This window comes from Kribbella sp. NPDC048915, from assembly GCF_040649595.1.
Classification (GTDB): domain Bacteria; phylum Actinomycetota; class Actinomycetes; order Propionibacteriales; family Kribbellaceae; genus Kribbella.
In genome coordinates this window covers 1-51,982 of sequence record NZ_JBEZFT010000049.1, presented here as the reverse complement: position 1 = coordinate 51,982, position 51,982 = coordinate 1, and the positions used below count along the sequence as shown (strand labels likewise).

Below are 51,982 nucleotides of genomic sequence, written 5' to 3'. Positions count from 1 at the left end.
GGTTCACCCACGGTGTTGTGGGTTCCGTACCCTTCACAGGGGTCAGGAACCCACAACACGATGGGTGAACCCACCGTGCGGGAACGCGCGCGGTCGTCCGGTCCGGGCGCCGACCCGGTCATCCAGACCCACCCACGGATCGGTCACAGGTACCGGCGATCCCGCCGGCGTGCGTGGTCTCGCGGGCGGCCGCCGCACGCCGGTCACCACACCGACCAGGCCGGTCTGTGGTGGGCCGGTCGGTGGTGGGTCAGTCGGCGGTGGGGGCGTCGGGGATTTCGCCCCAGTGGGTGACCATGCCGGGGTAGGGGACCCAGTCGGCGGTTTCGCCGGCGAAGGCGTAGGCGCCGGCGCGGATGCGGTCGAGGAACTCGCGGGTCCAGCGGAGTTCGCCCTCGTCGCGGGACTGGACGATGCGGAACATCTCGACCACGTGGTTCGGGGTCGCCGGATCACCCAGGATCTGCCGCTCGGCGAACGGCTCCGACTTCAGGAACGCCTCGATCTGGGAGATCCGCGCCTCCAGCGCGGCGATCACCTCGTCGCGGCCGAGCGACCACAGGAAGCTGAGGCTGACCTGCATCTTGTCGGGGTGGAACTGGTCGACGGTCCACAGCATGCCGCGCAGCAGCGAGAAGTACTCCGTCTCGCCGTCCGCGGTCAGCTTGTACGACGTCCGCCCGGGCCGGTGCGTGCCGTCCTGCTCGAGCTCCTGCAGATACCCGTGCTTGGCGAGCGTCCGCAGTCCGGTGTAGATCGATCCGGGGTTGATGTTCGCCCACTGCTCCACGTTCCAGGTCAGCAGCTCACGGCGCAGCTGGTACCCGTACGCCGGCTGGAAGATCCGCACGACGCCGAGCAGCAACAACCGCGTGGTGGACATGTTCGCAGTCTAAATCCCCGCGCCGGAACCGGCGGTGCGGCGTACGATCCGGGCATGGACGTGCGGGTGACAAGTGATCCGCGAGCCTTTGCGGAGACGGTTTTCCCCTTCTTGCAAAGGGATCCGGTGCTACACACGATCATTCTGAGCAACGTACGGGACCGGGCGGAGGGGACCGCGGAACCGGAGGACGAACAGTCGTACTTCGTGTCCGTGCACGAGCCGGACGTGGTCGGTGTCGCGATGCGGACGCCGGGGCGCGGGGTGTACCTCGGTGCGCTGCGGGAGGACCTCGCGGAGCCGATCGCCGAGGCGTACGCCGACCTGCTTCCGGACCTGAGTGGTGTCGCGGGCGACCGGCCGGCGGCGGTCCGGTTCGGGCAGCGGTGGGCGGAGTTGCGGGGTGTGACGGCAAGCGAAACGCGGGGCACCCGGCTGCACAAGCTGATCGAGCTCACCGTGCTCGAGGCCGACAGGGGGCAGGCGCGCCCGATGTGCGAGGGCGACGTCGACGTCGTCGCCGCCTGGAGCGACGCGTTCGCGGACGAAGCGCTCGACGCGATCGCCGCCGACAGTCGCGACTGGGCCGAGCGGCGGCTCCGCGACGGCATGTTGTGGATCTGGGCGGCCGACGGCGTCCCGGTCAGCATGGTCGGCCACCGGCCGGAGCTGTTCGGCGTGTGCCGCGTCGGCCCGGTCTACACGCCGCCCGAGCACAGACGGCACGGGTACGCCGGGGCCCTGACCAGCCGCGTGACCGAACGGATCCTCGCCGCCGGCAACCAGGCCTGCCTCTACACGGACCTCGCCAACCCGACGTCGAACAAGATCTACCACGATGCCGGCTACCGCCCGGTCGCCGACTTCGTCGACATCGAGTTCAGTTGATCTCGATCGACTGACCGGACTCCAGCCCGTGGTACGGCCGGCCGTCGGCGTCGAGGAAGCGCTGCATCAAGCCCAGACCGATCTCGCTCAGCAGCGCGTCGTGGATGCCGACGGTCTGCTGCGCCTTGACCGACCGGGCGTACTCGACCGCGCGCGGCAGCGCGAACCACGGGCCGGAGATCGGCACCAGATTCGTGTGCACCTCACGGTCGGGCTGGGTGAACGAGTCCCCCGGGTGGTAGACCGCGTCGTCGACCAGGAAGCCGATGTTCTCGCACGGTACGCCGAGCTCGGGCAGGATCACCGCGTGGTCCTTGCCGTAGGCACGGACCACGAAACCGGCCGCGTCGAAGGACTGCCCCTCCGACACCACGGTCACCCGCTCGTCGTTCAACTGGCCCGCGACGCCCGCGGTGGTGAAGATCGGCACCTGCAATGCACCCAGCCGCGCGACGTCCACATGGTCCTGGTGCTCGTGCGTGATCAGGATCGCGTCGGCGCGCTCGAAGGCGGCGTCCTCGCTGAACGTTCCCGGGTCGATCAACAGGATCTTCCCGTCCTTCTCCAGCCGGACACAGGCGTGGCCGAACTTTGTGAGCTTCATCCTCAGTCTCCCAACGCGTCTCTCATCGGCACCAACTTGGCGTTCGTCTCGGCCAGTTCGGCGTCCGGGTCGGACCCGGCGACGATGCCGGCACCGGCGAACAGGCGCATCCGGCGCGGGTTCTCGGGGTCGGCCTGGCCACAGCGCAGCGCGATGCACCACTCGCCGTCGCCGGCGGCGTCCATCCATCCGACCGGTCCGCTGAACCGGCCGCGCCGCATGCCCTCGATCTCGCCGATCAGGTTCCGCGCGACCGGGGTCGGCGTACCGCAGACGGCGGCCGACGGGTGCAGTGCGGCGGCGAGGCCGAGCGCGGAGGCTCCGTTGTTCGCGACGCCTGCGACGTCGGTGGCCAGGTGCATCACGTTCGGCAGATGCAACACGAACGGGGTCTCCGGCACATTCATCGACGTACAGTGCGGCTCGAGCGCCTCGGCGACCGAGCGGACCGCGAACTCGTGCTCCTCCAGGTCTTTCGACGACCGGGCCAGCGACGCGGCCAGCGCCAGGTCGTGCGCGTCGTCGCCGGTCCGGCGGATCGTCCCGGCCAGCACGCGGGACGTGATCAGGCCCTTCTCCCGGCGGACCAGCAGCTCGGGCGTGGCGCCGATCAGGCCGTCGACGGAGAACGTCCAGCAGTTCGGGTACGACGTCGTGAGCCGGTGCAGCGGCCAGCGTAGATCGATCGGCTGCTCGGCGATCGCAATCAGGTCGCGCGCGAGCACCACCTTCTCCAGCTCGCCGGCCGTGATCCGGCGGACCGCGTCCGCGACGATGCCCGACCAGTCGGTGCCGGTCCGCGCGCCGTCCGCGAACGCCACGTCGTACACCGGGGACGGCTCGTAGGTGACCAGCTCCGGCGGGGCGGCCAACGACGCGGCGGGTGAGACCGTTGTCACCCAGGTGGTGTCACCGCGACGGCCGACGATCACCTCGGGTACCACCAGTTCGCCGGGGTCGTCGTCGGTGAACCCGAACGAGCCGAAGCAGATCAGCCCCGAGCCCGGTACGCCGACCTCGTCGCGGATCACCGCGGCCCCGGTCAGCTCCCGCCACCAGTCGACGGCCTCGTCGAAGCGGTTGCTTCCGGCAACGTCCAGCCGGGCGGCGGCGCCCCAGCCGACGTGGCCGTCGCCCCGCCGTACCCACGCGAGTCCGCCCTCGGCCGGCAGGTGGTCGAGCAGGTGTGCCGACACCCCGTCCACCGGCTGACTGCGAACCACCAACTGCGGTGCGGGGCCTCGGGTCGCGAGGGCCGCACGGCTCCCTGGAGATGCACTCACGAGATCACAGCGTATGCCTCCTGTCCGTCCGGCCCGGCCTCGCGTGATGAACCTCGCGTCCTGCACCGCCCTCCGCACACCGTCTCCGGCGCCCATGCGGGTACCTCGCTGCGTTGGAGGGCAGGGCACGATGAACCCCGCATCGAGCCCTGCCCTCCGCCTTGCGATGCACCCACCTGGACACCGGAGCCGCCGCACGGAGGACGGTGCAGGACACTAGACAGGTGACCCGCGCAGATCTGACCAAGGACCCGCAGGCCGTGGCGGCCATGTTCGACAACGTGGCGGAGGGGTACGACCGGACCAACGCGGTCGCGACCATGGGGCTGGAGAAGCTGTACTGGCGGCCCGCCACGCTGGCCGAGATCGCGCCGCGGCAGGGGCTGCGGATCCTCGACCTGGCGGCCGGGACCGGTGCGTCGAGCATCAAGCTGCGCGAGGCGGGCGCGGACGTGGTGTCCTGCGACTTCTCCGTCGGGATGCTCCGCGTCGGCAAGCGCCGGCATCCCGAGCTCGACCTGGTCGCGGGGGACGCGCTCCGGCTGCCGTTCGCCGACGACACGTTCGACGTGGTGACGATCTCGTGGGCTCTGCGCAACGTCAACGACGTCACGGTCGCCCTGCAGGAGATGCTCCGGGTCACTCGGCCGGGCGGACGGCTCGTCGTACTGGAGCAGTCGCACCCGACCTGGAAGCCGTTCCGGGTCGTGTACCTCGAGTACATGATGCGCGCCGTACCGGCGGTGGCGAAGGTGGTCTCGACCAACCCCGAGGCGTACGAGTACCTGGCCGAGTCGACCCGCGCGTGGCTGCCGCAGGAGCCGCTGGCCCGCGCGATCGAGGACGCCGGCTGGAGCCGCGTGCAGTGGCGCAACCTGACCGGCGGCCTGGTCGCCATCCACCGCGGGGTGAAGCCCGCCTGACCCGCACCTGACTCCCGCCTCGATCCGGACCGGGTGAGGCCCAGTTAATTACGCAACGGAAGTTATGCGAAATTCGCTTGTCCGCAAGGCGGTTGGGGCGAGTTTCGTGTCCACGTCAGGCAGTCCTAGACTGTCGAGTGAAGAGCGTTCGTGAATGCCTTCACGAGCGCACAACGCCCCCAACATCCAGGCCGGGAAGAGATGAGCCAGAGCGTGCCGAGCGGGCAGCAGGCGGAGACCGCCGATGTGATCGTCGTCGGTGCCGGACCCGCCGGTTCGGCGGCGGCGTACCACCTGGCGAACGCCGGACTGGACGTTCTGCTGCTGGAGAAGACCGCGTTACCGCGGGAGAAGGTCTGTGGTGACGGCCTCACCCCGCGCGGCACCAAGCAGCTCATCAACATGGGCATCGACATCTCCGAAGAGGCCGGCTGGATCCGCAACTACGGGCTGCGGATCCAGGGCGCCGGGCACGTGCTGCAGCTGGACTGGCCGGATCTGGCCAGCCACCCGAACTACGGCCTGACCCGCAACCGGATGGACTTCGACGAGATGCTCGCCCGGCAGGCCGAGAAGGCCGGGGCGCGGCTGCGGGAGCGGACCAACGTCAGCGGGCCGATCCTGGACGACCGCGGCCACATCGTCGGGGTGACCGCGAAGCCGGTCGACGACAACGGCCGCCGGGCCGGCGCCGACGTCGAGTTCCGGGCGCCGCTGGTGATGGCCGCGGACGGCAACTCGTCGCGGTTGAGCATCGCGATGGGGCTGCACAAGCGCGACGACCGTCCGATGGGCGTCGCCGTCCGGACGTACTTCACCAGCCCGCGGACGAACGACGACTACCTCGAGTCCTGGCTGGAGCTGTGGGCCGACGACCCGAAGCAGCCCGGCGGCCGGGTGCTGCTGCCCGGGTACGGCTGGATCTTCGGGATGGGCGACGGCACGGTCAACGTCGGGCTCGGCATCCTGAACACCTCCGAGGCGTTCGGCAAGGTCGACTACGCGGACCTGCTGAAGCAGTGGCTGAAGGTGACGCCGGCGGAGTGGCAGTTCCGCGACGAGTTCCAGACCGTCCCGATCCGCGGGGCCGCGCTGCCGATGGGCTTCAACCGGCAGCCGCACTACACCCGCGGGCTGATGCTGCTCGGCGACGCCGGCGGCATGGTCAACCCGTTCAACGGCGAAGGCATCCCGTACGCGATGGAGTCCGGGTCGTTCGCCGCCGAGGTCGCCGCGCAGGCGCTGCGCCGGCAGCCGAACCAGCGCGAGCGCGCGCTCTCGGCGTACCCGAAGGCGCTCAAGCAGGAGTACGGCGGCTACTACACGCTCGGCCGGATCTTCGTGAAGCTGATCGGAAATCCGGAGGTGATGCGGCTGTGCACCAAGTACGGTCTGCCGCGCACCACCCTGATGAAGTTCACCCTGAAGTTGCTGGCCAACCTCACCGACCCGCGCGACGGGGACGTGATGGACAAGATCATCAACGGGCTCACGAAGGTCGCTCCCGCGGCCTGACCGCCGGGGCGAGTGAGCCGAGCCACAGCGCTACTGATAACACAGTCCTGGTACCAGGGCTGACCGATAGACAGAACCAACCGGCTGAAGGAGGGAGCACGCAGCGATGCACCCCTACACACCGATTCTCGCTCTAGGTGTGCTCGCGGCGCTCTTCGTCGCGGGCAGTATCGCCGTCAGTGCGCTGGTCGGGCCGAAGCGGTACAACCGGGCCCGGCTGGATTCGTACGAGTGCGGGATCGAGCCGACCCCGCAGCCGGTCGGCGGTGGCCGCTTCCCGGTGAAGTACTACATCACCGCGATGCTGTTCATCGTGTTCGACATCGAGATCATCTTCCTCTACCCCTGGGCCGTCGCCTTCGACCAGATGGCGCTGTTCGGGCTGATCGAGATGGTCATCTTCATCGTCACCGTCTTCGTCGCGTACGCCTACGTGTGGCGCCGCGGCGGACTGGAGTGGGACTGACATGGGTCTTGAGGAACAGCTTCCGGCCGGCGTCCTGCTGAGCACCGTCGAAGGTGTGCTCGGCTACATGCGCAAGGCCTCGTTGTGGCCGGCAACCTTCGGGCTGGCCTGCTGCGCCATCGAGATGATGACCACGGGCGCGCCGCGGTACGACGCCGCCCGGTTCGGCATGGAGGTCTTCCGGGCCTCGCCGCGGCAGGCCGATCTGATGATCGTGGCCGGCCGGGTGAGCCAGAAGATGGCTCCGGTACTGCGCCAGATCTACGACCAGATGCCCGGCCCGAAGTGGGTACTCGCGATGGGCGTGTGCGCGTCGTCGGGCGGCATGTTCAACAACTACGCGATCGTCCAGGGCGTGGACCACGTCGTCCCGGTGGACATGTACCTGCCCGGCTGCCCGCCGCGGCCGGAGATGCTGCTGGACGCGTTCCTGAAGATCCACGACCAGATCCAGAACATGAAGCTCGGCGCGCACAAGAAGGCGCTGCAGGCCGAGCAGGAGGCCGCGGCCCTGACCGCCGCCCCGACGATCGAGATGAAGGGGCTCTTGCGGTGAGCGATTCCCAGCCCGAGAACCTTCCGGCGACGTCCGCGGCGAGCGACGCGCAGACGCCGGGCGCCGAGGTCATCGACCAGCGCGAGGGCATGTTCGGTGTCCGCGGCACCGGTGACACCTCCGGGTTCGGCGGCCTGAAGCGGCAGATCGCGCTGCCCGGCGCGACCCCGCGGCCGTACGGCTCCTGGTTCGACGCCGCGGTGGACAAGCTGGAGGGCCTGACCGCCGACGGCTCGATCGAGAAGGTCGTCGTCGACCGCGGTGAGCTGACCCTGCACATCAAGCGGGAGAACCTGGTCGAGGTGTGCAAGCACCTGCGCGACGACGAGGACCTGCGGTTCGAGTTCTGCTCCGGCGTCAGCGGCGTGCACTACCCGAACGAGACCGGCCGCGAGTTGCACGCGGTGTACCACTTCCTCTCGATCACCCACAACCGGCGGGTCCGGCTGGAGGTGTCGGCGCCCGACGCCGACCCGCACATCCCGTCGATCGTCTCGGTGTACCCGGCCAGTGACTGGCACGAGAAGGAGACCTGGGACTTCTTCGGGATCGTCTTCGACGGGCACCCGGCGCTGACCCGGATCCAGATGCCCGACGACTGGCCGGGCCACCCGCAGCGCAAGGACTACCCGCTCGGCGGTATCGACGTCGAGTACAAGGGCGCTGTCATCCCACCGCCCGACACGCGGAGGTCGTACAACTGATGACCACTACAGACCCGTACGCGACCACTCGGGACACCACCGAGGGCAAGGTCTTCACCGTGACCGGCCAGGACTGGGACTCGGTGGTCTCCGGCCTCGGCGAGGAGCCGGAAGAGCGCGTCGTCGTCAACATGGGCCCGCAGCACCCGTCCACGCACGGCGTGCTCCGGCTGATCCTCGAGCTCGACGGTGAAACGGTGACCGAGGCCCGCTGCGGCATCGGCTACCTGCACACCGGCATCGAGAAGAACATGGAGTTCCGCTCCTGGACGCAGGGCGTCACGTTCTGCACCCGGATGGACTACCTGTCGCCGTTCTACAACGAGGCGGCGTACTGCCTGTCGGTCGAGCGGCTGCTCGGGATCGAGGACCAGATCCCGGAGAAGGCCAACGTGATGCGCGTGCTGCTGATGGAGCTCAACCGGATCAGCAGTCACCTGGTCTGTATCGCCACCGGCGGTATGGAGATCGGCGCGCTGACCGTGATGACGATCGGCTTCCGCGAGCGGGAGAAGACGTTGGACCTGTTCGAGCTGATCACCGGTCTGCGGATGAACCACGCGTTCATCCGTCCGGGCGGTGTCGCACAGGACCTCCCGCCGGGTGCGCTGGACAAGATCCGCGAGTACATCACGTGGATGAACAAGCACCTCAAGGAGTACGCCGAGCTCTGCAACGCCAACCCGATCTTCAAGGCGCGGCTGCAGGACGTCGGGTACCTGGACCTGGCCGGCTGTATGGCGCTGGGTATCTCCGGCCCGGTGGTGCGTTCGACCGGCTACGCGCTGGACCTGCGCAAGACCCAGCCGTACTGCGGCTACGAGACGTACGACTTCGACGTACCGACCTGGGACTCCTCCGACGCGTACGGGCGGTTCCGCGTCCGGCTGCAGGAGATGCACGAGTCGCTGAAGATCGTCGAGCAGTGCGCCGACCGGCTGGAGAAGATGGAAGGCCAGCCGGTGATGGTGGCCGACAAGAAGATCGGCTGGCCGAGCCAGCTGGCCGTCGGCGCCGACGGGATGGGCAACTCGCTCGACCACATCAAGCACATCATGGGCGAGTCGATGGAAGCGCTGATCCACCACTTCAAGCTGGTCACCGAGGGCTTCCGGGTGCCGGCCGGTCAGGCCTACGTGGGAATCGAGTCGCCGCGCGGCGAGCTCGGTGCGCACGTGGTCTCCGACGGCGGCACCAAGCCGTACCGGGTGCACTTCCGTGACCCGTCCTTCGCAAACCTGCAGGCGATGCCGATCATGTGCGAGGGCGGCCAGGTCGCCGACGTGATCGTCGCCGTCGCCAGCCTTGACCCGGTGATGGGTGGAGTGGACCGCTAAATGGCCGAGAACCACACAACTGCTACCGACCAGACGGTGCCGTACAGCACCGGCGACTCGAAGATCACCGACGCCACGCTCGCCGAGATGCGCGAGATCGCGGCGCGGTACCCGGTCGCCCGGTCCGCACTGCTGCCGATGCTGCACCTGGTGCAGTCGGTCGAGGGCCGAATCACCCCGGAGGGCATCGAGGCCTGCGCCGACATGCTCGGGCTGACCGGCGCCGAGGTGTCGGCGGTGGCCACCTTCTACACGATGTACAAGCGCCGTCCGGTCGGCGACTACCACGTCGGCGTCTGCACCAACACGCTCTGCGCGGTGATGGGCGGCGACCTGATCTTCGACCGGCTCAAGCAGCACCTGGACGTCGGCAACGACGAGACCACCGAGGACGGCAAGATCACCCTCGAGCACCTCGAGTGCAACGCCGCCTGCGACTACGCGCCGGTGATGATGGTGAACTGGGAGTTCTTCGACGACATGACGCCGGAGTCGGCCACCCAGCTGGTCGACGACCTGCGCGCGGGCACCGAGGTGAAGTCGCCGCGCGGTGCGACGATCTGCACCTGGCGGGAGGCCGAGCGCGTGCTGGCCGGCTTCCCCGACGGCCGCGCCGACGAGGGCCCGACCGGTGGCAAGTCCACGCTGGCCGGCCTGCGCCTGGCCCGCGAGCGGAACTGGACCGCGCCGGCCGGTGCCGGCGGTTCGCCGACCCCGCTCGACGACGTCCCCGGGCCGCGCCCGGAGGACCAGCCCGGCCGGGAGTCGCAGGCCGTGCACAGCGACGACACCCGGAAGGAGGACTGACCATGGCGAACTCGGTGCTGACCCCCGTCCTGTCGGACAACTGGGACCAGATCAGGTCCTGGCAGCTGGGCTCGTACCAGCGCTCCGGCGGGTACGACGCGCTGCGCAAGGCGCTCACCATGCAGCCGGACGACGTGGTTGCCACGGTCAAGGACTCCGGTCTGCGCGGCCGCGGCGGCGCGGGCTTCCCGACCGGGATGAAGTGGTCGTTCATCCCGCAGGACAACCCGAAGCCGAAGTACTTGGTGGTGAACGCCGACGAGTCCGAGCCGGGCACCTGCAAGGACATCCCGCTGATGATGGCCTCGCCGCACACGCTGGTCGAGGGCGTCATCATCGCGTCCTACGCGATCCGCGCGTCCGCGGCGTTCATCTACGTCCGCGGTGAGGTGCTGCACGTGATCCGCCGGCTGCAGCAGGCGGTCCAGGAGGCCAAGGACGCCGGCTACATCGGCCAGAACATCCTCGGCAGCGGCTACGACCTCGACGTGATCGTGCACGCCGGCGCCGGCGCCTACATCTGCGGTGAGGAGACGGCGCTGCTGGACTCGCTGGAAGGACGTCGCGGTCAACCTCGGCTGCGTCCTCCCTTCCCGGCGGTGGCCGGTCTGTACGGGTGCCCCACTGTCATCAACAACGTCGAGTCGATCGCTTCGGTTCCCGTCATCGTCAAGAACGGCGCGGACTGGTTCTCCTCGATGGGCACCGAGAAGTCCAAGGGCACGACGCTGTACTCGCTGTCCGGGCACGTCACCCGCCCGGGCCAGTACGAGGCGCCGCTCGGCATCACGCTGCGCGAGCTGCTGGACCTGGCCGGCGGGGTCCGGGAGGGCCACCAGCTGAAGTTCTGGACGCCGGGTGGTTCCTCGACGCCGTTGCTGACGTCCGAGCACCTCGACGTACCGCTGGACTACGAGGGCGTCGGCTCGGTGGGCTCGATGCTCGGGACCAAGGCGCTGCAGATCTTCGACGACACGGTCTGCGTCGTGCGCGCCGTACTGCGCTGGACCGAGTTCTACAAGCACGAGTCCTGCGGCAAGTGCACGCCGTGCCGCGAGGGCACCTGGTGGCTGGTGCAGATCCTGGAGCGGCTGGAGAAGGGGCAGGGCTCCGAGGAGGACCTGGACGTCCTGCTCGACCTGTCCGAGAACATCCTCGGCCGCTCGTTCTGCGCCCTCGGTGACGGTGCGACCGCGCCGATCACCAGCTCGATCGCGCACTTCAAGGACGAGTACCTGGCGCACTTCGAGCAGGGCGGCTGCCCGTTCGACCCGATGGCAAGCACCGTCTTCGCGACTGCTGGAGCGAACGCATGACGATCCAAGCGAACCCGCCCGCCGGGTCGGAGGTGGAGCGGACCGACCTGGTCACCGTCACCATCGACGACATCGAGGTCAAGGTTCCGAAGAACAGCCTGGCGATCCGGGCCGCCGAGCAGATCGGCATCCAGATCCCGCGATTCTGCGACCACCCGCTGCTCGACCCGGTCGGCGCCTGCCGGCAGTGTCTGGTCGAGGTGGTGGACGCGGGCAACGGCCGCGGGATGCCGAAGCCGCAGGCGTCCTGCACGCTGACGGTGGCCGACGGCATGGTGATCCGCACCCAGGTGACCTCGCCGGTGGCCGACAAGGCGCAGCACGGGAACATGGAGTTCCTGCTGATCAACCACCCGCTCGACTGCCCGGTCTGCGACAAGGGCGGCGAGTGCCCGCTGCAGAACCAGGCAATGAGCAACGGGGCCGGCGAGTCCCGGTTCCACGCGTCGCACGGGGTGAAGCGGACCTACCCGAAGCCGATCAACATCTCGGCCGAGGTGCTGCTGGACCGTGAGCGCTGCATCCTCTGCGCGCGCTGCACGCGGTTCTCCGAGCAGATCGCCGGTGACCCGTTCATCGCGCTGATCGAGCGCGGTGCGCTGCAGCAGGTCGGCATCTACGAGAAGGAGCCCTTCGAGAGCTACTTCTCCGGCAACACGATCCAGATCTGCCCGGTCGGCGCGCTGACCAGTGCGGCGTACCGGTTCCGGGCGCGGCCGTTCGACCTGGTGTCGGTGCCGTCGGTGGCCGAGCACGACTCGTCCGGTGCGGCGATCCGGGTCGACTACCGGCGCGGCAAGGTGATGCGCCGGCTGGCCGGCGACGACCCGCAGGTGAACGAGGAGTGGATCTCCGACAAGGACCGGTTCGCGTTCCAGTACGCGTCGACCGGTGACCGGCTGACCCACCCACTGATCCGTGAGGACGGCGAGCTGCGGCCGGCGTCCTGGCCGGAGGCGCTGTCCTTCGCGGCGGAGAAGCTGAACGCGGCCCGCGGCAACGCGGCCGTGCTGACCGGCGGCCGGCTGACCGTCGAGGACGCCTACGCGTACTCGAAGTTCGCCCGGGTCGCGCTCGGCACCAACGACATCGACTTCCGGGCCCGCCCGCACTCCGTGGAGGAGGCGGACTTCCTGGCCGCCGCGGTGGCCGGTACCGGTCTCGGGACGACGTTCGCGGACCTGGAGAAGGCCGGCTCGGTGCTGTTCGCCGGGTTCGAGCCCGAGGAGGAAGCACCGACGGTGTTCCTCCGGGTCCGCAAGGGTGTCCGGACGCACGGCACCAAGGTCTTCACGATCGCGGCGTACGCGTCGCGCGGCGTGGAAAAGCTGGACGGCGTCGTCGTGCACACCTCGCCCGGCACCGAGGCCGCGGTGCTCAGCGACCTCGGCAACGCGGGTGAGGCCGGCGCGGCCGCGCGGGCGTCGCTCGGTCCGGACTCGGTCATCATCGTCGGCGAGCGGCTGGCGAGCGCGCCGGGCGGGTACTCGGCCGCGCTGCGGCTGGCGCTCGACACCGGTGCGCAGCTGGCCTGGATCCCGCGCCGTGCGGGCGACCGGGCCGCGCTCGAGGCCGGCTGCCTGCCGGGCCTGCTGCCCGGTGGCCGCCTGGTCTCCGACCCGCAGGCGCGGGTCGACCTGCAGGCCGCGTGGGGTGTCGACCACCTGCCGGCCGAGCCGGGCAAGGACCTCGGCGAGATCGTCGCGAACGCCGGTTCGCTGCAGGCGCTGGTGGTCGCGGGGGTCGAGATCGACGACCTGCCCGACCCGGCCGCGGCGCTGGCCGCGCTCGAGGCGGTGCCGTTCGTGGTCAGCCTCGAGGTCCGCAAGTCGCAGGTGACCGAGTACGCCGACGTGGTGCTCCCTGTCGTACCGCCGGTGGAGAAGTCCGGCACCTTCGTGAACTGGGAGGGTCGCGAGCGGCCGTTCCCGGTCGTGCTCAAGGTGCCGGCCGCTATGCCGGACGTTCGCGCGTTGGCCGCGCTGGCGCAGCAGATGGGCCGTTCGATCGGCTTCGCCACCCCCGAGGGCGCGAAGCGCGAGTACGACGAGCTCGGTCGCTGGGACGGCGAGCGGGCGCAGGAGCCGACGTACCCGGCCGGTCCGGCCCTCGGCGCGTTCGACTCCACCCGGCTCGCGACCTGGCGGATGCTGATCGACGACAGCCGCGCCTGCGACGGTGAGCCGCACCTGACCGCGACGGCGCGCAAGCCGGTCGCCCGGATCTCGCTGACCACCGCGCACCGCGTGGGCGTCAATGACGGTGACGAGCTGGTGGTGAGCACCGACGCCGGGACGATCCGGCTGCCGGTGGTGATCACCCGGATGACCGACAACGTGGTCTGGCTGCCGACCAACTCGGCCGACTCCCACGTGCGCCGTGCACTGCACGCCGACCATGGCTCGATCGTGACGATCGCCGGAGGAAACTCATGATGTCGCTCGCCGTACCTGATGCGGGGGTCGGGAACGACCCCTGGTGGGTGATCCTCATCAAGGTGCTGTTCATCTTCGTGTTCCTGGTGGTGCTGACGCTGTTCAACATCTGGTGGGAACGCCGGGTGGTGGCGCGGATGCAGCACCGGGTCGGTCCGAACGTGCACGGACCCTTCGGTCTGCTGCAGTCGCTGGCCGACGGTGTGAAGCTGATGCTCAAGGAAGACCTGATGCCGAAGGGCGTGGACAGGCTCGTCTTCGTCCTGGCGCCGGCGATCGTTGCCGTACCGGCCTTCCTCACCTTCGCGGTGATCCCGTTCGGCCCGACGGTGAAGATCCCGTTCACCGACACCTACACCCGGCTGCAGCTCACCGACCTCCCGGTCTCGGTGCTGTACGTGATGGCGGTCGCCTCGATCGGCATCTACGGCATCGTGCTCGGCGGCTGGTCGTCGAACTCGACGTACTCGCTGCTCGGCGGTCTGCGCTCGAGCGCGCAGATGATCTCCTACGAGGTCGGCATGGGCCTGGCGCTGGTCACGGTGTTCCTGTTCGCCGGTTCGATGTCCACCTCGGAGATCGTCGCGGCGCAGTCGCACCAGACCGTGACGTTGTTCGGCACCGACATCCCACTACCCGGCTGGTACGCGTTCTTGCTGTTCCCGTCGTTCGTGATCTACGTGATCTCGATGGTCGGCGAGACGAACCGGGCGCCGTTCGACCTCCCGGAGGCCGAGGGTGAGCTGGTCGCGGGCTTCCTGACCGAGTACTCCTCGATCAAGTACGCGATGTTCTTCCTGGCCGAGTACATCAACATGGCGACCGTGTCCGCGCTGGCCACCACGCTGTTCCTGGGCGGCTGGCGGGCGCCGTGGCCGATCTCGATCTGGGACGGCGCGAACTCCGGCTACTGGCCGGTGCTGTGGTTCATGGCCAAGCTGATGGGCTTCATCTTCTTCTACATCTGGCTGCGCGGAACGCTGCCGCGGCTGCGCTACGACCAGTTCATGAAGCTCGGCTGGAAGATCCTGATCCCGGTCGCGCTGGTCTGGATCCTGCTGGTCGCCACCGTGCGCGCGGTCGGCCGGGAGACCGACTTCAGCCGGACCACGCTGCTGGTCGCGGCCGCGATCGTGCTGGTGTTCGCGGTGGTCAGCATGTTCATCCCGCAGAAGCCGGCGCCGGAGCAGCCGACCGAAGAAGAGCGGGCCGAGAACTTCGATGCCTTCGCCGGGGGCTTCCCGGTGCCGCCGCCGATGGCCGTCAACACTCCGAGCCGAGGCGAGACTGTGAGCCACACCAAGGAGGGCCGCAATGGCTAGCGTCAAGGAGTCCCTCTGGGATCCGGTCGCCGGGTTCGGGGTCACCTTCCGGACGATGTTCCGCAAGGTGTTCACCGAGCAGTACCCGTTCGAGAAGAAGCCGACCGCGCCCCGGTTCCACGGCCGGCACCAGCTGAACCGCTGGCCGGACGGCCTGGAGAAGTGCGTCGGCTGCGAGCTGTGCGCCTGGGCCTGCCCCGCCGACGCGATCTACGTCGAGGGTGCGGACAACACCGCGGGCGGACGGTTCTCGCCGGGCGAGCGGTACGGCCGGGTGTACCAGATCAACTACCTGCGCTGCATCCTCTGCGGTCTGTGCATCGAGGCGTGCCCGACCCGGGCGCTCACGATGACCAACGAGTACGAGCTCGCCGACAGCAGCCGTGCGTCCCTCATCTACGAGAAGAAGGACCTGCTGGCGCCGCTGCTCCCGGGCATGCAGGAGCCGCCGCACGAGATGCAGCTCGGCAAGACCGAGAAGGACTACTACCTCGGACTGACCGGCGCCGCGGCGAACGCCGAGGGGAGTGAGACCAAGTGATCGGTCTCGTCACCGGCTCGCAGGTCGCGTTCTGGCTGCTGGCCCCGGTCATGATCCTGGCCGCGATCGGCATGGTGCTGGTCCGCAAGGCGGTGCACTCGGCGCTGCTGCTGGCGACCGTGATGGTCTGCCTCGCGGTGCAGTACGCCGCGCAGGACGCGCCGTTCCTGTTCGCCGTCCAGATCATCGTCTACACCGGCGCGATCCTGATGCTGTTCCTGTTCGTGCTGATGCTGGTCGGCGTCGACGCCTCGGACTCGCTGGTCGAGACCATCCGCGGTCAGCGGCTGCTGGCCGGTGTGGCCTTCCTCGGCTTCGGCATCCTGCTGCTGTTCGCGGTCGGCAACGCGATCTACGGCAACCCGACCGGCCTGGCCGCGGCGCAGCCGGACGGCAACCCGCACGGCATCGCCCAGCTGCTGTTCGGCAAGTACGTGTTCGCCTTCGAGGTGACCTCGGCGCTGCTGATCACCGCGGCGATGGGCGCGATGATGCTGGCGCACCGCGAGCGGCTGTCGAAGAAGCGCACCCAGCGCGACCACGCCGAGGAGCGGATCCGCAAGTACGCCGAGCAGGGCATCCACCCGGGCCCGCTGCCGACGCCCGGTGTGCTCGCGCGGCACAACGCCGTCGACACCCCGGCGCTGCTGCCGGACGGCTCGATCGCACCGACCTCGGTTTCGCGTGTGCTCCAGGCACGTGGCACGGTGTTCTCCGAAGAAGCCGAGCGCGCGGACATCGAAGAGGTGCGCGAGCTCGACCAGGGCGAGCTGTACCCGCCGGAGGCGGAGAGCACCGACACAACTGGCTTCGGACAGGAGGAACAGAAGTGACGACCGAGCCGTACATCGTGCTCGCGGCGATCCTGTTCAGTATCGGTGCGCTCGGCGTGCTGGTACGCCGTAACGCCATCGTCGTCTTCATGTGTGTCGAGCTGATGCTGAACGCGTGCAACCTCGCGTTCGTCAGCTTCGCGCGTCAGCACGGCAACCTCGACGGCCAGATCGCCGCCTTCTTCGTGATGGTGGTGGCCGCGGCCGAGGTCGTGATCGGGCTGGCGATCATCATGGCCATCTTCCGCACCCGTCGCTCGGCCTCGGTCGACGACGCCAACCTGCTCAAGTACTGAGGTAAGCACCCCATGAGTCATGAGCTGACATGGCTGCTGGTCGCGGTACCGGCGGTGTCCGCGGCGATCCTGCTGCTCGGTGGCAAGGCCACCAACGCGTGGGGTCACCTGCTGGGCACGCTGGCGCCGTTGATCTCGTTCGCCTTCGGCGTCGTCCTGTTCTTCCAGATGCAGGGCCAGTCCGGCGAAGGTCGGTCCGAAACGGTCAAGCTGTTCGAGTGGTTCTCGGTCGGCGACGTCACGGTCAACTTCTCGCTGCTGATCGATCCGCTGTCGATCCTGTTCGTGCTGCTGATCACCGGTGTGGGTTCGCTGATCCACATCTACTCGATCGGTTACATGGAGCACGACGAGCGCCGGCGGCGGTTCTTCGGCTACCTGAACCTGTTCGTCGCGGCGATGCTGCTGCTGGTACTGGCCGCCGACTACCTGCTGGTCTTCGTCGGCTGGGAGGGCGTCGGTCTGGCGTCGTACCTGCTGATCGGCTTCTGGCAGCACAAGCCGTCGGCCGCGGTCGCCGCGAAGAAGGCGTTCGTGGTCAACCGGGTCGGGGACATCGGCCTGTCGCTCGCGGTGATGAGCATGTGGGCGCTGTTCGGCTCCTCGGCCTTCGCTTCGGTGAACGCCGGCGCCGAGCAGCTGACCAGCACCTGGGCCACGCTGCTCGGCCTGATGCTGCTGCTGGCCGCCTGCGGCAAGTCCGCGCAGGTGCCGCTGCAGTCCTGGCTGCTGGACGCGATGGAGGGCCCGACCCCGGTGTCGGCGCTGATCCACGCGGCGACCATGGTCACCGCGGGCGTCTACCTGGTGGTCCGCTCGCACGCGATCTACGAGGTCAGCGACGCGGCGTCCACGGCGGTGGTGATCGTCGGTACGGTCACCGCGCTGGCCGGTGCGATCATCGGTTGCGCCAAGGACGACATCAAGAAGGCGCTGGCCGGTTCGACGATGAGCCAGATCGGCTACATGATGCTCGCCGCGGGCCTCGGCCCGGCCGGGTACGTGTTCGCGATCTTCCATCTGCTCACGCACGGTTTCTTCAAGGCCAACATGTTCCTCGGCGCCGGATCGGTCATGCACGGCATGAACGACGACGTGAACATGCGCCACTACGGCGCCCTGCGGTCGGCGATGAAGATCACCTTCGTGACGTTCGGCTTCGGCTACCTGGCGATCCTCGGCATCCCGCCGTTCGCCGGCTTCTTCAGCAAGGACAAGATCATCGAGGCCGCGTTCGCGGACAACATCGTGATCGGTCTGTGCGCGCTGCTCGGCGCCGGCATCACCGCGTTCTACATGACGCGGGTGATGATCATGACGTTCTTCGGCAAGAAGCGCTGGGCCGAGGACGTGCACCCGCACGAGTCGCCGAAGGTGATGACCTGGCCGCTGATCATCCTGGCCGCGCTCTCGCTGGCCGGCGGTGCGCTGTACTTCGCCGGGCACTGGATCGTCGACTGGCTCGAGCCGGTGGTCGGGACCGAGGAGCACCACGGTCCGCTGAGCGCCACCGTGATGACGATCATCACGCTGGCCGTGGTCGCCGCCGGTCTCGCGCTCGCCGTGGTGATGTACCGCCAGGAGGTGCCGCGGGAGGCTCCGGCCGGCTCGCTGCTCACCAAGTTCGCGCGTCGTGACCTGCTCGGCGACGCGCTGAACGAGGCGGTCTTCATGCGGCCCGGGCAGTACCTGACCCGGACGCTGGTCTGGCTCGACAACCGGGGCGTCGACGGCCTGGTGAACGGGCTGGCCGCACTCTTCGGCGGTCTGTCCGGCCGGCTCCGCCGGTACCAGACGGGCTTCGTCCGTTCGTACGCACTCAGCATGGTCTTCGGCGCCGCATTCGTGGTCGTCGCCCTCCTCGCGGTGAGGTTGTCGTGAACATCGGTTGGCTGACCCTGTTACTGCTCCTGCCGTTCGTCGGGGCCATCGCGACGATGCTGGTGCCGAAGTCGAAGGCGCTGACGGCCAAGCAGGTCGCGCTCGGGTTCTCGCTCGTGACGCTGGTACTGACCGCGATCGTTGCGATCGGCTACCAGCGCAACGGCGCCGAGGACTACGCCGAGACGCACACCTGGATCAAGGCCTTCGGTGCGCACTACGCACTCGGCCTGGACGGTGTCGGCATCGTGCTGGTGGTGCTGACCGCGCTGCTGACGCCGATCGTCATCATCGCCTCCTGGAACGACGCGCAGAACGGCCGCTGGTCGGAGAAGTCCTTCTTCGCCTGGATCCTCGGCCTGGAGGCACTGTCGATCGGCGTGTTCGCGGCCACCGACGTGTTCTTGTTCTACGTGCTGTTCGAGGCCACGCTGATCCCGATGTACTTCCTGATCGGCGGCTTCGGCGGCCCGCAGCGTTCGTACGCCGCCGTCAAGTTCCTGCTCTACTCGCTGCTCGGCGGTCTGCTGATGCTGGCGTCGGTGGTGGGCCTGTACGTCGTCTCGGCCAAGCAGGGCGAACCGTCGTACCTGCTGACCGACATGATGAAGCTGGACATGAGCCAGAACACCGAGCGCTGGCTGTTCCTCGGGTTCATGTTCGCGTTCGCGGTGAAGGCGCCGATGGTGCCGTTCCACACCTGGCTGCCGGACGCGGCCGGTGAGGCGACGCCGGGGACGTCGGTGCTGCTGGTCGGCATCCTGGACAAGATCGGCACCTTCGGGATGATCCGGTTCTGCCTGGGCCTGTTCCCGAACGCGTCCGAGTGGGCCACCCCGGTGGTGCTGGTGCTGGCGCTGATCTCGGTGCTGTACGGCGCTTTGCTGGCGATCGGCCAGACCGACATCAAGCGGCTGATCGCGTACACCTCGATCTCGCACTTCGGCTTCATCGTGATGGGCATCTTCGCGCTGACGTCGCAGGGCCTGACCGGGTCGACGCTGTACATGTTCAACCACGGTCTGTCCACGGCCGCGCTGTTCCTGGTCGCCGGGTACCTGATCTCCCGGCGCGGGTCCGCGCGGATCGCCGACTACGGCGGTGTGGAGAAGGTGGCGCCGGTGCTCGCCGGGACGTTCCTGTTCGCCGGCCTGTCCAGCCTCGCGCTGCCCGGTCTGTCGCCGTTCATCTCCGAGTTCATGGTGCTGGCCGGGACCTTCAGCCGGCACAAGGTGATCGCGGTGATCGGCGTCCTGGGTATCGTGCTGGCCGCGCTGTACATCCTGCTGATGTACCAGCGCACGATGACCGGCCCGGTGCGGGACGGGATCGAGAAGCTGAAGGACCTGAACGTGCGTGAGTTGCTCGCGATCGCGCCGCTCGTGGTCCTGATCATCGGCCTGGGCCTGTTCCCGAAGCCGGTGGTCGACATCATCAAGCCCGCGGTGGCCGAGACCATGCAGCGGGTCGGCGTGACCGACAAGGCACCGGAGATCCCCGTGACGGAGGGACAGAAGTGAGCGCGATGTTGCTGCCGCTGGCGGACTTCACGGCGCCCAAGATCGAGTACAACGAGCTGGCTCCGCTGCTCGTCGTGTTCGGTGCGGCGGCCGTCGGCGTCCTGGTCGAGGCGTTCCTGCCGCGGCCGTTGCGGCACCTGGTGCAGCTGGCCGTCACGGTGGTCGCCGTGGTCGTGGCCGGTGTGCTGTCCGGCCTGCTGATGTACGACAAGAAGGAACTGATCGCGGCGCAGGGCGCGATCTCGGTCGACGGCCCGGCGCTGTTCACCTGGCTGATCCTGCTGGCGCTGACGCTGATCAGCGTGCTGCTGTTCGCGGAGCGCTCGATCGACGGCGGCCTGTCCGCGTTCGCCGGCCAGGCGGCCGCGGTACCGGGCTCGGAGGCCGAGCGGGAGGGCACCGCGGCGCGGATCGAGCACACCGAGATCTTTCCGCTGACGCTGTTCGCGGTCGGCGGCATGATGTTGTTCGCGGCGTCGAACGACCTGCTGATCCTGTTCGTCGCGCTCGAGGTGTTCTCGCTGCCGCTGTACCTGCTCTGCGGCCTGGCGCGCCGTCGCCGGCTGATCTCGCAGGAAGCCGCGATGAAGTACTTCCTGCTCGGCGCCTTCTCGTCGGCGTTCCTGCTGTTCGGGATCGCGCTGCTGTACGGGTACGCCGGCACGATGTCGCTCGGCGGGATCGCGGACGCGCTCGGCACCCAGACCGGCGGCGACGCCATCCTGCTGGCCGGCACCGGCCTGCTGGGGGTCGGCATGCTGTTCAAGGTCGGCGCCGTACCGTTCCACTCCTGGACGCCGGACGTGTACCAGGGCGCGCCGACGCCGGTCACCGGCTTCATGGCGGCCTGCACCAAGATCGCGGCGTTCGTCGGTCTGATGCGGGTCTTCTACGTCGCGCTCGGCGGGACGCGCTGGGACTGGGCACCGATGATGTGGATCGTCGCGATCCTCACCATGGTGGTCGGTTCGATCGTCGCGATCACCCAGACCGACGTGAAGCGGATGCTGGCGTACTCCTCGATCGCGCACGCGGGCTTCCTGCTGACCGCGTTCGTCGGCCTCGCGCAGACCGGCAACGGCGTCACCACCGGGATCACCTCGACCCAGGCGGTGCTGTTCTACCTGGTCTCGTACGGCTTCCCGACGATCGGCGCGTTCGCGGTCGTGACGCTGGTCCGCGACGCCGGCGGCGAGGCGACGCACCTGTCCCGCTGGGCGGGCCTGGGCAAGAAGTCGCCGCTGCTGGCCGGCATCTTCGCGTTCTTCCTGCTGTCCTTCGCCGGGATCCCGCTGACCGCGGGCTTCACCGGCAAGTGGGCGGTCTTCAGCGCGGCGTGGACCGGGGGCGCCTGGCCGCTGGTCGTGGTCGCCGTCCTGTCCAGCCTGGTCGCCGCGTTCTTCTACGTCCGCGTGATCGTGCTGATGTTCTTCTCCGACCTGCCGGCCGATTCGCCGGACGTGGCGCTGCCGGGCTGGCAGACCACGTCGGCGGTGGCCCTGGGTCTCGCCGCCACGGTGGTGCTCGGTCTGGTTCCCGGACCGGTGCTCGACCTGGCGGCCCGAGCTGGTGAGTTCATCCGTTGAGTCCGACCCCGCTGCCGGCCGAGAGCCTGGGATTCGATTTCGCCGATGCGGCGCTCGAGTCCCGGGTTCGTTCCGGTCTGGAGCGCGTCGAGCAGGTGCTGCTCGACGCGACCCAGTCGGAGGCGCCGTTCGTCACCGAGGCGGCGCAGCACGTCACGTTCGCCGGTGGCAAGCGGTTCCGTCCGTTGCTGGTGCTGCTGGGCGCCGAGTTCGGTCCGGAGCCTGCGGCTGACGACGTGGTGAAGGCGGCCGTGGTCGTCGAGCTCACGCACGTCGCGACGCTGCACCACGACGATGTGATGGACGAGGCCGCGCTGCGGCGCGGGTCGTCCACGGCGAACGCGCGGTGGGACAACTCGGTCGCGATCCTGTCCGGCGACTGGCTGTTCGCCCGCGCGTCGGACCTGGTCGCGGACCTCGGTCCGGAAGCGGTCCGGATCCAGGCCCGGACCTTCGGCCGGCTGGTCGAAGGGCAGATCCGCGAGACCCTCGGTGTCGGCGAGGGCCAGGACCCGCTCAAGCACTATCTGTCGGTGGTCTCCGACAAGACCGGTTCGCTGATCGCGACCTCGGCGCTCTTCGGTGCCCGGTACGCCGGTGCGCCCGAGGACGTCCAGGAGGCGCTGCGGGCGTTCGGCGAGGAGATCGGTGTCGCGTTCCAGCTCGCCGACGACCTGCTCGACATCGCCTCGGAGTCCGGCCAGTCCGGCAAGACCCCGGGGACCGACCTCCGCGAGGGGGTTCCGACTCTCCCGGTGCTGATCTTCCGCGCCCAGGCGGACCCCGCGGACGCCACGGACGCCCGGCTGCTGGAGCTCTTGGACTCCGATCTGTCCGACGACGCCCGGCTCGCCGAAGCCCTCGAGCTGCTGCGCTCGCACTCGTCCTTCCGTCAGGCCGAGGACGACGTCCGTCGCCGCGCGACCGACGCCCGCAAACTCCTCGCAACCCTCCCCGAGGGCCCCGGCCGCGAAGCCCTCGACGCCCTCTGCGACCTGGTCGTCACCCGTTCCGTCTGACCATCGGCAGACCGTTGCCGCCCTTCGCGTGACCGGGGGGCGGTTTGGTGCGTTGTGGTTGGTGAGGTCACCGAAGTGGGCCTTCTGGCTGTGGGGCGCCAGGCTTTCCGGCGAGTGCGGAGGTCCAGATGGTCGAACCGGCGCAGGCAGCGGACGGGCGGGTCAGCAGGCGGAAGGTGCTCGGGTATCTGATCGCCGCGCCCACACTCGCGGTCGGGGTCTGGGCGGTGGATCAGGCCGGGCCGCGGGACGCCGACGCCGCCGTACCGTCGTTGCTGCAGCCGGAGAACATCTTCGACCTCGGCGACCTGCAGAACCTGGCCGCCGCACCGACGTCCGGCCTGATCACGGTCGAGCTGAACAGTGACGGTACGGCGTACTTCGCGGTGCCGCGCTGCGAGGTCGGGCAGGGCATCACCACCGCGTTCGCGATGATGGTTGCCGAAGAGCTGGATCTCCCGATCGGCAAGGTCGAAATCACGCTCGCCGACGCCCGCCCGGAGCTGTTGATGAACCAGCTCACCGGCGGCTCGAACTCGATGCGCAGCATGTACCTCCCGGTCCGCACGGCCGCCGCGATCGCACGCCAACGCCTGGTCGACACGGCGGCTGCCCGGTGGGGCGTCGACGCGGAGCGGCTGACCACCCGCAAGGGCGTCGTCCGCGGACCCGACGGACGTACGGCGTCGTACGGCGCGCTGGCCACCGCGGCGGCGGCGCTGAAGACGGTGACGTTCGCGGCAGAGCTGAAGGAACCGTCGGAGTTCAAGGTTCTCGGGAAGCCGCGCAGCCGCGTGGACGGGCGTGACATCGTCACCGGCCGCAAGCAGTTCGCGATGGACCTCGAGGTGCCGGGCGCGAAGCCGACGATGGTGGCCCGGCCGCCGACGATCAACGGGACGCTGCGGTCGATCAACAATCTGGCTCAGTTGCGGGCGCTGCCGGGGGTGACCGATGTCGTTGGCATCACCCATGGTGTGGCGATCCGCGCCGAGACGTTCGGGCAGTGCATCGACGCGATCCAGAAGGTCGACGCGACCTGGGGTCCGGGCCCGGTGGACGACGAGTCCGACGAGACGGTGCTGGCGAAACTCCGGGCGGCGCAGCTGCCGATGGCCGTTCCGCCGCTGCTCGCGGAGACGATCGACGCCGAGTTCGTGTTCGCCTTTGCGAGCAACAGCCCGCTCGAGCCGGACTGCGCGATCGCGGACGTGCGGCCGGACAGCGCCGAGATCTGGTCCTGTCTGAAGGTTCCGATCGTGGCGCAGCAGGACATCGCGAAACAGCTCGGTCTCCCGGTCGACGCGGTGACGGTGCACGTGGTGCAGGGCGGCGGCTCGTTCGGGCGGCACCTGTTCCACGACGTGGCCGCCGAGGCCGCCGAGATCTCGCAGCAGATGGGCAAACCGGTCAAGCTGTCCTGGTCGCGGACCGACAACTTCCGCCAGGGCCGGACGCACCCGATGTGTACCTCGCGGGTCCGGGTGAACTACCTGGCGGGCAACGTCCTCAGCTACGAGCAGCGCCATACCAGCGTGCAGACCGACTTCGGGCACGGCCTCGGCGAGATGATCACCGCATTCGCGGCGGACCTGCCGGTGGCCGGCAACCTGTCGTTCGCCGAGACGATCTTCACGCTCACCCAGACCTCGCCGTACGACTTCGGCGTCACGACCCAGCTGCTGAACGAGATCCCGCTGAAGTTCAACACCGGCAGCATGCGCAACATCTACTCGCCGAACGTGGTCTGCGCCGAGGAGTTGGTCGTCGATCAGCTCGCCGCGAAAATGGGGCAGGACCCGGTCCGCTTCCGCCGCAATTTCCTCAAGGACAAGCGGCTGCTCGCGGCGCTGAACAAGGCCGCCGAGGTCGGCGACTGGGGCAAGAAGATGCCGAAGGGCACGGCGCAGGGCGTCGGCGTGCACTCGGAGTACCGGGCCGCGGTCGCGACGCTGGTCGAGATCGACTGCCGCCCGGAGACCGTGAACCGAAAGGTCGAGGGTGAGGCAGTCACCGGGCCGCGGGTGACCAAGGCCGTGATCGTCGTCGATCCCGGCTTCTGCATCAACCCGCGTGGTCTCGAGGCGCAGATGATCGGCGGCCTGCAGGACGCGATCGCGCTCGCGCTGACGTCGAGCCTGCACATCAAGGACGGTATCCCGCTCGAAGGCAGCTGGGACAACTACTTCTACACCCGGCAGTGGAACTCGCCGCTGGACGTCCAGGTCGTCATCATGCCGAACACCAGCGAGAGCCCGAGCGGTGCCGGTGAGCTCTCGGTGGCTCCGGCGTTCGCCGCGGTCGCCTGTGCGTACGCCCGCGCGACCGGCACGATGCCGACGTACTTCCCGATCAATCACGGCACGCTCGGGTTCGAGCCGCTGCCGCTGCAGCCGTCCACTCCGCAGTCGCCGACCGACGGCCTCGACCACACGTTCTGAGGAGTCCGATGCCTACGCACACCTTCACCCTGAACGGCCGGCTGATCAGCGTCGACGCCGAGGACTCCGTTCGGCTGCTGTGGGTCCTGCGCGACCTGCTCGGCGTCACCGGCCCGAAGTACGGCTGCGCGATCGAGGTGTGCAAGGCGTGCACCTCGCACCTGAACGGCAAGGCCTTCAACCCGTGCTCGGTCCAGGTCAAGGACATCCGGCCGGACGACGAGGTGACCACCATCGAGGGGCTGCCGGCCACCGTCGGCAAGGACCTGCACCCGATGCAGGAGGCCTGGCTGGAGTACGACGTCGCGCAGTGCGGGTACTGCCAGCCCGGGCAGATCATGGCGGCCGTCGCGAAGGTCCGGCAGGTGCGCGAAGAGGGTCGCGAGATCACCGACGCGGATCTCGACGAGCTGCGCAACATCTGCCGGTGCGGGACGTACACCCGGATCCGCGACGCCGTGAAGGCCGGCGCGAAGGACATGGGTGCGTGACGTCCTGCCGCAGCTGCGGCAGTGGTCCGGACGGTTCGCGCTGGCGACGGTGATCAGTACCTTTCGGTCGGCGCCGCGGCCGCCTGGTGCGGTGATGGCGGTCTCGGCCGACGGCGTGGCGGTCGGCAGTGTGTCGGGCGGATGCGTCGAGGCCGATGTGTACGCCGTGGCGCAGGACGTGATCCGCACCGGCGTACCTGTGGTCCGGCGGTACGGCGTGTCCGATGACGACGTGTTCGCGGTCGGGTTGACGTGCGGCGGGGTGATCGAGGTGCTGGTGGAGCCGATCGATCCTTCGTCGTGCACATTCGCTGCGGTCGCCGCGGCTGTGGAGTTGGGGCGACCGCTCGCGGTGGCGACTGTGGTCGGGCCGGAGGTCGCGCCTGGACGGCTGGTGATCGAGCCGGGTCGGGTGTCTGGGAGTTTGGGCGATCCGGGGCTGGACGCGGCGGTTGCCGACGATGCGCTGGGAATGCTCGACAGCGGTTCGAGTGCCGTGCGGGAGTACGGCGTCCACGGCGAGTGCCGGCGTACCGAGATCGCTGTCTTCGTGCGGGTGTTCACGCGGCCGCCGCGGATGGTCGTGTTCGGGGCGATCGACTTCGCCGCGGCCCTGGCGCGCGTCGGCAAGTTCCTCGGGTATCACGTGACGGTGTGCGATGCGCGTGCGGTGTTCGCGACGCGCGCACGGTTTCCCGACGCGGACGAGGTCGTGGTCGATTGGCCGCACCGCTACCTCGCGGGCGTCACCGATCAGGTGGATCGCCGGACGGCGTTGTGCGTGCTGACGCACGACCCGAAATTCGACGTACCGCTGCTGCAGGTGGCGTTGCGGACGTCGGCCGGGTACATCGGGGCGATGGGTTCGCGGCGGACGCACGAGGACCGGCTGGCACGGTTGCGGGCGGCCGGGGTGAGCGAGGAGGAGCTCGCGCGGCTCACGTCACCGACCGGGCTGGACCTCGGCGCGCGGACGCCTGAGGAGACGGCGATCTCGATCGCGGCCGAGATCATCGCGCAGCGCACCGCGGCGAGCGGCCGCCCGTTGTCCACGACGACGGGGCGGATCCACGGTGCGCTCGACGTACCCGGCCTGTCCCGATTGCTCAGTGCTTCAGCGTTGCCGTGAGCTGCCGTGCCGACGGGCGGTGGTCCTCGGTGTAGCCGCCGTTCAGTTGGCGGACCACGCGGCCGGTTTCGATGCCGTGCTCAGTGATGTCGACCTCCTGCTGTTGCAGACCCAGGCAGATCCGCCGGGTGATGAACAGCGCCACCGGTGGGCCGACGATCAGCAGGACCTGGAACAGCCGCAGCAACACGTTGAACGACAGGTGGAACTGGACCGCCAACGTGTCCGCGCCCGCAGCCGCCCACAGGACGCCGTAGAACGTGATGCCGGCGACGCCGAGTCCCGTCCGCGTCGGGTGGTCGCGCGGGCGCTCGAGGTCGTGATGGTCCTTCCGGTCGCCGGTGATTCGCTCTTCGAGGAACGGATAGACCGCGACCAGCAGGAGGAACAGCGTGCACGCGGCGACCGGCAGCAGTACGGCCAGGCTGATCGTCTTGCCCCACCAGACGACCTCCCACCCGGGTGCCAGCCGCAGCGAGCCGTCCAGGAACGCGAGGTACCAGGCCGGGCCGACGCCGGCCGAGGTGTCCGCGGGATCCGCCGGTCCGTACAGCCAGACCGGGTTGATCGTGGCCGTCACGGCCATCAGCAGCGAGACGCCGACGACGAAGCAGAACAGTGCGGCACTCTTCAGGACGCCCACCCGTCCGCGGCTGCCTTGCTGCGAGCGTGCAGCGGGTTTGTTGAGCGCGACGGCGATGAACAGTACGACGATCAGCGCGGGCAGTACGACGACGTGCAACGGGTAGAAGCGGGTGATCACGTCGCCGGGGAATTCACCGCCGAACAGCACGTACGACAACGCCGAACCGACGACCGGGGTCGCTTGAAGGACGCCATCGAGTACGGCGAGACTCGTGCCCGACGCCATGTCGTCCGGCAGCGAGGTACCGGTGAGGCACGCGCCGAGCGTCACCACCAGCAGCCCGAAGACGACCAGCCAGTTCCGGCGCCGCGGCCGGCGGAAGCCCGCGGTGAAGAACAGCTGCAGCAGGTGCAGGGTGATCGCCGCGACCATGATCAGCGTGGCCCAGTGGTGCACTTGGCGGACCAGTAGCCCGGCGCGGGTTTCGAACGTGATGGCGAGCGTCGAGTCGAGTGCCCGCGACATCTCCGTACCGCGCAACGGCCCGTACGGTCCGTCGTACACGACCGGCTGGGTGGACGGCTCGTAGTCGAGCATCAGCACCACACCGCTGAGCGAGATCACGACGAAGCTGTAGAACGCGATCTGGCCGAACAGCAGCGACCAGTGATTCGGGAACACTCTCGTGCGCAGGTTGCTCCAGAGGCGCATGATCGACCTCCCTCGGTCATCCATACGACACCGCAGCCCGCCGATCTGTGACGCGACGTGGCGCAGTTCACGTCTCGCGACCGGCGGTGGTACCGCGCGCCGTTAAGGTCCTGCGGGTGAGCCAACGCACGCTGGGCAACGGCAGGTACGTCCTGAGTGACCGACCGATCGGCAGCGGTGGGATGGGGACGGTCTGGAAGGCGTTCGACAACGTCCTGCACCGCGAGGTCGCGGTGAAGGAGGTACGGATCCCGGAGGGGCTGAGCCCGGAGGAACAGGACACGCTGCGGATGCGCGCGTTGCGGGAGGCGCGCGCCGCAGCGGGGCTCGACCATCCGGCGATCGTCACGATCCACGACGTCGTCGACGAAGGCGGCCGGCCGTGGATCGTGATGCGGCTGCTGCCCGGGCAGACGCTCGACCACATCGTCCGCGCGAACGGTCCACTGAGTCCGCGGCGCGCGGCCGAACTCGGCGTACGGCTGGTGGAGGCGTTGGGTACGGCGCACGCGAAGGGCGTGCTGCACCGCGACGTCAAGCCGCAGAACGTGATGCTCGGCGCCGACGACCGGTGGATGCTGACCGACTTCGGCATCGCGTCGGTCGCCGGTGCGACCCGGACGCTGACCGGTACCGGCATCGTGACCGGCACGCTCGGGTACGTCGCACCCGAGCGGCTGTCGGGTGGTGAGTTCGGGCCGCCGGCCGACCTGTGGGCGCTCGGGGCGACGCTGTACTTCGCTGTCGAAGGGCAGCATGCGTACGACTTCGACGACCTGCCCGCGATGATCGCCGCCGTCCTCACCCGCGATCCACAGCCACCCCGCCACGCCGGTCCGTTGGCACCGGTCATTGCCGGACTGATGGCACAGGACCCGGCGCAGCGGCTGGATGCGGGGACGGCTCGGCAACAGTTGCTGGCTGTCGCGGACGGGCACCCGACCTTCGAGAACCCGACCGGGCCCGAACACCCGACCGAGAAGATCCGCTCCGGCACCAAGGTCCTGCCGACCGAGCCGGGTGCACGGCCGTTCACTGCCGGTGCCGGTGCCGGTGCCGGTGCCGGTGCCGGTGCCGGTGCCGGGGTCGGTGCCGGGGTCGGCGGTGGGGTCGGTGCTGGGATCGGTCGTGGGTCTGGAGTTGGTCCGGGTGCCGGGGCGGTGCGGGCGTTGGCGGTGGTGGTGGCGGTGCTCAATGCTTTTGTGGGCGCTTGCCTGGGCTTGATGGTTTTCAGCCTGACCCAGGGCATGCCGGTGTGGATCGCGGGCGCGGTCGCCGCAGCCGCTGTCGTCGGAGGGGGCCTCGGAGTGCTGCTCGCGGGCCCGATCGGCCGATGGTTCGGCTTGCCCGCGGCGTTGGTGGTCAGTGCCTTGGTGACGGGCGAGGCAGTACTCGCCGCCGGATTCGTGGTGGATCCGCAACGGCCGATCCCGGCGGTGACCCTGTTCGGCATCGGGGCGATTACGTTCGCGATCTGGCACCGGCTGTCCCTGACCGCGCGCCGTCAGCTCGTCCCCGCGGAACGGGTCGGGTCCGTCAACGCGATCCACCGAGCATCCGGCTTCGGCGGCTTCGTCGTCGGCGCCGCGCTGGCGGCGGCCTTGCTGTGGTTCAGCCTCGACGGCCACCAGACGAACTTCATCGTCACGTTGATGCTGTCCGTCGGCGCGCTGGTCGTCGTCGCGGCCCTCTCGACCATTCCCGCCGTACGGTCCATCGGTACGCCGCCAGGCCGCCGGCCGGTGCCCGCCACCACCGCGGTGGCCCTGGTGATCCCGGTCCTCCTCGGCGTCCAGTTCGGCGTGCAGTACGTCCAAGGCCGCGACGACTTCACCGCCGTACCGGACATCTGCTCGTCCAAGTACCTGTCCCAGGCCCGGATGACACGAGTGATGGCAGACCCACCTGAGCAAGACGCGTACACGAGCTCGACCTATGCCCGGTCCACTTGGGAGTGGACCGGTGACGTCGTCGCCGAGTTCGAGGTGTACGTCCGCCGGTACGACGACGCCCGTGCGGCGGGCCGCCGACTGAACAACGAGCGGGAGTCGGCGGAAAAGGACGGCGCCCGGATCATCGAGGTGACCACCGGCGACGAGGGCTTCGCCCATCCGTACGACAGTTACCTGAACTCGACCGACACCCTCGGTGTCGTGGTGGACGTTCGCATCGAGAACCTTTTCCTCGAGGTCTCGTGGGAACGTGCCGGCCTCGACGACAATCCCGACCCCGCCTACGTCCGGTCCCTTGCCGACAACCTGACCAGCGAACTGCTGGCCCAACAGCCTCGCGGGTGAGTCAGCGGTTCTGCCAGGCCGGGCTCTCGACGTAGTGGTTGTCGTAGCGGTCGCTGGTCTTGGCGACCTCCGACCAGTCGGTTTCGCCGGTGTACGCCGACTCCAGGAGGCGGTAGTAGCCGAAGCGCGGTTTGGCTTGCGTCAGGACGAAGAGCACCTCGGCGGGCTCGGCGCCCGCGGCCTCGAAGGCGTGTGGGGTGTTCGGCGGGACCAGCAGGAAGTCGCCCGTCCCGAGTTCGGCGAGGCTGTCGCCGGTGAGAACGCGAAGCTTGCCGTTCAGCACGTAGAACAGCTCTGCGGCTTCACGGTGCAGATGCGGGGGAGCGCCCTCCTTGCCGGGCTGGAAGATCGAGCGGTGGCTGGTCAGGTGGCCGGCGGTGTCGGATACGTCGGCCAACAGCGTGACTCCGCTCGCTGGGAGGGTCTCGGCCGCGGTGCTGCGGATGAGAACGGTCATAGGTCGCTCCTTGGGGTCATGGATATTCGATGTCCAGAATTTATCGGTGGTCAAAGACCTGAAGGTCCGGGGTGTGGCAGGCCTACAGGTTTGCGAAGCGGTTGCGGGTGTTGGCGGGGGCGTTCGGGTTGCCCCGAACGACCTCGTCGGCAATGTCCGCGATCGAGCGGCTCGCCAGCTCGCGGCGGTACGTGAGCTCGGCCCCGCGCATCGCCTGGGAGATCACGCATACCTCGGTGTAGTCGGCCTTGGGGTCGGCGCCCGGGCCTTCCTTGAGGATCTCCCGGCAGCGGAACGCCTCCTCCGGCCCCTCGATCGCCACGACGACGTCGAGGAGGCTGATCGCGTTCGGGTCGCGAGCGAGCTGAAAGCCGCCCTTCGGTCCCGGGATCGAGGTGAGGATGCCGGCCCGGGTGAGCGCCTGGAGTTGCTTGTTCAGGTACGCCGTGGGCAGGTTGTAGAAGGCTGCGAGCCGCTTGGCGGTGATCGCCTCGCCGGGCGCCCAGCTGAGATTCACACAGCTGTGCAACGCCCACTCGACGCCCTCGTTCATGCGCATATTCTGGATACTAAATGTCCTGAATGGTGTCCGTCAAGCGCACCGGGGGAGCGCTCCGTGGGTCAGACGGCGGAGGCGGTCACCGCGGTGCGTTCCAGGGCGAGGGTGCGGCGGCGGGTGTGCATGCTGTCGAAGGTGAACAGGGCCAGGGCGACCCACACCAGGCTGAACCCGGCCCAGCGCATCGGCGACATGGCCTCGTGGAAGACGACCAGGCCGAAGATGAACTGCATGATCGGCGCGATGTAGTTCAGCAGCCCGAGGGTGGTCATCGAGATCCGCGTCGCCGCGGCGCCGAACAGCAGCAGCGGTACGGCGGTGATCGGACCGGTCAGCATCACCAGCACCAGGTACGCCGTGCCGTGGTGGGTGACCGTCGAGTCACCCTGCAGGCCGAGCACCAGGATCGCCGCGACCGCGAACGGGACGACGGTTCCGGACTCGACCGCCATGCCTTCGATCGCGCCCGCGCCGGCCTTCTTCTTCGCCAGCCCGTAGAACCCGAACGAGAACGTCAGGATGATCGCCACCCACGGCGGCCGCCCGTTCTCGATCGTCAGCCCGGCGACGGCCGCGAATGCGATCCCGACCGCGACCCACTGCACCGGGCGGAGCCGTTCCTTCAGGACGACGACGCCGAGCAGCACCGTGAACAGCGGCGTGATGAAGTACCCGAGCGACGTCTCCACGACGTGACCGTTGCTGACGCCCCAGATGTAGGTGCCCCAGTTCGCCGAGATCAGGAACGCCGCCGCGATCAACGGCCACCGGCGCCGTGGTTCCGCGAGCAGGGCCTTCACGGCGGCAGACTTCCGCAGTACGGCGACCAGAACGACGATCGTCACCAGCGACCAGAGCACGCGATGGGCCAGGAGTTCGACCGCGCCGGAGTGGTCGAGGAGCTTCCAGTACAGCGGGAACAGCCCCCAGATCAGGTAGGCCGCGAAACCGTAGGTGAATCCTCGACGCTGTTCTGGCACCCGGCCAGCGTAGCTGCCCGACAGTCGCGTTCAACTGGTTTGCTCATGACGTGAGACGCGCTGGTGTGATGCGGTTGGATAGAAGGGTGCAGATGAGGAGGCCCGCGTGGCTGTGAGGACCGGTCTGGTCTCGGTGACGTTCCGCCGTTCGCCCGTCGACCAGGTGGTGGAGCTGGCGGCGAAGTCCGGGCTCACCGCGATCGAATGGGGCGGCGACGTGCACGTCCCACTCGGCAATCTCGTCACTGCGAAGCGCGTGCGCAACCTCACCGAGGTGCACGGGCTGCAGGTCGCGGCGTACGGGTCGTACCTGCGCGCGGGCAGCGCCGACCGCGAGGAGATGCGCTCTGCCGTCGCGACCGCCCAGGCGCTCGGCGCACCCCGGATCCGGGTCTGGGCCGGCAACGTCGGTACGGCGAACGCCGGCGTCGGCGACCGGATGGCGGTGACCCGCGGACTCGCCGAACTCGCCGACATGGCGGCCGGCGCCGGGATCGAGATCGCCATGGAGTTCCACCGCAACACGCTCACCGACGAGGTCGACTCGACGATCACGCTGCTGCTGGATGTCGGCGCGCCGAACCTGACGACGTATTGGCAACCGCCCGTCGACCTCGACGACGCAGCCTGCCTGCAACAGCTCGAGTCGTTGCTGCCGTGGCTGAGTACGGTGCACGTGTTCTCCTGGTGGCCGTCGAACCACCGCCTGCCGCTCGCCGCCCGGGAAACGCTGTGGCGGCCGGTCCTCGACCGCCTGGCGGCCGAGGACCGGGAGATCAACGCGCTGCTGGAGTTCGTCGCCGACGATTCGCCCGAGCAGCTCACCAAGGATGCCGCTGACCTGCACAGCTGGGTCTAGTGTCCTGTGGGACACTGGACAGCCGTCGAACTTCGGACCCAGGAGATCAGTCAGGTAGGTAGACGGCCAGGATCAGCGTGCCCTTGGTAGGGGTGCCCTCGGTGATCGTCAGCGTCGCCTGACCGGCCGGACCGGAGCCGTGCGCGTCCCAGCCGAGGCCGAGGGATCCGACGCTGCTCGGGTCGGTGCTCACTCCGGTGTCGGTCTTGCCGACGGTGAGCTGTGCCTCGCCCCGGGTCGCGATGCCCAGCGGCGAGCTGCCGTACGCGAGCACGTACGGCTGGTCGGCCGGCGTGGTGATGGACACCTTCTGGCTCGGGCCGGCCGCTGTTCTGACCTCAGCGAGCCGGTAGGTGTAGCCGCTGCTCTCGAGCCGCTCCGGGAATTGAACACCGTCGACGGACCGGTGCTCGCCCTTGAAGTACACGCCGAGTCCCAGCCGCGCGTCCGCCGGAATCGTGGTGTTGCCGGCGGCCGACGTGACTTCGGCGATGACGTCGACACGTTGCCCGGCGGGAACGGGTGACGCGATTTCCACACCGGTACCGACGCCTGGGTCGATCGAGTCGGCCGCGCAGCTGGTGAGGACGGGGCGGCCGGCGATCCGCATCTTCACCGAGTACGGCGGGGTCATGCTGTCGGAGCCTTTGTTCGCCGTGCAGAACGGGTGCAGGGCCAGGGTCGCTCCGGTCGAGGTGAAGCTGAAGCGCACCTCGCGTTGGCCTTGATCCGCGAGCTCGGCGCCGGCGAGGGTGTCGCCGCCGATGCGTTTGCGGTAGGTCACCCCGTCCTTCTGGTAGTCGTCCGACCCCGGTGGGACGACGCGGAGCGGGGCGCCGTCCGTGGTGGCGGAGGTCGGGCCGGAGGAATAGATGCCGAGCGCGATCCGGGGGCTCTCGCCGCCTGGGCGCTGGGTGTCGAGGTCGACGATCTCGGCGGTCACCTGCACCGGCTTGCCGAGCGGCGCGTCGAGCCACAACGGGTGGTCCGGTCCGACCGAGGCGGTGGTCCCCATCGTCCAGGAGCTCGGACCGGCGTCGCAGCTGCCGGGTCCGACGTACCAGCCGTTGATCGTGTAGCGGATCGCGTACATCCCGCTGCCGGTGGTCTGGCACTCGCCGTGGAAGGTGAGGGCGGTGGTCGTCGGCGTCCAGGTGAACGAGATCTTGTCCTGCCCGCGATCGCCGATCCATGCCTTGAGCAACCTGTCGTTGCCGACCACACCGGGGACCGTGACGTCGTCGCGGGTGTAGTCCGCGGGCGGTTTGTCGGCGGGCTGTGTCGTCGAGGTCAGCGCCGGCATCAGGCCGGCCACGACGCCGGCGAGTACTGCCACGATGCCCAGAGCAGTGAAGGTCCGGCGCTGCCTCGTCCGGCGGATCTTCTGCCGGACGCCGGGGAGCAGGTCGGGAGCGTGCTGATCGACGGAGTCGGCGCGGGTCGCGAGTTCGTCGCGCAGGTCCTGCAGGTTCATCGCGGCGTCTCCGAATCTTCCGGGGTGATGACGGCATCTTCCGGGGTGATGACGGCGGGATCGAGGCGGAGCTTGGCGAGGGCCTTCGCGGTCTGGCTCTTCACGGTGCCGACCGAACTGCCCATCAGCCGGGCGGTCTCCGCCTCGCTGAGGTCCTCGTAGAAGCGGAGCACGACGACGGCGCGCTGCCGGCGGGGTAGGCGTCCGATGGCCGCCCACAGGTCGAGGCCGTGCTCGCGGTCCGGGGCGGGACGGTCGGGCAGTTCGTCGGTCGGCACCTCGCCGTTCCAGCGGCGGCGCCACCAGGACGAGTAGGTCGTGACCAGGATGCGCCGGACGTACGGCTCCGGGTTGTCCTCGCGGATCCGGGACCAGTGGAACCAGGCCTTGGCGAGCGCGGTCTGGACCAGGTCCTCGGCCAGCGGGTGGTCGCGGGTCAGCAGGTAGGCCGTCCGGAGCAGGGCGGGCGAGCGTGCGGAAACGAATCTGTCGAAAGTTTCCGTACCCTCGCGCACAGCGGCCACCGCCGTCCCCAGAACGCCGTCGTTGATGCTCACATCCTGGAGGACCGGCGGGACGTCCTGGAAAGTTGCCCCGCTGTGTGCCGGAAATTTTCCGCGAGTACTGGCCAAACGGTGGAAAATCACGGAATCCTGTCGGGGACAGGTTCCTTCACCGCCCCGGAGGTGTCCGATGTCCCTCGGTCCGAGTTTCCCGAATTTCCGGAATCCGAAGTTCCTGAGTTTCCTGCCCGCGCGTTTCCCGGGCTTGCGTTTCCAGGGCACGCTGCTGGCGCGGCCGGTGCCGCGGCTGCTCGCGGTCCTGATGCTGTTCTGCGCGACCCTGACGGTGTCCCAGGTGGCGACCACGACCGCCGCCCATGCGGACGGTTGCTACACGTGGGGCCGCACGCTCAGCCAAGGCATGTCCGGCGCCGACGTGCGGCAGTTGCAGATCCGCGTCTCCGGCTACCCCGGGTACGGCGGTCACCTGGCGATCGACGGTGTGTTCGGCCCGGCCACGAAGGCTGCTGTCCAGCGGTTCCAGGCGGCCTACGGGCTCGCGCAGGACGGTGTCGCCGGACAGGCCACGTTCAGCAAGATTTACGCGCTGCAGGACGACGACTGCACGCCGATCCATTTCACCTACGCCGAACTCGACGACGGCTGCGGTGGGTCCGGATACGACGGTGGTCCGTTGTCCGAGGCAGCGACCAGGGCGAACGCGCTGGAGACCATGTGGCACCTCGAGGCGTTGCGGCACGCCCTGGGCGACCAGCCGCTCGTCATCAGCAGTGGTTTCCGCAGCTATCCCTGCAACAGTCAGGTGGGCGGCGCGAGCAACAGCCAGCACCTGTACGGGCGGTCCGCCGACCTGGTCGGGGTGCATTCCTTCTGCACGCTCGCCAAGCAGGCGCGGTATCACGGTTTCGGCGGCATCTTCGGGCCCGGGTACCCCGGGCACAACGACCACACCCACGTCGACATCCGCACCTCCAACACCTGGGACGCCCCGACCTGCGGCATCTGACCAACCCTGAGCGAGCCTGACCGGCGCTCCGAGGGTGTGGCCGGCGCTCCGCGGACCGTGGCCGGGTTCAGGCCAGGGGGCGGTCGGCGAGGTTGGTCAGCGGCGGTAGCCCGAGTGCTACCGCCGCGGCCAGCCGGTCCCAGCCGGCCGTGCCGAACGGCTCAGTATCCTGCGCGAACGCGTTTTCCAGCGTTCGCGCTGCGTGCTCGGCCGCGGCCCGCTCGGCGTCGCTGATCAGGCCGCCGGCATGCGCCTGCGCGAGCTCGTCCCAGTCCTCGGTGCCGACCGTCCCGTCCGGCCGGCGGAACGGATCGAGTTCCAGGTCGACGAAGGTCCACTCGTCCCCGACGAGCGCCGGCGGCGTACTCACGTCGACGTGCAGAAAACCGCTGTACCTGAAGTACGCGAACCACCAGCCGTCGTGCGGCGCCAGCTGCACGCAATGCTCGCCCGGACCGCCGGGACCGAGCTGAGCCAGCTCGCAGTACTCGCCGTCGTTGCTGCGGAACAGCGACCGCGCGGGCGTGTAGAACCAGTTGCCGAAAGCATCCGTTTCCAGCAGGTACGCCGACCACACCCCGGAGCCCTGCGGGCGCTTGCGTTTCCGTACGTACGTCGGCGTCACAGCAGCTGGCTCACCGTGTGGATGACGAGGCCGACGAGCGCACCGACGACCGTGCCGTTGATCCGGATGAACTGCAGGTCGCGCCCGACGTGCAGCTCGATCCGGGCGGCGGCCTCGCGGCCGTCCCAGCGCTCGATGGTGTCGGAGATGACCGAGACGATCTCGCGCCCGTACGTGCGCACCACGTATCCGACTGCCTCCGAGGCGCGCGCGTCGACCCGCTCGCGCAGCGCCTCGTCGTCCTGGAGCCGTTTGCCGAGGTCCTGCAACGCGCGGATCGCCCGCTCCCGAAGGGTGCTGTCCGGGTCGTTGATCGCATCGATCAGCGCGGTCCGCATCGCGTCCCAGACCGCGGCGAGGCTCGACCCCATGTCCGGGTGGGTCAGCATCCGCGCCTTCCACGCCTCGAACCGCGCCATCATGTCCTCGTCGTGCTGCAGGTCGTCGCCCAGTTGCCGCAGCAGCCGGTCGACCGCGCGCCGCGCCGCATGCGTCTGGTCGTCGCGGACGTCGGCCAGCCAGGCGAGCGCCTCGCGGTGGATCCGGTCGATGACCAGCCGGTCGACCCACATCGGCGACCAGCGCGGGGCGCGCGGCCCGACGACGTCGGCGACCAGGTCCCGGTTGACCGCCAGCCAGTCGTGCGCCTCCACCAGCAGCAGGTCGAACAGCGCGTGATGGGCGCCGTCGTCCACCACCGACTCGACGAAATGCCCGGCAATCGGGCTGAGCGGTTCCTGCACGAACCGCGGCAGCAGTGAGCCGCGGACGAACGCGGTCACGTCCTCGTCGCCGACCTTCGGCAGCGCGGCACCGATGGTCCGGGCACCTTCGGCCACGATCCGCTCGGCGTGCGTACCGCTCGCCAGCCATTCTCCGGCCCGGCGGCTGACCTCGGCCGTGCGCATCTTCTCCGCAACCACATCCTCGGACAGGAAATTTTCCGTCACGAACTGCTCGAGACTTTCCGCGAGGCTGTCCTTGCGGGTCGGCACGATCGCCGTGTGCGGGATCGGCAGCCCGAGCGGGTGGCGGAACAGTGCCGTCACCGCGAACCAGTCCGCGAGCGCGCCCACCATCGCCGCCTCGGCCGCCGCGTTCACGTACCCCCAGCCGCCGTCGCGGTGCAGCGTCGCCACATAGATCGCCGCGGCGAGCACCAGCAGCGACAGCGCCACCGACCGCATCTGCCGCAGCCCACGCCGCCGTACCAGGTCGGCAGCGCCCAACGTCAAGGTCGCCATACCCCGATCTAACCAAGTGGGCGGTGACGAAACGGTCAGGTAAGCACCTGAGTCGACCCTCGGCGTTCCATCAGACCGGAGATCGCGGCCAGGACGAGGCCGGCCACTGCGAGGCCGGCGCCGAGCCGGCTCGGCCACTCGTAGCCGTAGCCGGCGGCGAGGACGACGCCGCCGAGCCAGGCGCCGAGCGCGTTGGCGATGTTCAGCGTCGAGTGGTTCAGGGAGGCCGCGAGCGACTGGCCCTCGTGCGCGACATCCATCAGCCGGGTCTGCAGCGCGGGCACCAGGATGCTCGCGCTGCACCCCAGCGCGAACACCGCGAGCAACGCGCCCGGACGAGTTTGTACGAGCCAGCCGAACGTTCCGAGGACGACGGCCACCGCGACGAGTCCGCCGTACACGCTGCCCATCAGCGAGCGGTCCGCCAGCCGGCCGCCGAGGACGGTGCCGACGGTCATGCCGACGCCGTACGCCGCGAGCACGATCGTCACCGCGGACTCGGAGAAACCGGCCAGTTCCGTCATCGTCGGCGTGATGTAGGAGTACGTCGCGAACATGCCGCCGAAGCCGACCATGCCGACCAGGAGCGCCATCCAGACCTGCGGACGGGCGAGCGCGCTGAGCTCGCTACGGATGTTCACCTCGCTGCCGACCGGTTGCGGCGGCACCCAGAACCAGACTGCGATCAGCGTCAGCAGCCCGAGCACGCCGACCGCCAGGAACGGCACCTGCCAGCCGAACTGCTGACCCAGCAGGGTCGTGACCGGGACACCGATGATGTTCGCGATCGGCAGGCCGACCATCGTCATCGACACCGCGCGGGCGCGTCGCCCGGGCGGCACCATCGACGCGCCGACGACCGCGCCGATCCCGAAGAACGCGCCGTGCGGCAGACCGGACAGGAACCGCGCGGCCATCAGGAACTCGTAGCTGGTGGCAACCGCCGACAGCACGTTGCCGAGCACGAACACCGCCATCAGCCCGAGCAGCAACCGTTTTCGCCCGGTCCGCGCGCCGAGGGCCGCGATCAGCGGCGCGCCGACCACGACCCCGAGCGCGTACGCCGAGATCACGTGGCCGGCGGTCGGGATCGAGATCCGCACGCCGTCGGCGATCTGCGGCAGCAGACCCATCGTGACGAACTCGGTGGTCCCGATCGCGAAGCCGCCGGTCGCCAGCGCGAACAGCGCCAGGCTCACATGCCGGGCGGTGCGTTCCGCAGGGGCGTCAGGTGTCACCGAACTTGGCACGCCTGATTGTCGCAAAGCTCAGCAGGACCACCGCGAGCAGGGCGAACACGACGTTCCCGACCAGGTCGACGGTCCTGGAAGTGTCGATCACCGGTGTCTCCGGGAACGCATGCCACGCGTAAGTCAGCAGTGCTCCGCCCGCTGCCGCCAGCGCATGCCCCTGCGACCACCCGGGGCGCCGCGACCAGGTCAGCAGCACGAACGCTGCGAGGGCATCGACGGCCAGCAGCAGGGCGGCTTGGGCCCAGCCGTTGTGGACCAATTCGTCGACCGCCATCCAGGCGGAGCCGAGGACCAGCGCGGAAATTCCGGTCAGCCAGGGTGCCGGAACGTTTCCGGCCAACTTTCCGCCGCCCAACTTTCCGGCCAACTTTCCGGCCAACTTTCCGCCCGGGTTTCCGCGGGCATTCCTGCTGCGGTTTCCGCGCGCCGCTCCGGCGGGGACCCAAGCGAGGAACACCAGCAGAGCGATCGCAACGACGACGCCGACGTACTGCCCGATCGATGCCTGGAAGGAATTTCCGTCGTTTCCGAAAGCGCTTGTCGCGATCACTCCGAGGACGAACAGCACGCCGTACACCGCCAGCCCGACGCGGCCGAGCCACGGCTCCCGGGGACGCCGAGACGCCGACTCGGTCAGCACGATCGGCACGGTGATGCTCCACACCGTGTGCAGGCCGAGCACGAACACGGTCCACGGCGCGCCCATCCCGAGGAAACCGATGTGTCCCGGATCCAGCAGGCGCAGCCCGGCGTAGTTCGGGTCGAACAGTGACTTCGTCGCAATTCCTTCCTCGAGCACGCCGTACGCCAGCGCGAGGATCACCACACTCGGGTACCCCCATCCGCGGCGTCGGACGAGTTCTCGGATCAGCACCGCGCCACCGCCGTACATCGGAGCGAGTGCGACCAAGGCGTAGAGCGCGCTGATCGGGATGTTCCCGAGCAGGAACTCCGCGACCAGCGGCGCGAGGAAGAACAGCCCGAGCGCCGGCAGCCGGCGTCGGATGCCACCGCGGGGCGGGGCGCTCACCACATCCGTGTTCGTCATACCGGCAACCCTGGTCGCGGCGAGGCGTCGATGCGGATGCGATCCGTCCGGATCGGCTGCTGACGGATGTCATGGCGTTGTGAAAGCATCCGGCATGGCCAACTTCGGGGACTACCAGTTGCAGATCTACCTGCAGGGGATGCTGCAGGGCGTCACGCCGGAGATCACCACCGACCTGGCCCGGCTGGAATCACAGGCCGCCGGCAAACTGCCGGCCGAGGCGATGGGCTACATCGTCCCGAGCGCCGGTGAAGGATCGACTGCGTGGGCGAACCGGGCCGCGTTCGACCGCTGGCGCCTGGTGCCGCGGATGCTCCGCGGCAGTACCGACCGCGACCTCTCCTGCCGGATCCTCGGTACGGCGATGCCCGCGCCGGTGCTGGTCGCGCCGATCGGCGTCCAGACGCTCGCCCACCCGGACGGCGAACTGGCCACCGCCCGCGCCGCCGACACCCTCGGCCTCACGTACACGCATTCGACGCAGGCGAGCCACGCGATCGAGCAGATCGAAGCCACCAGCAAGTGGTTCCAGCTCTACTACCCGACCGACCGCGACGTGTGCCGCAGCCTGCTGCAGCGCGCCAAGGCCGCGGGGTACGCCGTCCTCGTCGTCACGCTCGACACCGGCACGATCGGCTGGCGGCCGGCCGACCTGGACCGCGGGTTCCTGCCGTTCCTCAAGGGCGACGGGCTGGCGAACTACTTCAGCGACCCGGCGTTCCGCGAGAAGCTCGCCAAGCCGATCGAGGAGGACCCGGGCGCGGCCGTCATGCACTGGGCGCAGATGTTCCCGAACGTCGGCCTGTCCTGGGACGACCTGTCGTTCCTGCGGGACACCTGGGACGGCCCGATCGTGCTCAAGGGCATCACCCACGTCGAGGACGCCAAGCTCGCGGCCGAGCACGGCATGGACGGCGTCGTGGTCTCGAACCACGGCGGCCGCCAGGTTGACGGTGCGATCGCCGCCCTGGACGCCCTGCCCGCGATCGCGGACGCCGTCGGTGAGCAGCTGACGATCCTGTTCGACTCCGGCGTCCGCACCGGCGCCGACGCCGCGAAGGCCCTCGCCCTCGGCGCCAAGGCTGTCCTCCTCGGTCGCCCGCTCCTGTACGGCCTGGCCCTCGCGGGCCAAGCCGGCGTCGAACACGTCCTGCGCTGCTTCCTCGCCGAACTCGACCTCACCCTCGCCCTGTCCGGCCACGCCAACCACCGAGAACTCAACCGCGATTCGGTGGTGCGGGTGTGAAGGTGGTGGTGTTCGACCTGGACAACACGTTGTTCGATCACACCGGGTCGGCGGCGTTCGCGGTGCGGCGGTGGGTGGGGGAGTTGGGGGTTCCGCCGTCCGACGAGCTCGTGGCCGAGTGGTTCTCGATCGAGGATCGGGTGTATCCGCGGTGGTTGTCGGGGGAGCTGACGCACCAGGAGCAGCGGCGGGCCAGGCTGTCGGAGTTCCTGCCGCTGATCGGCCGCACGGTACCGCCGACGGAGGCCGCGCAGGACGAGTTCTTCGCGGGATATCTGCGGCATTACCGCGGATCGTGGACCGCCTACCCGGATGCGAGACCCGCGCTGGAAGTTGCCCGCGGCAACGGGTGGCGGATCGGTGTGCTCACCAACGGCAACACCGTGCAGCAGAACGCGAAACTCGCGCAGATCGGGCTGGCCGAGCTGATCGACGAGGTGTGTACGTCGGAAGCGCTCGGCGTGAGCAAACCCGATCCGCGGGCGTACCAGCTGACCTGCGAAGCGCTCGGAGTCGACCCGGCCGGCACGCTGATGATCGGCGACAACTACGACCTGGATGTCGTCGCCGCGCGCGAGGCGGGTTTGACGGCGCGCCACCTCGACCGCGCCGCCGGAGTCAGTCTGCTCGACCTGGTGCGATGAGGTTGCGGTCCTCGGCGTCACTGCGGAGAGTGGCGGACGGGACGGCGTACTGCGGAACTGCGAAGCACGTCATGCACCTGATCGTCCGGTGCTGCCCCGGGCGTCGACGTGACTGACCGAGAACTACGTCCGGATTTCTGCGGCACCCTGCCGGATTCCTGGCCTCACGCGGGGCGGCCGCGCGGAGCGGTACTTCGACGGCGGTACGCCGTACCGGTCGAGGAACGCCTGCCGCATCGACTCGGTCGAGCCGAACCCGCACTGCCGCGCCACCGCGCCCAGCGGGAGTTCGGTCGACCCGGCCAGCTGAGCGGCCGCCTCGGTCCGTACGCGGCGCACGTACTGCGCCGGTGTCTGCTCGAGATACGTCAGGAACAGCCGCCCCAGATGACGCTCACTCACTCCGGCGAACCGTGCGAGCGCGGGCGTCGTCAGATCACCGTCGAGATGACTGACGACATGGTCGCGAATCCGCCGTACCAGTAGATCCCAGCTCATCCGCGGTGACACGAACATGCTCATCTGCGACTGCCCGCCCGGCCGCTGGAGATACGCGACCGTGCCCATCGCCACGCCCCGTGCCACCGTCTCGCCGTGGTCCTCCTCGATGAACGACAGCGTGAGATCCAGCGCGCTCGTGACCCCGCCGGACGTCGCGATGTCGCCGTCGCGGATGTAGATCGGGTAGGCGTCGACCTGGACGTCGGGGTAGCTCGCCGCGAGCTTGTCGGCGTACATCCAGTGCGTGGTGACCCGCCTGCCGGTCAGCAGACCGGCCTTCGCCAGGACAGTTGCACCGGTGCACGCTGACGACACCCGCCGGGTCAGTGCGGCGAGCCGTCGGACATGGCCGACCAGGACCGGATCGGCGGCGGCTCGTTCATGGCCCAGCCCGCCGGACACGACCAGCGTGTCGACGGGCCGGTTGAACTGCTCGAGCGCCTCATCGGCCTCCAGCCCATCGGCCTCCAGCCGCAGCCCGGAGTCGCACGTGACCGTGCGCCGTCCGGGCGTCGCGAGCAGCACCCGGTACTGCGGCGCCGCGCCGATCCGGTTCGCGATGTCGAGACACGAGGTCACGCACGCAATGTCGAGCAGCTCGGCACCGTCGTACCCGACCAGCAGGACCAACCGTTCGTCCATGCGGTCACGGTAATGCGATCGGGTAGGTCAGTCGACGGTCCAGGTGTCCGAGCCGGTGACCAGGGCCTGCAGATCGCCGGTGCCCTGAGACTCCTGCGCGGTGGTGATCTGCTGCCGAACGAGATCGTCGTACGTCGGCCGCTCGACGTCCCGGAACACGCCGACCGGCGCCCTGTGCAGGACACCGCCGTCGGTCAGCCGGGAGAGGGCGAACGCGTAGGCCGGATCCTCGGTGTGGGCGTCGTGGACGACCAGGTCGGCCTCGCCGCCCGGCAGATCGGCGATCTCGCGGACCGCCAGCGACGCGAAGCCGTCCCGCACGACACCGAGCCGACCGTCGGTACCGAACCGGATCGGCTCGCCGTGCACGAGCGGGATGATCGCGTCGTCCCGCGTCTGCGGATCCTTGAACGCCTCGAACGCGTTGTCGTTGAAGATCGGGCAGTTCTGGTAGATCTCCACGAACGCCGTACCGCGGTGCTCGGCCGCGGCCCGCAGTACCGAGGTCAGGTGCTTGCGGTCGGAGTCCACGGTCCGGGCCACGAACGTCGCCTCGGCGCCGAGCGCCAGCGAGACCGGGTTGAACGGGTTGTCCACCGAGCCCATCGGCGTCGACTTCGTCACCTTGCCGGGCTCCGAGGTCGGCGAGTACTGCCCCTTGGTGAGGCCGTAGATCCGGTTGTTGAACAGCAGGATCTTCAGGTTCACGTTCCGGCGCAGCGTGTGGATCAGGTGGTTGCCGCCGATCGACAGCGCATCGCCGTCGCCGGTCACCACCCAGACGCTGAGGTCCGGCCGGGCGGTCGCCAGGCCGGTCGCGATCGCCGGCGCGCGGCCGTGGATCGAGTGCATGCCGTACGTCGACAGGTAGTACGGGAACCGCGACGAGCAGCCGATCCCGGACACGATCGCGACGTTCTCGCGCTTGATCCCGAGCTCCGGCAGGAACCCCTGGAACGCGGCGAGGACGGCGTAGTCACCGCAGCCGGGGCACCAGCGGACCTCCTGGTCCGACACATACTCCTTGCGGTTCTGCGGCTCGGTCGCGGCGGGTACCCCGCGCAGACCGTTGGGCAGGCTCGGCATGCCGAGCTCGACGGCGCTCATCGCGCTCCCTCCGTCGTGAAGCCGGGATCCTGCACTCCGTTGTGGCCGTTCCGGTCGGCGAGCGCCGCCTCGCCGTGCTTGAGCGCGGCAGCGGCCGTCCCGAGGTGCCGGGCGTCGTCGTCGATGCCTTCGGTCTCCTCGACCAGGTTGCCGATCACCTCGGCGAGCTCCGCGGCGCCGAGCGGCATGCCGCGGACCTGTGCGTACGAGACCACGTCGACCAGGTACTTCGACCGCAGCAGCATCGCCAGCTGGCCGAGGTTCATCTCCGGGACGAGCACCTTGTCGTACGACTTCAGCACGTCACCGAGGTTCTCCGGGAACGGGTTCAGGTGCCGCAGATGCGCCTGCGCGACCTTCCCGCCGACGCGTCGGACCCGGCGGACAGCGGCGCCGATCGGCCCGTACGTCGAACCCCACCCGAGCACCAGGACCTTCGCCGTACCGTCGGGGTCGTCGACCTCGACCCGCGGGATCGACCGCGCGACCGCGTCGACCTTCGCCTGCCGGGTGCGGATCATCAGGTCGTGGTTGGCCGGGTCGTAGGAGATGTTCCCAGTCTTGTCCTCCTTCTCCAGACCGCCGATCCGGTGGTCCAGACCTGCCGTCCCGGGGATCGCCCAGGCACGCGCCAGGGTCTCGGGGTCGCGCAGGTAGGGGAGGTACTTCGGGGCGCCGTTGTCGTCGGTCGCGTTCGGCTCGAGGGTGAAGTTCGGGTCGACCGTCGGCAGCTCGTCGATCACCGGGATCTGCCACGGCTCGGACCCGTTGGCCAGGTAGCCGTCGGACAGCACGATCACCGGCGTCCGGTAGGTGATCGCGATCCGGGCCGCCTCGACCGCGATCGCGAAGCAGTCCGCCGGGGACTGCGCCGCGAGCACCGGCAGCGGCGCCTCGCCGTTGCGGCCGAACATCACCTGCAGCAGGTCGGCCTGCTCGGTCTTGGTCGGCATCCCGGTCGACGGACCGGCGCGCTGGATGTCGCAGACCACCAGCGGCAGCTCGAGCATCACGCCGAGGCCGATCGTCTCCGACTTCAGGCTGATCCCGGGGCCGGACGACGTGGTGACGCCGAGCGCGCCGCCGAACGACGCTCCGAGCGCGGCGCCGACACCGGCGATCTCGTCCTCAGCCTGGATCGTGGTGACGTTGAACCGCTTCAGCTTGGACAGCTCGTGCAGTACGTCGGACGCCGGGGTGATCGGGTACGCACCGAGGACCAGCGGCAACCCGGCGCGCTGCGCGCCCGCCACCAGGCCGTACGCCAGCGCGAGGTTGCCGGAGATGTTGCGGTAGGTGCCGCTGGGCATCTGGGCCGGCTTCACCTCGTACCGCACCGAGAACTCCTCGGCGGTCTCGCCGAAGTTGTAGCCCGCGCGGAACGCCGCGATGTTCGCGTCCCGGATGTCCGGCTTCGAGGCGAACTTGGTCTCCAGGAACGTGATCGTCGAGTCGACCGGCCGCTGGAACAGCCAGGACACCAGTCCGAGCGCGTACATGTTCTTCGCCCGGGACGCGTCCTTGCGGGTCAGGCCGAAGTCCTTCACCGACTCCACGGTCATCCCGGTCAGGTTCAACGCGATCAGGTGGTACGCGTCGAGCTCGCCGGTCTCCAGCGGATTCTCGTCGTACCCGATCCGCTTGAGGTTCCGCGCGGTGAAGTCCGCGGTGTCGACGATCAGGGTCGCGCCGCGCGGCACGTCCTTGAGATTCGCCTTCAGCGCCGCCGGGTTCATGGCGATCAGCACATCGGGCGCATCACCCGGCGTGAGGATGTCGTGATCGGCGAAGTGGAGTTGGAAGGAACTGACCCCCGGCAGCGTCCCGGCTGGTGCCCGGATCTCTGCGGGGAAGTTGGGCAGCGTCGACAGATCATTGCCGAACGATGCCGTTTCCGCGGTGAACCTGTCCCCCGTGAGCTGCATCCCGTCGCCGGAGTCGCCGGCGAAGCGGATCACCACGCGGTCGAGCTGCTTGACCTCGATGGTCACTGTTCTGTTCATCTCCAAGTCGAAGCTTGGGTCGGTCTGCCGCTTCGTGGACGACAGGTCGATCCCCCCGTGCAGGGCGATAACCCCAATATTAGTTCGCCCTTAGTACGGAACCATGCGGAAGCCCGCGTGGTCCACAGCCTGGGACGCGGCGTCCGACACGTTGCCGATCAGGTAGTGCTGCCGGAGTTACCGTCCGCAAGGGTTCGCTTGCGATCCGGAGTCAGAACCGGCAGGGTGTCCGCATCTGGTTGCGACCTCAGGGAGATGCTGCGATGCGCCGTGTGCTGATCGGACTGCTGGTGACGGTGGTGGCCGGATGTTCCGCACCGGCGGCACCGGCGAGCAGTTCGCTGAGTCTGGGCAGCGCCTCGCACGCTTCCGCTGTGCAGAGCAGCTCGTCGGCGGTCGCGGCGGCGGCCGCTGCGCAGCGGACGGCGACGATCACCAGCATCCGGACGACGGACGCGACCAAGGGCGTGATCACGGTCGTCGGCACGTTGTCGCCGGCGCCCGCGAAGAGCACCCGGGTCCCGTTGCACCAATGGATCCCGTCCCAGAAGCGCTGGCAGGAGATCGCCCACGGGTACTCGTCCGGCAGCCGCGTGACGATCACCACGGTCCAGCCCGGGTCGGTCCGCACGTACCGGATCGCGATCGGCCCGCAAGCGCCGTACGCCGCTGCGATCTCGCCGATGATCAGCTTCAAGCACTACGTCTGGCGCGGGATGTTCAAGAAGGGCCTGGTGCGTGCGGGCGGGGCAGGCCAGCCGTCCTTCACCGTCGTACCCCCGAAGGAAGGACCGCGGCGCGCCGAGGCCGACCTGATGGCGAACCAGGGCGGCTACGTCTGGGGCGAGGTCGACACGACCGGCTGCCGGTACTCGCGGAACTGGCTCGGCAACCTCACCGACGGCCTTGTCCGCGTGTCGTTGCACAACCCGACGACCGCACTGACCTCGCTCCGGATGGCGCAGGAGACCGAGGGCTGGCTCAACTACGACATCAACGGGGTGACCCGGCTCCGGCTGCAGGTCACCGACATCCGCTCCGGCTACGGCCCGTACGTTTCGATCGACTCACTTCTGCTCTGCACGAACTAGACTCCTGCCGTGTCGGAGAGCTATGGCGTCGTCGCTGCGGTGGTCGCGCTCGGCCTGGTCGGGCTGCTCGGCGCGTTCGCGCTGAACAAGGCGCTGACGGTCACCTATCCGACCGAGGGCAAGCTCAAGACGTACGAGTCCGGCGTCGACCCGGTCGGCGAGGGCTGGGCGCAGGTCCACATCCGGTACTACCTGTTCGCGTACCTGTACGTGATCTTCGCCGTGGACGCGATCTACCTGTTCCCGTGGGCGACGATCTTCGCGGCGCTCGGCTTCGCGACCCTGATCGAAATGTTCATTTTCCTCGCCTTCGTCGCGGTCGGCCTGCTCTACGCCTACCGGAAAGGCATCCTTCGCTGGACGTAGCACTGCTTGAGGTGGTTGTGGGCGGCGCACTGCTCGAGCCGGTTGTGGGCGGACCTCCATCACTCAGCAAGGCGCTCTGTCTGTGGCTGTCCACGCTCAGAGGGGTGCGCAAAACCGGCGCCGGCCGGGGTTGATGAGTGGTGCAGGTCCGCCGTACTCAGCTGTCGGTGAGGGCGGCGATGGTGGCGGCGAGGGCGGCGGCGATGGCCCAGTCCTGGCAGCCGACGCCGACCGACTTGAAGACGGTGCGGCCCGTGGCGGCGGGTGGGTTGGACAGGGCCGGACCGAGTTCGAGGAGGTCGGCGGTGGTCAGCGTGCCGGACTCGACGGCGTCGATGATCTCGCCGGATTCCTCGAGCGCGGCTTCGCGCTGGTCGACGAGAACTGTCGTGGCCTCGGCGAGAAGCTCGCGGGGGAGTTCGCGCATGGTGGGGCGGAACGCGCCGATCGCGTTCACATGGACTGTCTCCGGTAAGACCTCGACGTCGAACAACGGCGTACGGGACGACGTCGCGCAGCAGATGACGTTCGCCTCCGCCACCGACGCGTCGACGTCGGTGCTCGACGTGAACCGTACGTCGGGGAACTCATCCGCAAGCTCCCGCGCCAGCGCCCCCGCCCGCGCACCCGACCGGCCCGCGACAGTGACGTCGGCGATCGGACGTACGGCCAGGACCGCGCGTACCTGATCCGGAGCCTGCGCACCGGACCCGATCACAGTCAGCCGACTGGCATCCGCCGGCGCGAGCAGCTCGGTCGCCACACCGACAACCGCGCCGGTCCGCAAGGTCGTGATCGAACTGCCCTCCGCCACCAACTGCTCGCCCCGCCCCGTCCAGATCACCGTCGCGCGAATCGCCGGCACCTGATCGAGGGCAATCCCCACCTTCTTCACCACGGCGGTCCCGGTCGGCGAGTGGTACGCCGACATCACCAGCACCGCACCGTCCCCGAAAATCTGCCGCGGCGGCAGCACGAAGTTCCCGGCCGCCAACTCCCGAAACGCCTCCCGCACCGCTTCGATCGCCACACCCATCGGCACAACCCGCCGAACGTCCCCAGCAGACAAAACCCTCACCACCCGGAGCCTACGCACCCCACCCGCTACCCACTTCACGCAGTACGGCCGCGATGCCCCCGGTCCCCGTGATGCCCCCGGTCCCCGTGATGCCCCCGGTCCCCGTGATGCCCCCGGTCCCCGTGATGCCCCCGGTCCCCGTGATGCCCCCGGTCCCCGTGATGCCCCCGGTCCCCGCGATGGCGCCCAGTGCGGACGGCAGGGCGGCGCAGTAGAGGGACGGCAGTGGGACACTGCAGTGTGGGTGGCGGTGGGTGCCGGACAGGTGACGGCAGTGTGGTGCCGGAGAAGATGGCGGTGTGGCGCTGCAGTGTGGGCGGCGGTGCGGTGCCGGACAGGTGACGGCAGTGTGGTGCCGGAGAGGGGACGGCACAGCGGCGCCGCACTCCGGGAGAGCTGGCGCGGAGTCCTGGCGCGGGAAGGCCGGCGCGGGAGAGTTGGCGCGGAGTCCTGGCGCGGGAAGGCCGGCGCGGGAGAGTTGGCGCGGAAGGCTGACGCCGGATGCCGCGTGGGGTGACGCCGTGGCGGGACCGCCCCTGCGCCACAAGTCGGGGCCGTGTCCGCGCGCCGGGGTGCTTGAACAGGAAATAACAGGTGTAAACCCACCAGTTCCTGTTCAATGCCCCGCTTTGTCTCCAGCGCCGTACCCGAGTCGAAACACCCAGACCCACCTCCCCAGCAACCACCTCCTGAGTGCCGCCTCCCCGCCCGGGTGGTTCCGTGGTGAGGGGGCTCCACGCGCAGGTGGTTCCGTGGTGAGGGGTCTCCGCGCCCGGGTGGTTCCGTGACGAGGCGCCCGCGCCCAGGTGGGTCTTTGACCATGGGCCTCTACGCCCGGGGTGGTTCCTTGACGGGGGCCCCACGCGCAGGTGTGTCCGTGACGAGACGCCCCGAGGCCCGTGTTCATGCCGGCTCGCCCGCGAAGCTGGACCGTTGCGCGGCCACCAGCCGCCGCGCCTACGTGCTGAGGGAGCGCGGCAGGCGCCACAAACCGGGGGTGGGCATACCCGCCGGAGGCCGTGAACAGGTAATACCAGGTGTAAACCCACCAGTTCCTGTTCAACGCCCCGACTTGTCACCCGCCGCAGCGCTCTCGACCCGCGACCCGTGGATGTACGCGAGCTCTGGCCGTAGCGCGCCGGGAGTTGCCTTGCCGTCTTGCGTTGCCGCGTACCCCTTGGGCCGGCGGGTTGGGGTTGAGGGCCGGTTTGGCCGGGTACTGGAGGGCGGCTGGGTGTGTACAGGCGCCCGGCTTCTGGTGACTGAGGGTAATTGTCAGGCGAGCGGTGCTGCAAGATGCCTGATCACCGTTTGTAATTGCTCGATGCAACAAACGTCGGTTTCAAGCGCTGGCGTCAACGGAATGCGTTCGGACGGTCGCCAAGCGACCACAACAGGGTTATCGTGATTACACGGGGGAACGGGGCGAATACGTGGTGGTGAGGCGATGTCGTGGCAACTGTGGGTAATGATGGCCCTCGTTGCGGCCGGGCTGGTGGTGCTCGCGACCGCGCGCATGCGACACGCGCGCAAGGTCTTCGACGACATCACCGACCTCGACCGGCCGACGCAGGCCCGTACGGCGACCTCCGTCGACAATTCCACGTACACCGCTGACGAACTCGCCCGCGTCCGAGCTCGTCACCACCCTGCCGAACCCCGCCCCCGCCGCAGCCACGGCTGACAACTCGCCCGAGCACCGAACAGCAATTCAGCGCGCAGCCGAGTACCCGCGGCTGGTCTTGGCCGTCTCGTGAACCGTGCCGATCGATCTTGCGAAGTAGCGCCTGGGGTACGTCGTGTGTACTCCGACGCGCTGCCGTCGCCAGACGGCCTCAAGGCAGATGCCGACGCCTACAGACCACCTCGACATCGCGAGCCGCCGGACCGGACCATGTCGGATTCAGCCTCCACCCGGAGGAGCCTGGCAAGCGCTACGGGCACGGTGGCGGCATCTCCGAGTCACGCCGCCACTCAGTGCCCTGCCGCGACTCGGGACAGGGCGATCGATGGCCATGAGAAACGGCAAGGCTGGCATGCGGCTCGCGTCCGTCGCCGTGTCCGTCGCCGTCCTCGTGCCGGTGCCGATTGCGGTGTGTCCGTCGCTATGTCCGTGCGGTGACCGGTAGCCGGTGTCAGTGGTGGCTGCCGCGGTCGTTCGCCGGCAACGCGCGTCGGCGTACCGAGCTACTGCTTCTGCAGCGAGCGGTGCCGGGGGCGCCCACATCCGGGAATAGGTCCTGGGGGAGGGCGGTTACACCTGATGTCGCCCAGAACATGACCCCGGGCCTCAACCTCAGCCGCTCCGAGCGGCCACTCTCCGAGAGGCGTCTGCTGGGCGATGCGGTACCTGATCGGGCGGGAGTCGGCGGGCTCCCGCCCGACCCACATCCAGCGGCCGCGCTCACAGCTCCGAAAAGGACTTGTGTGGGTGCGGCATGATGGAAGTGTCGGTCGCGGAGACGTGGGTGAGTGGAGTGACCAGAGGGACAAGCGCTGCTTCCCTCGGAGCCGGGAGACCGGTGCCGAGGACAGATGCCTGGAGCCTCGGACGAAGGTCCAGGACCCCGATTTGCATCTGCACCGCGAATGTCAGTAATGTTCTTCTTGTTGGAGCGAGGCGCGGGACGCGAAAGCGGCCGGCCCCCCGACAAACTCCCTGAAGGACTTGGAAGCCGAAACATGCCTCGGCAGGTTTCGGACACTGAGTCACGCAGGGAACTGGATCGAAAAGGGCCGATTTGACCGGCTCGAAGCGAAACAGTAAAGTTGGGCGAGTTGCCCCGGAGCTTCGAACGAAAGTAAGAAGCGCGGTGTGCGTCCGATTCTTGAGAACTCAACAGCGTGCCGAAAGTCAATGCCGAAATGCATTAACCCCGTCCACGGATTTTGGTCTGTGGGTGGA

46 protein-coding genes are annotated in these 51,982 nt (G+C 68.9%); 29 read left to right on the top strand and 17 right to left on the bottom strand.

Features of this window, described 5'->3' with window-relative positions:
• Window positions 1-250: 250 nt before the first annotated feature.
• Window positions 251-883 carry a PadR family transcriptional regulator gene (locus tag AB0B82_RS23280; protein WP_360172120.1) on the bottom strand — a complete coding sequence of 211 codons (633 nt, stop codon included), beginning with the start codon at window positions 881-883 and terminating at the stop codon, window positions 251-253.
• A gap of 126 nt (window positions 884-1,009) precedes the next feature.
• Between AB0B82_RS23280 and AB0B82_RS23275 the strand changes: the two genes are divergently transcribed.
• On the top strand, window positions 1,010-1,771 hold the full coding sequence (locus AB0B82_RS23275; RefSeq protein ID WP_360172118.1) for a GNAT family N-acetyltransferase: 762 nt from the start codon (window positions 1,010-1,012) through the stop codon (window positions 1,769-1,771).
• Here AB0B82_RS23275 and AB0B82_RS23270 read toward each other — a convergent pair.
• Both AB0B82_RS23270 and AB0B82_RS23265 read right to left on the bottom strand, forming a co-directional pair.
• Window positions 1,764-2,375 (bottom strand): MBL fold metallo-hydrolase, encoded by a 612-nt coding sequence (locus tag AB0B82_RS23270; RefSeq protein ID WP_360172115.1) that lies wholly within the window; start codon window positions 2,373-2,375, stop codon window positions 1,764-1,766. The genes AB0B82_RS23275 and AB0B82_RS23270 overlap by 8 nt on opposite strands.
• 2 nt (window positions 2,376-2,377) lie before the next feature.
• Complete coding sequence (locus tag AB0B82_RS23265; RefSeq protein ID WP_360172112.1) at window positions 2,378-3,658, bottom strand: isochorismate synthase; 1,281 nt, start codon at window positions 3,656-3,658, stop codon at window positions 2,378-2,380.
• A 224-nt stretch (window positions 3,659-3,882) separates the two neighbouring features.
• Here AB0B82_RS23265 and AB0B82_RS23260 point away from each other — a divergent pair, with 224 nt between their 5' ends.
• The 20 genes from AB0B82_RS23260 (at window position 3,883) to AB0B82_RS23165 (ending at window position 26,776) form a co-directional block, all read left to right on the top strand.
• A complete protein-coding gene (locus tag AB0B82_RS23260) occupies window positions 3,883-4,581 on the top strand; it encodes a demethylmenaquinone methyltransferase (RefSeq protein WP_360172109.1) in 699 nt (232 codons plus the stop codon).
• Between the two features lie 201 nt (window positions 4,582-4,782).
• Window positions 4,783-6,096, top strand: coding sequence for a geranylgeranyl reductase family protein (locus tag AB0B82_RS23255; protein WP_360172106.1), 1,314 nt, complete (start codon window positions 4,783-4,785; stop codon window positions 6,094-6,096).
• Between the two features lie 106 nt (window positions 6,097-6,202).
• A complete protein-coding gene (locus AB0B82_RS23250) occupies window positions 6,203-6,562 on the top strand; it encodes an NADH-quinone oxidoreductase subunit A (protein WP_131469019.1) in 360 nt (119 codons plus the stop codon).
• A gap of 1 nt (window position 6,563) precedes the next feature.
• Complete coding sequence (locus tag AB0B82_RS23245) at window positions 6,564-7,118, top strand: NADH-quinone oxidoreductase subunit B family protein (protein WP_360172103.1); 555 nt, start codon at window positions 6,564-6,566, stop codon at window positions 7,116-7,118.
• Complete coding sequence (locus tag AB0B82_RS23240; protein ID WP_360172101.1) at window positions 7,115-7,822, top strand: NADH-quinone oxidoreductase subunit C; 708 nt, start codon at window positions 7,115-7,117, stop codon at window positions 7,820-7,822. The genes AB0B82_RS23245 and AB0B82_RS23240 overlap by 4 nt, the downstream gene beginning before the upstream one ends.
• Window positions 7,822-9,159 carry an NADH-quinone oxidoreductase subunit D gene (locus AB0B82_RS23235; protein WP_360172098.1) on the top strand — a complete coding sequence of 446 codons (1,338 nt, stop codon included), beginning with the start codon at window positions 7,822-7,824 and terminating at the stop codon, window positions 9,157-9,159. The genes AB0B82_RS23240 and AB0B82_RS23235 overlap by 1 nt, the downstream gene beginning before the upstream one ends.
• The gene (gene nuoE / locus AB0B82_RS23230; protein ID WP_360172096.1) at window positions 9,160-9,966 is read left to right on the top strand and encodes an NADH-quinone oxidoreductase subunit NuoE; all 807 of its coding nucleotides are present in this window, start codon (window positions 9,160-9,162) and stop codon (window positions 9,964-9,966) included.
• A gap of 2 nt (window positions 9,967-9,968) precedes the next feature.
• Window positions 9,969-11,282, top strand: coding sequence for an NADH-quinone oxidoreductase subunit NuoF (gene nuoF, locus AB0B82_RS23225; protein ID WP_360172094.1), 1,314 nt, complete (start codon window positions 9,969-9,971; stop codon window positions 11,280-11,282).
• Window positions 11,279-13,717: an NADH-quinone oxidoreductase subunit G gene (locus AB0B82_RS23220; protein ID WP_360172092.1), complete on the top strand. Its 2,439-nt coding sequence runs from the start codon at window positions 11,279-11,281 to the stop codon at window positions 13,715-13,717. Before nuoF ends, AB0B82_RS23220 begins: the two co-directional genes overlap by 4 nt.
• Window positions 13,714-15,039: an NADH-quinone oxidoreductase subunit NuoH gene (nuoH, locus tag AB0B82_RS23215; RefSeq protein WP_360172090.1), complete on the top strand. Its 1,326-nt coding sequence runs from the start codon at window positions 13,714-13,716 to the stop codon at window positions 15,037-15,039. The genes AB0B82_RS23220 and nuoH overlap by 4 nt, the downstream gene beginning before the upstream one ends.
• Window positions 15,032-15,580 (top strand): NADH-quinone oxidoreductase subunit NuoI, encoded by a 549-nt coding sequence (gene nuoI / locus AB0B82_RS23210; protein ID WP_360172088.1) that lies wholly within the window; start codon window positions 15,032-15,034, stop codon window positions 15,578-15,580. The genes nuoH and nuoI overlap by 8 nt, the downstream gene beginning before the upstream one ends.
• Window positions 15,577-16,413 carry an NADH-quinone oxidoreductase subunit J gene (locus AB0B82_RS23205; protein ID WP_360172086.1) on the top strand — a complete coding sequence of 279 codons (837 nt, stop codon included), beginning with the start codon at window positions 15,577-15,579 and terminating at the stop codon, window positions 16,411-16,413. Before nuoI ends, AB0B82_RS23205 begins: the two co-directional genes overlap by 4 nt.
• A complete protein-coding gene (nuoK, locus tag AB0B82_RS23200) occupies window positions 16,410-16,709 on the top strand; it encodes an NADH-quinone oxidoreductase subunit NuoK (protein WP_360172083.1) in 300 nt (99 codons plus the stop codon). The genes AB0B82_RS23205 and nuoK overlap by 4 nt, the downstream gene beginning before the upstream one ends.
• A 12-nt stretch (window positions 16,710-16,721) precedes the next feature.
• Window positions 16,722-18,590, top strand: a complete 1,869-nt coding sequence (nuoL, locus tag AB0B82_RS23195) for an NADH-quinone oxidoreductase subunit L (protein ID WP_360172080.1) — start codon at window positions 16,722-16,724, stop codon at window positions 18,588-18,590.
• Window positions 18,587-20,110 (top strand): NADH-quinone oxidoreductase subunit M, encoded by a 1,524-nt coding sequence (locus AB0B82_RS23190; protein WP_360172078.1) that lies wholly within the window; start codon window positions 18,587-18,589, stop codon window positions 20,108-20,110. The genes nuoL and AB0B82_RS23190 overlap by 4 nt, the downstream gene beginning before the upstream one ends.
• A gap of 5 nt (window positions 20,111-20,115) precedes the next feature.
• Window positions 20,116-21,696, top strand: coding sequence for an NADH-quinone oxidoreductase subunit NuoN (gene nuoN, locus AB0B82_RS23185; protein WP_360172122.1), 1,581 nt, complete (start codon window positions 20,116-20,118; stop codon window positions 21,694-21,696).
• The gene (locus tag AB0B82_RS23180; protein ID WP_360172076.1) at window positions 21,693-22,715 is read left to right on the top strand and encodes a polyprenyl synthetase family protein; all 1,023 of its coding nucleotides are present in this window, start codon (window positions 21,693-21,695) and stop codon (window positions 22,713-22,715) included. The genes nuoN and AB0B82_RS23180 overlap by 4 nt, the downstream gene beginning before the upstream one ends.
• Before the next feature lie 128 nt (window positions 22,716-22,843).
• The gene (locus AB0B82_RS23175; protein ID WP_360172074.1) at window positions 22,844-25,156 is read left to right on the top strand and encodes a molybdopterin cofactor-binding domain-containing protein; all 2,313 of its coding nucleotides are present in this window, start codon (window positions 22,844-22,846) and stop codon (window positions 25,154-25,156) included.
• A gap of 8 nt (window positions 25,157-25,164) precedes the next feature.
• Window positions 25,165-25,647 carry a (2Fe-2S)-binding protein gene (locus AB0B82_RS23170; protein WP_360172071.1) on the top strand — a complete coding sequence of 161 codons (483 nt, stop codon included), beginning with the start codon at window positions 25,165-25,167 and terminating at the stop codon, window positions 25,645-25,647.
• On the top strand, window positions 25,640-26,776 hold the full coding sequence (locus AB0B82_RS23165; protein WP_360172068.1) for an XdhC/CoxI family protein: 1,137 nt from the start codon (window positions 25,640-25,642) through the stop codon (window positions 26,774-26,776). Before AB0B82_RS23170 ends, AB0B82_RS23165 begins: the two co-directional genes overlap by 8 nt.
• On the opposite strand, the gene AB0B82_RS23160 is transcribed toward AB0B82_RS23165, so the two are convergent.
• Window positions 26,754-28,073, bottom strand: a complete 1,320-nt coding sequence (locus tag AB0B82_RS23160) for a cytochrome b N-terminal domain-containing protein (protein WP_360172065.1) — start codon at window positions 28,071-28,073, stop codon at window positions 26,754-26,756. The two genes, AB0B82_RS23165 and AB0B82_RS23160, sit on opposite strands and share 23 nt — an antisense overlap.
• A gap of 116 nt (window positions 28,074-28,189) precedes the next feature.
• On the opposite strand from AB0B82_RS23160, the gene AB0B82_RS23155 reads away from it, so the two are divergent.
• Window positions 28,190-30,370 carry a serine/threonine-protein kinase gene (locus tag AB0B82_RS23155; RefSeq protein ID WP_360172062.1) on the top strand — a complete coding sequence of 727 codons (2,181 nt, stop codon included), beginning with the start codon at window positions 28,190-28,192 and terminating at the stop codon, window positions 30,368-30,370.
• A 1-nt stretch (window position 30,371) separates the two neighbouring features.
• Here AB0B82_RS23155 and AB0B82_RS23150 read toward each other — a convergent pair whose 3' ends face one another.
• From AB0B82_RS23150 to rarD, 3 genes are all read right to left on the bottom strand, one after another.
• Window positions 30,372-30,827, bottom strand: coding sequence for a cupin domain-containing protein (locus AB0B82_RS23150; protein WP_360172059.1), 456 nt, complete (start codon window positions 30,825-30,827; stop codon window positions 30,372-30,374).
• A gap of 82 nt (window positions 30,828-30,909) precedes the next feature.
• A complete protein-coding gene (locus AB0B82_RS23145) occupies window positions 30,910-31,386 on the bottom strand; it encodes an Rrf2 family transcriptional regulator (protein WP_360172056.1) in 477 nt (158 codons plus the stop codon).
• A 62-nt stretch (window positions 31,387-31,448) separates the two neighbouring features.
• Window positions 31,449-32,366 carry an EamA family transporter RarD gene (rarD, locus tag AB0B82_RS23140; RefSeq protein ID WP_360172053.1) on the bottom strand — a complete coding sequence of 306 codons (918 nt, stop codon included), beginning with the start codon at window positions 32,364-32,366 and terminating at the stop codon, window positions 31,449-31,451.
• 106 nt (window positions 32,367-32,472) lie between these two features.
• On the opposite strand from rarD, the gene AB0B82_RS23135 reads away from it, so the two are divergent.
• The gene (locus AB0B82_RS23135) at window positions 32,473-33,225 is read left to right on the top strand and encodes a TIM barrel protein (protein WP_360172050.1); all 753 of its coding nucleotides are present in this window, start codon (window positions 32,473-32,475) and stop codon (window positions 33,223-33,225) included.
• A 46-nt stretch (window positions 33,226-33,271) separates the two neighbouring features.
• Here AB0B82_RS23135 and AB0B82_RS23130 read toward each other — a convergent pair whose 3' ends face one another.
• Together AB0B82_RS23130 and AB0B82_RS23125 are read right to left on the bottom strand one after the other, a co-directional pair.
• A complete protein-coding gene (locus AB0B82_RS23130) occupies window positions 33,272-34,699 on the bottom strand; it encodes a hypothetical protein (RefSeq protein WP_360172047.1) in 1,428 nt (475 codons plus the stop codon).
• Window positions 34,696-35,256 carry a SigE family RNA polymerase sigma factor gene (locus AB0B82_RS23125; protein ID WP_360172044.1) on the bottom strand — a complete coding sequence of 187 codons (561 nt, stop codon included), beginning with the start codon at window positions 35,254-35,256 and terminating at the stop codon, window positions 34,696-34,698. Before AB0B82_RS23125 ends, AB0B82_RS23130 begins: the two co-directional genes overlap by 4 nt.
• A 136-nt stretch (window positions 35,257-35,392) precedes the next feature.
• Here AB0B82_RS23125 and AB0B82_RS23120 point away from each other — a divergent pair, with 136 nt between their 5' ends.
• Window positions 35,393-36,229, top strand: a complete 837-nt coding sequence (locus tag AB0B82_RS23120; RefSeq protein WP_360172041.1) for a D-Ala-D-Ala carboxypeptidase family metallohydrolase — start codon at window positions 35,393-35,395, stop codon at window positions 36,227-36,229.
• A gap of 67 nt (window positions 36,230-36,296) precedes the next feature.
• Here AB0B82_RS23120 and AB0B82_RS23115 read toward each other — a convergent pair whose 3' ends face one another.
• The 4 genes from AB0B82_RS23115 to AB0B82_RS23100 are packed head-to-tail and all read right to left on the bottom strand — an operon-like array spanning window position 36,297 to window position 40,399.
• Window positions 36,297-36,854 (bottom strand): DUF402 domain-containing protein, encoded by a 558-nt coding sequence (locus tag AB0B82_RS23115; RefSeq protein WP_360172038.1) that lies wholly within the window; start codon window positions 36,852-36,854, stop codon window positions 36,297-36,299.
• Window positions 36,851-38,098, bottom strand: a complete 1,248-nt coding sequence (locus AB0B82_RS23110; protein WP_360172035.1) for a DUF445 domain-containing protein — start codon at window positions 38,096-38,098, stop codon at window positions 36,851-36,853. Before AB0B82_RS23110 ends, AB0B82_RS23115 begins: the two co-directional genes overlap by 4 nt.
• A 35-nt stretch (window positions 38,099-38,133) precedes the next feature.
• A complete protein-coding gene (locus tag AB0B82_RS23105) occupies window positions 38,134-39,297 on the bottom strand; it encodes an MFS transporter (protein WP_360172032.1) in 1,164 nt (387 codons plus the stop codon).
• A 28-nt stretch (window positions 39,298-39,325) separates the two neighbouring features.
• On the bottom strand, window positions 39,326-40,399 hold the full coding sequence (locus AB0B82_RS23100; RefSeq protein WP_360172029.1) for a hypothetical protein: 1,074 nt from the start codon (window positions 40,397-40,399) through the stop codon (window positions 39,326-39,328).
• Window positions 40,400-40,493: 94 nt separating this feature from the next.
• Here AB0B82_RS23100 and AB0B82_RS23095 point away from each other — a divergent pair, with 94 nt between their 5' ends.
• Window positions 40,494-41,645, top strand: coding sequence for an alpha-hydroxy-acid oxidizing protein (locus AB0B82_RS23095; RefSeq protein WP_360172026.1), 1,152 nt, complete (start codon window positions 40,494-40,496; stop codon window positions 41,643-41,645).
• Window positions 41,642-42,289: an HAD family hydrolase gene (locus AB0B82_RS23090; protein ID WP_360172023.1), complete on the top strand. Its 648-nt coding sequence runs from the start codon at window positions 41,642-41,644 to the stop codon at window positions 42,287-42,289. Before AB0B82_RS23095 ends, AB0B82_RS23090 begins: the two co-directional genes overlap by 4 nt.
• A 123-nt stretch (window positions 42,290-42,412) precedes the next feature.
• On the opposite strand, the gene AB0B82_RS23085 is transcribed toward AB0B82_RS23090, so the two are convergent.
• The 3 genes from AB0B82_RS23085 to AB0B82_RS23075 are packed head-to-tail and all read right to left on the bottom strand — an operon-like array spanning window position 42,413 to window position 46,542.
• Window positions 42,413-43,432, bottom strand: a complete 1,020-nt coding sequence (locus AB0B82_RS23085) for a DJ-1/PfpI family protein (RefSeq protein WP_360172020.1) — start codon at window positions 43,430-43,432, stop codon at window positions 42,413-42,415.
• 27 nt (window positions 43,433-43,459) lie between these two features.
• Window positions 43,460-44,539 carry a 2-oxoacid:ferredoxin oxidoreductase subunit beta gene (locus tag AB0B82_RS23080; RefSeq protein WP_360172017.1) on the bottom strand — a complete coding sequence of 360 codons (1,080 nt, stop codon included), beginning with the start codon at window positions 44,537-44,539 and terminating at the stop codon, window positions 43,460-43,462.
• On the bottom strand, window positions 44,536-46,542 hold the full coding sequence (locus AB0B82_RS23075; RefSeq protein WP_360172014.1) for a 2-oxoacid:acceptor oxidoreductase subunit alpha: 2,007 nt from the start codon (window positions 46,540-46,542) through the stop codon (window positions 44,536-44,538). The genes AB0B82_RS23080 and AB0B82_RS23075 overlap by 4 nt, the downstream gene beginning before the upstream one ends.
• Before the next feature lie 263 nt (window positions 46,543-46,805).
• On the opposite strand from AB0B82_RS23075, the gene AB0B82_RS23070 reads away from it, so the two are divergent.
• Window positions 46,806-47,633 (top strand): hypothetical protein, encoded by an 828-nt coding sequence (locus AB0B82_RS23070; protein WP_360172011.1) that lies wholly within the window; start codon window positions 46,806-46,808, stop codon window positions 47,631-47,633.
• Between the two features lie 9 nt (window positions 47,634-47,642).
• Window positions 47,643-47,999, top strand: a complete 357-nt coding sequence (locus AB0B82_RS23065; RefSeq protein WP_360172008.1) for an NADH-quinone oxidoreductase subunit A — start codon at window positions 47,643-47,645, stop codon at window positions 47,997-47,999.
• A gap of 157 nt (window positions 48,000-48,156) precedes the next feature.
• Here AB0B82_RS23065 and AB0B82_RS23060 read toward each other — a convergent pair whose 3' ends face one another.
• Window positions 48,157-49,077 carry an ornithine cyclodeaminase family protein gene (locus AB0B82_RS23060; RefSeq protein WP_360172005.1) on the bottom strand — a complete coding sequence of 307 codons (921 nt, stop codon included), beginning with the start codon at window positions 49,075-49,077 and terminating at the stop codon, window positions 48,157-48,159.
• Window positions 49,078-50,524: 1,447 nt separating this feature from the next.
• On the opposite strand from AB0B82_RS23060, the gene AB0B82_RS23055 reads away from it, so the two are divergent.
• Window positions 50,525-50,761 carry a hypothetical protein gene (locus AB0B82_RS23055; protein ID WP_360172002.1) on the top strand — a complete coding sequence of 79 codons (237 nt, stop codon included), beginning with the start codon at window positions 50,525-50,527 and terminating at the stop codon, window positions 50,759-50,761.
• Window positions 50,762-51,982: the final 1,221 nt, after the last annotated feature.

Bases quoted from the DNA above. Each gene is read 5' to 3' on its own strand.
- AB0B82_RS23170 (WP_360172071.1), top strand. From the start codon at position 25,165: ATGCCTACGCACACCTTCACCCTGAACGGCCGGCTGATCAGCGTCGAC.
- AB0B82_RS23075 (WP_360172014.1), bottom strand. From the start codon at position 46,542: ATGAACAGAACAGTGACCATCGAGGTCAAGCAGCTCGACCGCGTGGTG.
- nuoE (WP_360172096.1), top strand. From the start codon at position 9,160: ATGGCCGAGAACCACACAACTGCTACCGACCAGACGGTGCCGTACAGC.
- AB0B82_RS23150 (WP_360172059.1), bottom strand. From the start codon at position 30,827: ATGACCGTTCTCATCCGCAGCACCGCGGCCGAGACCCTCCCAGCGAGC.
- AB0B82_RS23110 (WP_360172035.1), bottom strand. From the start codon at position 38,098: ATGGCGACCTTGACGTTGGGCGCTGCCGACCTGGTACGGCGGCGTGGG.
- AB0B82_RS23120 (WP_360172041.1), top strand. From the start codon at position 35,393: ATGTCCCTCGGTCCGAGTTTCCCGAATTTCCGGAATCCGAAGTTCCTG.
- AB0B82_RS23085 (WP_360172020.1), bottom strand. From the start codon at position 43,432: ATGGACGAACGGTTGGTCCTGCTGGTCGGGTACGACGGTGCCGAGCTG.
- AB0B82_RS23070 (WP_360172011.1), top strand. From the start codon at position 46,806: ATGCGCCGTGTGCTGATCGGACTGCTGGTGACGGTGGTGGCCGGATGT.
- AB0B82_RS23235 (WP_360172098.1), top strand. From the start codon at position 7,822: ATGACCACTACAGACCCGTACGCGACCACTCGGGACACCACCGAGGGC.
- AB0B82_RS23055 (WP_360172002.1), top strand. From the start codon at position 50,525: ATGTCGTGGCAACTGTGGGTAATGATGGCCCTCGTTGCGGCCGGGCTG.
- nuoL (WP_360172080.1), top strand. From the start codon at position 16,722: ATGAGTCATGAGCTGACATGGCTGCTGGTCGCGGTACCGGCGGTGTCC.
- AB0B82_RS23100 (WP_360172029.1), bottom strand. From the start codon at position 40,399: ATGACGAACACGGATGTGGTGAGCGCCCCGCCCCGCGGTGGCATCCGA.
- AB0B82_RS23255 (WP_360172106.1), top strand. From the start codon at position 4,783: ATGAGCCAGAGCGTGCCGAGCGGGCAGCAGGCGGAGACCGCCGATGTG.
- nuoF (WP_360172094.1), top strand. From the start codon at position 9,969: ATGGCGAACTCGGTGCTGACCCCCGTCCTGTCGGACAACTGGGACCAG.
- nuoH (WP_360172090.1), top strand. From the start codon at position 13,714: ATGATGTCGCTCGCCGTACCTGATGCGGGGGTCGGGAACGACCCCTGG.
- AB0B82_RS23245 (WP_360172103.1), top strand. From the start codon at position 6,564: ATGGGTCTTGAGGAACAGCTTCCGGCCGGCGTCCTGCTGAGCACCGTC.
- AB0B82_RS23270 (WP_360172115.1), bottom strand. From the start codon at position 2,375: ATGAAGCTCACAAAGTTCGGCCACGCCTGTGTCCGGCTGGAGAAGGAC.
- AB0B82_RS23160 (WP_360172065.1), bottom strand. From the start codon at position 28,073: ATGCGCCTCTGGAGCAACCTGCGCACGAGAGTGTTCCCGAATCACTGG.
- AB0B82_RS23095 (WP_360172026.1), top strand. From the start codon at position 40,494: ATGGCCAACTTCGGGGACTACCAGTTGCAGATCTACCTGCAGGGGATG.
- AB0B82_RS23080 (WP_360172017.1), bottom strand. From the start codon at position 44,539: ATGAGCGCCGTCGAGCTCGGCATGCCGAGCCTGCCCAACGGTCTGCGC.
- AB0B82_RS23250 (WP_131469019.1), top strand. From the start codon at position 6,203: ATGCACCCCTACACACCGATTCTCGCTCTAGGTGTGCTCGCGGCGCTC.
- nuoI (WP_360172088.1), top strand. From the start codon at position 15,032: ATGGCTAGCGTCAAGGAGTCCCTCTGGGATCCGGTCGCCGGGTTCGGG.
- AB0B82_RS23220 (WP_360172092.1), top strand. From the start codon at position 11,279: ATGACGATCCAAGCGAACCCGCCCGCCGGGTCGGAGGTGGAGCGGACC.
- AB0B82_RS23280 (WP_360172120.1), bottom strand. From the start codon at position 883: ATGTCCACCACGCGGTTGTTGCTGCTCGGCGTCGTGCGGATCTTCCAG.
- AB0B82_RS23145 (WP_360172056.1), bottom strand. From the start codon at position 31,386: ATGCGCATGAACGAGGGCGTCGAGTGGGCGTTGCACAGCTGTGTGAAT.
- nuoN (WP_360172122.1), top strand. From the start codon at position 20,116: ATGTTGCTGCCGCTGGCGGACTTCACGGCGCCCAAGATCGAGTACAAC.
- AB0B82_RS23175 (WP_360172074.1), top strand. From the start codon at position 22,844: ATGGTCGAACCGGCGCAGGCAGCGGACGGGCGGGTCAGCAGGCGGAAG.
- AB0B82_RS23130 (WP_360172047.1), bottom strand. From the start codon at position 34,699: ATGAACCTGCAGGACCTGCGCGACGAACTCGCGACCCGCGCCGACTCC.